Source organism: Aeromonas sp. QDB63 (genome assembly GCF_027707425.1).
In the GTDB taxonomy this organism is placed as follows: Bacteria; Pseudomonadota; Gammaproteobacteria; order Enterobacterales; family Aeromonadaceae; genus Aeromonas; species Aeromonas caviae.
This window is the reverse complement of sequence record NZ_JAPCIS010000002.1, coordinates 206,897-262,363: the sequence shown is the minus strand read 5'-3', so window position 1 is coordinate 262,363 and position 55,467 is coordinate 206,897. Positions and strand designations below refer to the sequence as shown.

General features: G+C 62.4%; 54 protein-coding genes and 2 pseudogenes (1 of these 56 running past the window's edge). 21 read left to right on the top strand and 35 right to left on the bottom strand.

The features are described 5' to 3' along the window. The first annotated feature begins 160 nt into the window (after positions 1-160). Positions 161-499 carry a hypothetical protein gene (locus tag PG879_RS02745; RefSeq protein WP_333563496.1) on the top strand — a complete coding sequence of 113 codons (339 nt, stop codon included), beginning with the start codon at positions 161-163 and terminating at the stop codon, positions 497-499. Between the two features lie 725 nt (positions 500-1,224). Here PG879_RS02745 and PG879_RS02740 read toward each other — a convergent pair. Both PG879_RS02740 and PG879_RS02735 read right to left on the bottom strand, forming a co-directional pair. After that, entirely contained in the window at positions 1,225-1,869 is a 645-nt protein-coding gene (locus tag PG879_RS02740; protein ID WP_270829686.1) for a site-specific integrase, read from the bottom strand. Positions 1,870-1,922: 53 nt separating this feature from the next. Further along, entirely contained in the window at positions 1,923-2,459 is a 537-nt protein-coding gene (locus PG879_RS02735) for a hypothetical protein (RefSeq protein ID WP_270829684.1), read from the bottom strand. A 543-nt stretch (positions 2,460-3,002) separates the two neighbouring features. Between PG879_RS02735 and PG879_RS02730 the strand changes: the two genes are divergently transcribed. Further along, positions 3,003-3,929 (top strand): L,D-transpeptidase family protein, encoded by a 927-nt coding sequence (locus tag PG879_RS02730; RefSeq protein ID WP_041212511.1) that lies wholly within the window; start codon positions 3,003-3,005, stop codon positions 3,927-3,929. A gap of 71 nt (positions 3,930-4,000) precedes the next feature. Here the strand turns inward: PG879_RS02730 and PG879_RS02725 are convergent, their stop codons facing one another. The 4 genes from PG879_RS02725 to fldB all read right to left on the bottom strand — a co-directional run bounded on the left by PG879_RS02725 (position 4,001) and on the right by fldB (position 8,290). Next, entirely contained in the window at positions 4,001-4,378 is a 378-nt protein-coding gene (locus tag PG879_RS02725; protein WP_010673739.1) for a VOC family protein, read from the bottom strand. A 142-nt stretch (positions 4,379-4,520) separates the two neighbouring features. Then, positions 4,521-5,861: a TldD/PmbA family protein gene (locus PG879_RS02720; protein ID WP_102948445.1), complete on the bottom strand. Its 1,341-nt coding sequence runs from the start codon at positions 5,859-5,861 to the stop codon at positions 4,521-4,523. Beyond that, positions 5,861-7,261, bottom strand: a complete 1,401-nt coding sequence (locus PG879_RS02715) for a TldD/PmbA family protein (RefSeq protein WP_113977467.1) — start codon at positions 7,259-7,261, stop codon at positions 5,861-5,863. Before PG879_RS02715 ends, PG879_RS02720 begins: the two co-directional genes overlap by 1 nt. A gap of 510 nt (positions 7,262-7,771) precedes the next feature. Further along, positions 7,772-8,290 carry a flavodoxin FldB gene (gene fldB / locus PG879_RS02710; protein ID WP_270829683.1) on the bottom strand — a complete coding sequence of 173 codons (519 nt, stop codon included), beginning with the start codon at positions 8,288-8,290 and terminating at the stop codon, positions 7,772-7,774. Positions 8,291-8,473: 183 nt separating this feature from the next. Here fldB and xerD point away from each other — a divergent pair, with 183 nt between their 5' ends. Beyond that, on the top strand, positions 8,474-9,373 hold the full coding sequence (xerD, locus tag PG879_RS02705) for a site-specific tyrosine recombinase XerD (protein WP_113977471.1): 900 nt from the start codon (positions 8,474-8,476) through the stop codon (positions 9,371-9,373). A 72-nt stretch (positions 9,374-9,445) separates the two neighbouring features. On the opposite strand, the gene mscL is transcribed toward xerD, so the two are convergent. After that, positions 9,446-9,856 (bottom strand): large-conductance mechanosensitive channel protein MscL, encoded by a 411-nt coding sequence (gene mscL, locus PG879_RS02700; protein ID WP_010673746.1) that lies wholly within the window; start codon positions 9,854-9,856, stop codon positions 9,446-9,448. A 259-nt stretch (positions 9,857-10,115) separates the two neighbouring features. Here mscL and PG879_RS02695 point away from each other — a divergent pair, with 259 nt between their 5' ends. The 6 genes from PG879_RS02695 (at position 10,116) to nqrE (ending at position 15,783) form a co-directional block, all read left to right on the top strand. After that, positions 10,116-10,820: a disulfide isomerase DsbC N-terminal domain-containing protein gene (locus tag PG879_RS02695; protein ID WP_270829682.1), complete on the top strand. Its 705-nt coding sequence runs from the start codon at positions 10,116-10,118 to the stop codon at positions 10,818-10,820. Next, positions 10,786-12,516: a single-stranded-DNA-specific exonuclease RecJ gene (recJ, locus tag PG879_RS02690; RefSeq protein WP_113977473.1), complete on the top strand. Its 1,731-nt coding sequence runs from the start codon at positions 10,786-10,788 to the stop codon at positions 12,514-12,516. The genes PG879_RS02695 and recJ overlap by 35 nt, the downstream gene beginning before the upstream one ends. A 151-nt stretch (positions 12,517-12,667) precedes the next feature. Next, complete coding sequence (locus PG879_RS02685) at positions 12,668-13,849, top strand: MerR family transcriptional regulator (RefSeq protein ID WP_270829681.1); 1,182 nt, start codon at positions 12,668-12,670, stop codon at positions 13,847-13,849. Positions 13,850-13,889: 40 nt separating this feature from the next. Next, positions 13,890-14,393, top strand: coding sequence for a GNAT family N-acetyltransferase (locus PG879_RS02680; protein WP_201996351.1), 504 nt, complete (start codon positions 13,890-13,892; stop codon positions 14,391-14,393). A gap of 306 nt (positions 14,394-14,699) precedes the next feature. Continuing rightward, positions 14,700-14,981: a hypothetical protein gene (locus PG879_RS02675; protein WP_270829680.1), complete on the top strand. Its 282-nt coding sequence runs from the start codon at positions 14,700-14,702 to the stop codon at positions 14,979-14,981. 202 nt (positions 14,982-15,183) lie between these two features. Beyond that, positions 15,184-15,783, top strand: a complete 600-nt coding sequence (nqrE, locus tag PG879_RS02670) for an NADH:ubiquinone reductase (Na(+)-transporting) subunit E (protein WP_270829679.1) — start codon at positions 15,184-15,186, stop codon at positions 15,781-15,783. Between the two features lie 33 nt (positions 15,784-15,816). Here nqrE and PG879_RS02665 read toward each other — a convergent pair whose 3' ends face one another. The 15 genes from PG879_RS02665 to leuS all read right to left on the bottom strand — a co-directional run bounded on the left by PG879_RS02665 (position 15,817) and on the right by leuS (position 31,098). Further along, positions 15,817-16,305 (bottom strand): GNAT family N-acetyltransferase, encoded by a 489-nt coding sequence (locus tag PG879_RS02665; protein ID WP_270829677.1) that lies wholly within the window; start codon positions 16,303-16,305, stop codon positions 15,817-15,819. Between the two features lie 145 nt (positions 16,306-16,450). After that, positions 16,451-17,416, bottom strand: a complete 966-nt coding sequence (lipA, locus tag PG879_RS02660) for a lipoyl synthase (protein ID WP_039041111.1) — start codon at positions 17,414-17,416, stop codon at positions 16,451-16,453. A gap of 85 nt (positions 17,417-17,501) precedes the next feature. Then, on the bottom strand, positions 17,502-18,194 hold the full coding sequence (lipB, locus tag PG879_RS02655; RefSeq protein WP_201900687.1) for a lipoyl(octanoyl) transferase LipB: 693 nt from the start codon (positions 18,192-18,194) through the stop codon (positions 17,502-17,504). 93 nt (positions 18,195-18,287) lie between these two features. Then, positions 18,288-18,551 (bottom strand): DUF493 family protein YbeD, encoded by a 264-nt coding sequence (gene ybeD / locus PG879_RS02650; protein ID WP_010673756.1) that lies wholly within the window; start codon positions 18,549-18,551, stop codon positions 18,288-18,290. 279 nt (positions 18,552-18,830) lie between these two features. Continuing rightward, a complete protein-coding gene (locus PG879_RS02645) occupies positions 18,831-20,060 on the bottom strand; it encodes a D-alanyl-D-alanine carboxypeptidase family protein (RefSeq protein ID WP_039041110.1) in 1,230 nt (409 codons plus the stop codon). A gap of 165 nt (positions 20,061-20,225) precedes the next feature. Then, on the bottom strand, positions 20,226-21,155 hold the full coding sequence (locus tag PG879_RS02640; RefSeq protein ID WP_201889897.1) for a septal ring lytic transglycosylase RlpA family protein: 930 nt from the start codon (positions 21,153-21,155) through the stop codon (positions 20,226-20,228). Further along, entirely contained in the window at positions 21,097-22,095 is a 999-nt protein-coding gene (gene mltB / locus PG879_RS02635; protein ID WP_270829676.1) for a lytic murein transglycosylase B, read from the bottom strand. Before mltB ends, PG879_RS02640 begins: the two co-directional genes overlap by 59 nt. After that, the gene (rodA, locus tag PG879_RS02630) at positions 22,095-23,198 is read right to left on the bottom strand and encodes a rod shape-determining protein RodA (protein ID WP_039041107.1); all 1,104 of its coding nucleotides are present in this window, start codon (positions 23,196-23,198) and stop codon (positions 22,095-22,097) included. The genes mltB and rodA overlap by 1 nt, the downstream gene beginning before the upstream one ends. After that, the gene (gene mrdA, locus PG879_RS02625) at positions 23,195-25,108 is read right to left on the bottom strand and encodes a penicillin-binding protein 2 (protein WP_010673761.1); all 1,914 of its coding nucleotides are present in this window, start codon (positions 25,106-25,108) and stop codon (positions 23,195-23,197) included. Before mrdA ends, rodA begins: the two co-directional genes overlap by 4 nt. A 64-nt stretch (positions 25,109-25,172) precedes the next feature. Then, entirely contained in the window at positions 25,173-25,640 is a 468-nt protein-coding gene (gene rlmH, locus PG879_RS02620; protein ID WP_005298242.1) for a 23S rRNA (pseudouridine(1915)-N(3))-methyltransferase RlmH, read from the bottom strand. Positions 25,641-25,661: 21 nt separating this feature from the next. Continuing rightward, the gene (gene rsfS / locus PG879_RS02615; protein ID WP_010673762.1) at positions 25,662-26,003 is read right to left on the bottom strand and encodes a ribosome silencing factor; all 342 of its coding nucleotides are present in this window, start codon (positions 26,001-26,003) and stop codon (positions 25,662-25,664) included. Between the two features lie 212 nt (positions 26,004-26,215). Further along, the gene (gene nadD / locus PG879_RS02610; RefSeq protein WP_270829675.1) at positions 26,216-26,869 is read right to left on the bottom strand and encodes a nicotinate-nucleotide adenylyltransferase; all 654 of its coding nucleotides are present in this window, start codon (positions 26,867-26,869) and stop codon (positions 26,216-26,218) included. Then, entirely contained in the window at positions 26,863-27,897 is a 1,035-nt protein-coding gene (gene holA / locus PG879_RS02605) for a DNA polymerase III subunit delta (RefSeq protein ID WP_010673764.1), read from the bottom strand. Before holA ends, nadD begins: the two co-directional genes overlap by 7 nt. 27 nt (positions 27,898-27,924) lie before the next feature. Further along, positions 27,925-28,407 (bottom strand): LPS-assembly lipoprotein LptE, encoded by a 483-nt coding sequence (locus PG879_RS02600; RefSeq protein ID WP_010673765.1) that lies wholly within the window; start codon positions 28,405-28,407, stop codon positions 27,925-27,927. Positions 28,408-28,521: 114 nt separating this feature from the next. Beyond that, a complete protein-coding gene (gene leuS / locus PG879_RS02595) occupies positions 28,522-31,098 on the bottom strand; it encodes a leucine--tRNA ligase (RefSeq protein WP_039041103.1) in 2,577 nt (858 codons plus the stop codon). Positions 31,099-31,349: 251 nt separating this feature from the next. Here leuS and PG879_RS02590 point away from each other — a divergent pair, with 251 nt between their 5' ends. Further along, positions 31,350-31,838, top strand: a complete 489-nt coding sequence (locus tag PG879_RS02590) for a zinc ribbon-containing protein (protein ID WP_041215952.1) — start codon at positions 31,350-31,352, stop codon at positions 31,836-31,838. Between the two features lie 84 nt (positions 31,839-31,922). Here PG879_RS02590 and lnt read toward each other — a convergent pair whose 3' ends face one another. The 5 genes from lnt to miaB form a co-directional block, all read right to left on the bottom strand. Further along, the gene (gene lnt, locus PG879_RS02585; protein ID WP_160837071.1) at positions 31,923-33,452 is read right to left on the bottom strand and encodes an apolipoprotein N-acyltransferase; all 1,530 of its coding nucleotides are present in this window, start codon (positions 33,450-33,452) and stop codon (positions 31,923-31,925) included. A 180-nt stretch (positions 33,453-33,632) separates the two neighbouring features. Further along, on the bottom strand, positions 33,633-34,514 hold the full coding sequence (gene corC / locus PG879_RS02580) for a CNNM family magnesium/cobalt transport protein CorC (protein ID WP_010673769.1): 882 nt from the start codon (positions 34,512-34,514) through the stop codon (positions 33,633-33,635). A gap of 95 nt (positions 34,515-34,609) precedes the next feature. Beyond that, positions 34,610-35,074: an rRNA maturation RNase YbeY gene (gene ybeY, locus PG879_RS02575; protein ID WP_039041101.1), complete on the bottom strand. Its 465-nt coding sequence runs from the start codon at positions 35,072-35,074 to the stop codon at positions 34,610-34,612. Continuing rightward, on the bottom strand, positions 35,071-36,129 hold the full coding sequence (locus PG879_RS02570) for a PhoH family protein (RefSeq protein WP_270829669.1): 1,059 nt from the start codon (positions 36,127-36,129) through the stop codon (positions 35,071-35,073). Before PG879_RS02570 ends, ybeY begins: the two co-directional genes overlap by 4 nt. 50 nt (positions 36,130-36,179) lie before the next feature. Beyond that, positions 36,180-37,613: a tRNA (N6-isopentenyl adenosine(37)-C2)-methylthiotransferase MiaB gene (gene miaB / locus PG879_RS02565; protein ID WP_010673772.1), complete on the bottom strand. Its 1,434-nt coding sequence runs from the start codon at positions 37,611-37,613 to the stop codon at positions 36,180-36,182. A gap of 224 nt (positions 37,614-37,837) precedes the next feature. On the opposite strand from miaB, the gene PG879_RS02560 reads away from it, so the two are divergent. The 3 genes and pseudogenes from PG879_RS02560 (at position 37,838) to PG879_RS02550 (ending at position 40,446) form a co-directional block, all read left to right on the top strand. Then, positions 37,838-39,001, top strand: coding sequence for an FAD-dependent monooxygenase (locus PG879_RS02560; RefSeq protein WP_270829668.1), 1,164 nt, complete (start codon positions 37,838-37,840; stop codon positions 38,999-39,001). A 140-nt stretch (positions 39,002-39,141) separates the two neighbouring features. Next, positions 39,142-39,708 (top strand): cysteine hydrolase family protein, encoded by a 567-nt coding sequence (locus PG879_RS02555; protein WP_270829667.1) that lies wholly within the window; start codon positions 39,142-39,144, stop codon positions 39,706-39,708. A gap of 103 nt (positions 39,709-39,811) precedes the next feature. Beyond that, positions 39,812-40,446, top strand: a pseudogene (locus tag PG879_RS02550) (cold shock domain-containing protein). 45 nt (positions 40,447-40,491) lie between these two features. Here PG879_RS02550 and PG879_RS02545 read toward each other — a convergent pair. Then, the gene (locus PG879_RS02545; RefSeq protein WP_203762820.1) at positions 40,492-41,379 is read right to left on the bottom strand and encodes a LysR family transcriptional regulator; all 888 of its coding nucleotides are present in this window, start codon (positions 41,377-41,379) and stop codon (positions 40,492-40,494) included. A 114-nt stretch (positions 41,380-41,493) separates the two neighbouring features. On the opposite strand from PG879_RS02545, the gene PG879_RS02540 reads away from it, so the two are divergent. Together PG879_RS02540 and PG879_RS02535 are read left to right on the top strand one after the other, a co-directional pair. After that, positions 41,494-41,718 carry a hypothetical protein gene (locus tag PG879_RS02540; RefSeq protein ID WP_010673776.1) on the top strand — a complete coding sequence of 75 codons (225 nt, stop codon included), beginning with the start codon at positions 41,494-41,496 and terminating at the stop codon, positions 41,716-41,718. Continuing rightward, a pseudogene (locus PG879_RS02535) lies at positions 41,715-42,386 on the top strand (HAD-IA family hydrolase). The gene PG879_RS02540 and the pseudogene PG879_RS02535 overlap by 4 nt, the downstream one beginning before the upstream one ends. Here PG879_RS02535 and PG879_RS20555 read toward each other — a convergent pair. Both PG879_RS20555 and PG879_RS02520 read right to left on the bottom strand, forming a co-directional pair. Then, positions 42,350-43,867 (bottom strand): MASE1 domain-containing protein, encoded by a 1,518-nt coding sequence (locus tag PG879_RS20555; RefSeq protein WP_373872474.1) that lies wholly within the window; start codon positions 43,865-43,867, stop codon positions 42,350-42,352. The pseudogene PG879_RS02535 and the gene PG879_RS20555 overlap by 37 nt on opposite strands. Positions 43,868-43,974: 107 nt before the next feature. Then, positions 43,975-44,577 (bottom strand): nitroreductase family protein, encoded by a 603-nt coding sequence (locus PG879_RS02520; RefSeq protein ID WP_010673779.1) that lies wholly within the window; start codon positions 44,575-44,577, stop codon positions 43,975-43,977. A 290-nt stretch (positions 44,578-44,867) separates the two neighbouring features. Between PG879_RS02520 and PG879_RS02515 the strand changes: the two genes are divergently transcribed. After that, positions 44,868-46,412, top strand: coding sequence for a sensor domain-containing diguanylate cyclase (locus PG879_RS02515; RefSeq protein WP_270829666.1), 1,545 nt, complete (start codon positions 44,868-44,870; stop codon positions 46,410-46,412). 241 nt (positions 46,413-46,653) lie between these two features. Next, a complete protein-coding gene (locus PG879_RS02510; protein WP_039041096.1) occupies positions 46,654-47,127 on the top strand; it encodes a YMGG-like glycine zipper-containing protein in 474 nt (157 codons plus the stop codon). Positions 47,128-47,213: 86 nt separating this feature from the next. Here the strand turns inward: PG879_RS02510 and PG879_RS02505 are convergent, their stop codons facing one another. Together PG879_RS02505 and PG879_RS02500 are read right to left on the bottom strand one after the other, a co-directional pair. Next, positions 47,214-48,170, bottom strand: a complete 957-nt coding sequence (locus PG879_RS02505; protein ID WP_039041095.1) for a D-2-hydroxyacid dehydrogenase — start codon at positions 48,168-48,170, stop codon at positions 47,214-47,216. 121 nt (positions 48,171-48,291) lie between these two features. Next, the gene (locus PG879_RS02500; protein ID WP_039041094.1) at positions 48,292-49,062 is read right to left on the bottom strand and encodes a DUF3530 family protein; all 771 of its coding nucleotides are present in this window, start codon (positions 49,060-49,062) and stop codon (positions 48,292-48,294) included. Positions 49,063-49,371: 309 nt separating this feature from the next. Between PG879_RS02500 and PG879_RS02495 the strand changes: the two genes are divergently transcribed. From PG879_RS02495 to PG879_RS02480, 4 genes are all read left to right on the top strand, one after another. Further along, positions 49,372-50,412 (top strand): isopenicillin N synthase family dioxygenase, encoded by a 1,041-nt coding sequence (locus PG879_RS02495; RefSeq protein WP_039041093.1) that lies wholly within the window; start codon positions 49,372-49,374, stop codon positions 50,410-50,412. A gap of 148 nt (positions 50,413-50,560) precedes the next feature. Beyond that, positions 50,561-51,244 carry a MetQ/NlpA family ABC transporter substrate-binding protein gene (locus PG879_RS02490; RefSeq protein WP_405694784.1) on the top strand — a complete coding sequence of 228 codons (684 nt, stop codon included), beginning with the start codon at positions 50,561-50,563 and terminating at the stop codon, positions 51,242-51,244. Continuing rightward, positions 51,241-52,035, top strand: coding sequence for a methionine ABC transporter ATP-binding protein (locus PG879_RS02485; protein ID WP_270829665.1), 795 nt, complete (start codon positions 51,241-51,243; stop codon positions 52,033-52,035). Before PG879_RS02490 ends, PG879_RS02485 begins: the two co-directional genes overlap by 4 nt. After that, positions 52,020-52,691 carry a methionine ABC transporter permease gene (locus tag PG879_RS02480; protein WP_010673787.1) on the top strand — a complete coding sequence of 224 codons (672 nt, stop codon included), beginning with the start codon at positions 52,020-52,022 and terminating at the stop codon, positions 52,689-52,691. Before PG879_RS02485 ends, PG879_RS02480 begins: the two co-directional genes overlap by 16 nt. Positions 52,692-52,785: 94 nt before the next feature. Here PG879_RS02480 and efp read toward each other — a convergent pair whose 3' ends face one another. The 3 genes from efp to PG879_RS02465 form a co-directional block, all read right to left on the bottom strand. Beyond that, positions 52,786-53,352 (bottom strand): elongation factor P, encoded by a 567-nt coding sequence (gene efp / locus PG879_RS02475; protein WP_010673788.1) that lies wholly within the window; start codon positions 53,350-53,352, stop codon positions 52,786-52,788. Positions 53,353-53,397: 45 nt separating this feature from the next. Further along, entirely contained in the window at positions 53,398-54,594 is a 1,197-nt protein-coding gene (gene earP / locus PG879_RS02470; RefSeq protein ID WP_109422252.1) for an elongation factor P maturation arginine rhamnosyltransferase EarP, read from the bottom strand. A gap of 95 nt (positions 54,595-54,689) precedes the next feature. Continuing rightward, positions 54,690-55,467: the 3' portion of a GMP reductase gene (locus PG879_RS02465; RefSeq protein WP_119196915.1), read on the bottom strand. 266 nt of this gene lie beyond the right edge of the window; only the last 778 of its 1,044 coding nucleotides appear in the window; the start codon falls outside the window, past its right edge; its stop codon occupies positions 54,690-54,692.

Below are 55,467 nucleotides of genomic sequence, written 5' to 3'. Positions count from 1 at the left end.
ATGGATACCGTGTCTCCTTTCCCGGGGAATGGCTATGGCACAGCGAAGGTGTAGCACTATTGGGATCAGTTATTTAGTACTGAACATAGCTCCAAGACTACCTCTTAAGTTAAGAGGGGCGAAGTGTCTGGATCTTCAAGGGGCCAATCTAAGGATATGTTTGGAGGAGCGTCGTTCGCTTAGCTCAAATATAGCCAAGTTGCTTCATACATGGCTTTCATTCAATATCAATCATGGCTACCACTTATCTCCTTATATAGATACCCTAGTACAGCGGATTTGGGGAGAGCCATGCAAGCCTCACCAATCTAAATCAAAAACAGAGTATGAAAAAAAAGAGATAAGGCGTAAACGTGCTGAGATTGTTACTGCATTGAAGCAGCTCAGCGAGTTGGACGGCTGGAGAGTTCGGTTTAATGACAAGGTTGGCTCTAATAGGCAGGTTGAGGTGAAGCGTTTAAGAGTCATCAATGGGGCTGTAGAAAAGAGTAACCCATGACGTTAAAGCGATGTACGCCGTCAGCGTTAAAGCATGGTACGTTGCTACGTTAATTCATGGTACGAAAATTGATTGTGAAATCTCTTGCAGCCCTTGCCCTACAAGGGCTTCAGCCATTTCGTTTTTCAGCTGTTTAAGAAGATCTTCTTAAAAGAAGACTCCTCTTATTACGAAAAAAACTCAGTATCTCTATTGCTCAGTGTAAAACACTGAGCATCATGATGGCCAGTTCCTTTTCTGTTCGCTATGATGTCAATCTATACGTTTTAAGCTTAGTGGCCATACACAGAATTAATACCAGCCATGAAAATGGTATTATCACCCTCAGCCCTCATCTTGAGATAAGTGGGTTCATCATAATGATGTTCATAGAAATAACCACCTCTTCATGGAAAATCATGGAAAAGTAGTGTGCCATCGAATTTCAATTTGGCTGGTAAACAATTAACGATTTCCATAACTAAAAATAGTAATGCCATCTGTTCATAAAAAAGTCCCGACCATATACAAGAATTTATGCGGGTGTCAATTTTTTGATAAAATGAGGGCGAAGCCCTAAAATTTTAAAGCGAAGCGCCTAATAATACAAATCGAATAACAACGAAGTGGCACGAGCGTGTGCGAAGCTAACACGCGGGTGTTTAAATTTCAATTGTGCTCAGATATCACTCACTCGCTATGGTAGTGATAGTATTTTTATTCAACGTTAGAAATCTATCTATTTATCATTTGTCTTTTTTATTTCTATCCAATTCAGCAGTTCGAATTCGTCTCATAGTTGCATGAGAGTAGTGCCGTTCGATCATTTTTACGCTGTTGCCGACCTGCGCAGCAATGTGTGCAAGCGGCTCTCCCCTAAGTATCTCATTAGTTATATAGGTATGCCTGAACCAATACAATGTTCCTTCAACTTCCATCTCATCAGCGAAAGATCGCCAAATTTCGGCAGGACGTTTTAGTTCGAATAGGCACTGGCTTGGAGCCTTAGCTTTGGCTTCAGAAATTTTTTCAAATCCCTGTATTTTAGCTAGCGGAGACATTACCTCAATTATAACCTTGCTCTCCTGCCCACTCCTTGAAATAATCATCTCACGGCCCTCTTTTATCGTGCCCTCCATTTTCCCCTTGCGTACTTTTAAGTAATAATCTTTTTCTGTTTTTAGATCATCCCATCTAACACCAAGTGCCTCATTCCCTGTTCTAATACCGGTTAAATAAAGAAACCTGCAATACAAGTTAAAAATTACTCTATCGGTGTTTGTTGGGGATAATGATTGCCATTTAGTTAATTTATCAAAAATTGTTTTTATTTGATTAGGTTCCCAGCACTCTCCTTTTATAATATTTTTAGTTTCTACTTTATTGCTCATGTCAGGTATCGAGCTTATGAGGGCTTGTTCTTTTGCTTCAAGCAAGATCCTTCTCAATACAATATGGATTGAGTTGGCAAGTGATTTTCCTGGAGCATCATGAGTCTCACAGTATTTATTCCAAAACAGTCTAACTGATCTATCGTTGATGCTAGCAATCTCTTGCTCACAAAATATGGAAGGAGGTGATTCTTGATCAGGCTAATGTAGTATGTATCTATAGGCTTAGAGCGCTTCAAGTAGAATTGAACGATTTCATTCGCTATTGTTTTAAACGTAATACCCTTTTTAAGCGCAACACCACTCGATAATTTAATTTTTAACATCAGTGCTATTTGATGTGCTTCGGACGTTGCATCTCGTAAGTCGAGTTTCCGTGTGCTCTGACGATAGTCATAAATGCCATCTGCTGGTTGATGGACTCTACAGTGCCATCTGGAGCTGCCTTTTTGTTTGAATAGTGTTATGCCCCCGCCCAAATCATGACGATTTTTGAACGTGCTCTGACTGTCAGCCTCGATCCTCTCTGCCAGCATTCTAGCCAAGTCATGTACAGAAAATTTACTCAACACATCGATCAAATCGCTCATGAGAAGCCCCTAATACTCAACGCAGTCTCATACTAGCATTGTGTATAGTTCCATGGATATCAATTTGAAGATTGTTGTAAGTGACTGAATTTATGGCGGTATGTTATATTGCGTTCTGATTGCAAATCAGGACGGCGCCACCTGATGGCGTCGTGTGGGTTCATCGGTGGCGCGACCGTCTTCGACGCACGGCCATCCGATGGGGGTACATCGGAGCAGGAGGTGACTCGATACTCCGGATATACGGGGTGCAAGATTGTACTCGTGACCGCCTCGTCATGCAATTTGGGACGACCCTGGCATACCTGCGCCATGTTCATTTTACGCTCAGACTGGGGTTGCTAGAGTGCAAGGGGTGAAAGAGGCCCCCGAGTTGGCGGTGAAATGGATCTTTTCGGCGAAAAAGACCATCTCCAAGTTGAAATTTTGCCCTGCTCGGGAAAGAATGCGCGCTCGGTTGTTGGTCCCCGGTGACGGGTCCACAAGAGACCGATGATGAGCAGGGCAAAGGCCCACAGGAACAGGAAACCATACAGGAATTTTATGAATCCCCTTCGCATTGCCGCTTCGGCTCTTTTATGTACGCTGGCGCTGGTCAGCCAGCAGGCCGCCGCCGTTGAATACCAGCTGCCTGCAGCCAACAGCCGCCTGATCGGTGAGAACCAGGAATACGTGGTGCCCGCAGACAACCGTCCGCTGGAGCAGATCGCCTCCGACTTCCAGCTGGGTCTGACCAACATCATGGAAGCCAACCCGGGCGTCGACCCCTACCTGCCCAAGGCGGGCAGCACGCTGATCATTCCCCATCAGCTGATCCTGCCCAACGCTCCCCGCGAAGGGATCGTCATCAACGTGGCGGAGATGCGTCTCTACTACTACCCGAAGGGCAAGAACGTGGTGCATGTGCTGCCCATCGGCATCGGCCAGCTCGGGGTCAACACCCCGGAGAACTGGATCACCAAGGTTGAGCGCAAGCGTGCCAACCCGACCTGGACCCCGACCGAGAACATCCGTCGCCGCTACGCCGCCCAGGGCAAGACCCTGCCCGCGGTCTGGCCGGCCGGCCCGGACAACCCCATGGGCCTGCATGCGCTCTACATCGGCAACCTGTACGCCATCCACGGCACCAACGCCACCTTCGGCATCGGTCTGCGGGTGAGCAGCGGCTGCGTGCGCCTGCGCGCCGACGATATCAAGTACCTGTTCGATCACGTGCCGGTCGGCACCCGCGTCCAGTTCGTCAACCAGCCGGTCAAGACCACGGTCGAGCCGGATGGCGGTCGCTACATGGAAGTGCACGAGCCGCTGTCGCGCACCGAGGAAGAGTTCAACTCCACCGCCTCCGTGCCGCTGCCCATGACCCCGGCTACCACCCGCTTCATCGCCCACGCTGACAGCGATTCCAACGTGGTCAAGCAGGTGCTGGAACAGCGTACCGGCATCCCGACCCGCCTCAATCCAGAGGCGTAATGGCCGGCAAGTGCAGTTAAACAACAACGGCGACCATCAGGTCGCCGTTGTTGTTTCTGCGTATCCGGACGTCAGCTGGCTGGTGGGGCATAGAGGGCAAGCCAGTTGCCTTCGGTATCCTCGATGATGACCCTGGACCCATGACCGCTGCCGATGCTGTGCAGAGGCTCCAGCACCCGCCCGCCGAGCCGTGGGACCAGCAGCTCTGCCTCCTGCAGCCTGTCACCGAGGGAGAGATAGATGAGGGGACCGGCACCGCCGGGCTGGTGATATTTGTCCATGGGGCCGAGACAGGCCGCCGCGTTGCTGCCGTCGTGGCGCAGCATGGCAAAGCGCATGGTCTCTTCCTGGATGGGGGTGACCTGCACATCGAGCAGGGCCGAGTAGAAGTCCATGGCGCGATCCAGATCCCGTGTCGGAATATCGGCCCAGACCAGGGTGTTGTCCATCGTCGTATTCTCCAGAGTTCCCGGCCAACGCGGTCGGTGGCTCTTTGAGGTTAGAAGTGGCTGTCGGGGGGCGCCATGGATAAAAAAAGCGGCGCCTGATGGCGCCGCTTGAAGGGGGAAGAGCCGAGTAAGGCTCCCCTTCTTATTTGCCGGCAATGCTGAGCCCGCCAAAGCGGATCAGCGGGGCATAGAAGTCCTTGCCATCGTCGTGGTGCAGCTGGTTGCCGACCGCTTCCAGTTCCCCGAGCAGACGATAGAAGTTGCCCGCCACCGTGATGCCGCGTACCGGCGCCACGCGCTCGCCATTGCGGCAGAGGAAGCCGGAGGCGCCGAACGAGAAGTCTCCGCTCACCGCATCGGCCCCGGAGTGCAGGCCGTCCAGCTTGACCAGCTCCAGGTACTCACCGCTTTGTACCTCGGCCTCGCCGTGGGGGCCGAGCCCGAACACCAGGTGACGAGGGGCCACGTCCAGGGCACTGCGGGCACTGCGGGCGGCTGCACCGTTGCTCGTCACGCCGAAGTGGCGGGCGGTGGCGCTGTTGTGCAGCAGGGTCTTGAGCTCCCCCTCGCCGATGAGCAGGAGATCCGAAGTGGCGGCCCCTTCGCCGTCAAACGCCTTGATCTTCATGCCCCCCGGCATATAGGCACGGCTCTCCAGGGTGAGCCAGCGAGACGCCACGCTTTGGCCCAGCTTGTCGCGCCAGGGGTTGATCCCCTGCTGGGCCCACTTGCCAGACAGGGCGGACTGGAAGCAGCCAAACAGGCTGGCAAAGCAGTGGGTGCTGAAGATGACGCTGTAGCGACCGCTCGGCACCGCCTCACCCATCAGCAGGCCATCGGCCACGGCGTGGATCTGGCGGATGAGAGGCTGGCTCTCCAACTCGTCGAAGCGCCGTGCGTACTGTCCCTGGTAGTGCATGGACTGGCGGCCCTCCCGCTCGATGAGAGCGGAGCTGTGGCAGCCGACGCTGAATTCCTGATGTTCACAGATGCTGCCCTGGCTGTTGGCAAGCCAGAGGCGGCTCTCCCCCTCGAAGAAGCCGTTGTAGGGGGCGCCGGTCACGTCCGGCAGGGCCAGCATGTCGGACTCGAGGCACAGGGTCAGGGCGATCTTCTCTTCCACCGCCGTGGTGTCGGCCTGATGTATCTCGGCGCAGTCGGTGATGAGCCTGCTCTGCTGCACTGTGATGCGCTGATCCGGGTCCACCTTGGCGAAGCGGCTCGCATCGAGCGCATCCTGCACCATGGCGTCCAGGGCCGACGCGTCGAGGGACTCGGAATAGGCGATGCCGACCCGGCCTTCCTTGATGAGGCGAATGCCGATCTGCTGGCTGCTGGTGACCTTGTATTCACTGAGCTCGCCCTTGTCGGCCTTGAGGGAGAAGGCCTTCTCCTGATTGGCGATGACGTCTGCCTCGGCACCCAGATCGGCGACCTGGTCCAATAGACGGGCAAGCAGTTGGTTCATGTCGAGTTGGCTCATCAGGCGTTCCCTCCGACCAGAATGTTGTCAACCTTGAGCGGCGGCTGGCCGACCGAGGCGGGAATGGATCCGGAGACCGAGCCGCACATGCCGGCGGAGAGGGCCAGATCGCGCCCCACCATGGAGATCTCCTTCAATACCTGCGGGCCGGTGCCGATCAGGGTGGCCGACTTTAGGGGCCGGGTGATCCTGCCCCCCTCGATGAGGTAGGCCTCCTGCACGTTGAAATTGAACTCGCCGGTACCGGGCTGCACAGAGCCCCCCCCCATCCGCTTGGCATAGATACCGTGCTCCACGGTTGCCAGCATGTCGTCGAGGCTGTAGTTGCCCGGTTCGATATAGGTGTTGCGCATGCGGGAGGCGGGGGCGAACTTGTAGGATTCCCGGCGCCCGGAACCGGTGCGGGCGTAGCCGGTGCGAAGGGCCCCCATTCTGTCCACCAGGAAGCCGGTCAGCACGCCGTCCTTGATGAGCTGGGTGTGCTGGGTCGCCATCCCCTCGTCATCGACGTTGATGGAGCCCCAGGCGTTGCCCTGCAAGCCCTCGTCCACCGCGCTGACCGCGGGGTTGGCGATGAGTTGGCCCATCTTGTCGTGGAACACGGATGCCTTCTTGGCCACCGAGGTGGTCTCCAGCAGGTGACCACACGCCTCGTGGAAGATGACGCCGCCAAAGCCGCTCTCCATGATGACCGGCAGCTTGCCGCTCGGGCAGGGGGCTGCTCCCAGCTTCACCAGTGCCTGGCGGGTAGCGATGAGAGCCAGCTCGCGGGGGTCGATGCTCTCGGCATGCTCCCATCCCTTCATGGCACCGGGGGCTTCATAGCCTACACTCTGCTCGCCCCCGTCCAGGGCGATGGTCTGAGCCATGATGCGGTTGTAGTGGCGGCGATCGCTCACCTGCACCCCTTCGCTGTTGAAGATCTCCACCTCCTGCTCCCAGCCGAGCACGTTGCCCGAGAACTGGCTCACCTTGTCGCTCTCGGCGCGGGCCGCAGCGTCCATGGCATGCAGGTAGGCGATCTTCTGCTCCAGCAGCTTGTCGGCCGACAGCGGCAGAGCGATCGGGTTGCGGTCGGTCAGGCGGGTGAAGTCAAAGGCAGTGGCGGTGACCACGGGGTCACGCCTGTCCTTGGCCGCCAGCAGGGTAACGATGCGCAAGAGCTCGTTGCGATCGGCCAGGTTGGTGTAGCCGTAGAGCACCTTGTGGCCGTAGCACAGGCGAACGCCGATACCGAAGTCGAGACCACCGCTGATGTTCTCTATCTGGCTGGAGAGCAGGCTGAGCTGGCTGCGGCGCTTGCGCTCCACAAACAGCTCGGCGAAATCGGCCCCGAGTGCCAGCGCGTGATCGAGCACGTCGCGGGCGATGGCGGGGGCCAACAGGGAGAATGAAGTCATAGAATATCCTTTTCTGGTCTGTCCGTTTGCTTCCGACACCCGGCGTTGTGTTGTTATGGGGTGTCGACCTCATTGTTGCAGACCAGAAGCAAAAAGTCGCTATAGCGTCAGCCGATGATACCAAACGAGAAAATCGGTGCGATTTATGCGCCCGGCAGCCCGAGCGCAGGCTACCGGCAGGGGAGGTTTGCGCCGTTCATGGCGCTCGTTTTATATGAGGTCGACCCACTGCTCGATACGGGGTCGGTCTGGTCGTCCATTGGCTGGCGTCGTTGAACATCCAGGCGATCAGGATCAGAGCAGTTCGTGGATCTCACTCAGGAGCTGGTCGACCCACTGCTCGATACGGGGTCGATCTGGTCGTCCATTGGCTGGCGTCGCCGAACATCCAGGCGGTCAGGATCAGAGCAGTTCGTGGATCTCGCTCAGGATCTGGTCGACCCACTGCTCGATGCGGGGTCGATCTGGTCGTCCATTGGCTGGCGTCGTCGAACATCCAGGCGATCAAGGTCAGAGCAGTTCGTGGATCTCGCTCAGGATCTGGTCGACCCACTGCTCGATACGGGACTCAGTCTGGTCGTACTGGTTGGCGTCATCGAGGGCCAGCCCGACGAAGTGACGGCCATCGTCGATGAGCGCCTTGGAGGCGTCAAACTCGTACCCCTCGTTGGGCCAGTAGCCCACCAGCTTGACCCCCTTGGGGACCAGCTGATCGTGCAGCAGGCCGAGGGCATCCTGATACCAGTCCCCATAGCCCAGCTGATCGCCCATGCCAAACAGGGCGATGATGCGTCCCTCCAGATGCAGGTCGGCGATGTCTTCCCAGCGAGATTCCCAGTCCTCCTGCAGCTCGCCGAAGTCCCAGGTGGAGATGCCCAGGATCAGGATGTCGTACTCCTGCATGCGGGCGAGGGGCACATCCTTGATGTTGTGGAGATCGACCAGCTCGGGGCCGATGAGGGCGCGGATCTTCTCGGCGGCCATCTCGGTGTAGCAGGTGGTGGAGCCATAAAACAAACCTATCTTCATCGCTCTTCTCTTGATCGCAGTCGGCAAGGGGCGTGACCGGCACAGCGGCGCCCGGGGGGAGGGCGCCAGTCTAGCAGATTGCGCCGGGCTCTTCACCGCCTGAGGGGATGTGCAGCCTTGCCTTGCGGCCCGGGTGGGTCGGCACGTTACAATGGCGACCTGTTTCCCTGAGCGCGGCGCACCATGAGCAAAGCAGAATCCCATCCCCTGATCGAGCCGTTTCTCGACGCCCTCTGGCTGGAGCGGGGGCTTTCCGACAACACGGTCAGCTCCTATCGCACCGACCTGGAAAAATTTGCCCTCTGGCTCGATGAGCAAGGCGGTTCCCTGCTGCTGGCGGGGCTGGACGACATCCAGCACTACCTCGCCTGGCGGGTGGACCATCAGTTCGCGGCCAGCAGCACGGCCCGTTTCCTCTCGGCCCTGCGCCGCTTCTACCAGTACCTCAATCGCGAGAAGCTGCGCAGCGACGATCCCACCGTGCTGCTGGAGGGGCCAAAGCTCCCCAAAAAGCTGCCATCGGATCTGAGCGAAGCCGAGGTGGAGGCGCTGCTGCAAGCGCCCCTGGTGGACGACCTGCTGGAACTGCGGGACAAGGCAATGCTCGAGCTGCTCTACGCCACCGGGCTGCGGGTGTCCGAGCTGGTGGGGCTGACCGCCGAACACGTCAGCCTGCGCCAGGGGCTGGTGCGAGTGGTGGGCAAGGGCAACAAGGAGCGCCTGGTGCCCATGGGGGAGGAGGCGGTGCACTGGCTGGAGCGCTACTACCGGGAGGGGCGCACCCTGCTGCTGGGTGGCACCAGCTCGGACGTGGTGTTCCCCTCCAAGCGGGCCCGGATGATGACCCGCCAGACCTTCTGGCACCGCATCAAGCTCTATGCCCTGAGAGCCGGCATCAGGGGGGAGCTCTCCCCCCACACCCTGCGTCACGCCTTCGCCACCCACCTGCTCAATCACGGCGCCGATCTGCGAGTGGTGCAGATGCTGCTGGGCCACGCGGATCTCTCCACCACCCAGATCTATACCCACGTGGCCAACGAGCGGCTCAAGGCACTGCACGGCCAGCACCACCCCAGAGCCTGAACGCCTCACCGGCCTTGCAACAAAAAACCGCCCGAAGGCGGTTTTTTTCAGCACACGACAGGGAGGAAACGGTTATTTCCCCTGCTGGGATTTCAGCAAGTCGCGGATCTCGGTCAGCAGCTCCTGATCCTTGGTGGGGCCGGCCGGGGCAGCGGCTTCCTCTTCCTGCTTCTTCTTCAGGGTGTTGATGGCCTTGAGCCCCATGAAGATGGCGAAGGAGATGATCAGGAAGTCGATACAGGTCTGGATGAACTTGCCGTAGGCGATGACCACGGCAGGGGCATCCCCTTCGGCGGCCTTCAGGGTCACGGCGAGATCGCTGAAATCCACGCCCCCCAGGATCAGCCCGATGGGGGGCATGATCACGTCTCCCACGAAGGAGGAGACAATCTTGCCAAAGGCGGCACCTATGATGATACCGACCGCCATGTCGATCACATTGCCCCTGGATGCAAAGGCCTTGAACTCTTGAATCAGACTCATTTTTCCCCCTATAAATGGACGACGTGCCACCTGAGCGCACGTCGATTTGAATAATAAAACATCAGCAAAACAGAGGGATGACTAAAGATGTCTCCCGTCATCCTGATTAGCTTGCGGGGCTCAAGCCCGATTGGCAACCTGTCATCCCGTGATTTTTTCTTGCGGACGTTATTAATCGATCACTAATTAAGGTCTTTGGGAGAGGGAATTGTCTGGGTTACCTTATGAGACCCTTCAATCATGCTAAGTGAATGATCTGATGCGATATTTACTGCTGGGAATGATGCTGCTGTGCGCTTTTGCGGCCAGCGCGGGGATGGACCCCCATGTGTTGAAACAAACCATAGAGCAGCGCCTCGGTGTGCAGGTCTACCTGGTGGACGAGACCCCCATGCCGGGCCTCTATCTGCTGGGCACGGCCCAGGGACTGCTCTACAGCGATGCCAGGGGAGACTATGTGCTGCAGGGCTCCATGCTGGATCTGGCCCACGATATGAGAAACCTCACCCGGCTCAGCCAGCAGCAGCAACGCAGGCTGGCGCTCTCCCAGATAGGGGAGGCCCGGCTCTGGCTCAAAGCCACCCCTGAACGCCACCGCCTCACCCTGTTCACCGATCTCGCCTGCGGTCCTTGCCGCATCGCGCTGGAGGAGTTGCCCCGCTTGCAGGCGAGGGGCGTGAGCGTGCAACTGCTGCCTGTGCCTGTCGCCGCCTCGGATCAGGCTAGCTGGTGCGATCCCGGGCTGCTGCGCGAACTCAACTTCAGCGATCGTTTGCCTGAGAGCGGCTGTAATGCGATCCTTGCCCATCATATCGGCCTGAGCCAATGGCTCGGGATCAAGGCGTCACCGAGCTGGGTCCTGCCCAATGGCGATCTGGTGCGTGGTTACCAGAGCCCCGAACAACTGCTCAAGATACTGGATCACATCAATGCCCCTGCAAATCCGTCGTCGTCCGCGAGTTGATGATTCCCATCTGCCCGCCACCCTGCACCCGCTGCTTCGCCAGATCTTCGCCAGCCGCGGGGTAGAAGACCCTGCCCTGCTGGAGCGCAGCGCCAACCAGCTGCTGCCGCCCCAGCGTCTGTTCGGCATGGCGCAGGCGGTGCCGCTGCTGGCCGAGGCGCTGACGGCGCAAAAACGCATTCTCATCGTCGGTGACTTTGACTGCGACGGCGCCACCAGCTCGGCGCTGTGCGTGCTGGCTTTGCGCGCCATGGGGGGGCACCACATCGATTTTCTGGTGCCCAACCGATTCGAGTTCGGTTATGGCCTCACCCCGGAGATCGTCGAGCTGGCGGTGGCCCGTGGCGCCGAGTTCCTGATCACGGTGGACAACGGCATCTCCAGCATTGCCGGGGTGGCGGCGGCCAAGGCGGCAGGCATGCAGGTACTGGTTACCGATCACCATTTGCCGGGTCAGGAGCTGCCTGACGCCGACGCGATAGTGAACCCCAACCAGCATGGCTGCGACTTCCCCTCCAAGTCCCTGGCCGGGGTCGGGGTCGCCTTCTATCTGATGGCGGCCCTCAACACCCATCTGCGCCAGAGCGGCTGGTATGAGCGCCAGGGGCTGCGCGCCCCCAACGTGGCGGATTACCTGGATCTGGTGGCCCTCGGCACCGTGGCCGACGTGGTGGCGCTCGATGGCAACAACCGCATCCTGGTTCATCAGGGTTTGCAGCGGATCCGGGCCGGCCGTTGTCGCCCCGGCATCCAGGCGCTGGTGGATGTGTCGGGCCGCGACGGTCGTCGCCTGTGCGCTGCCGATCTCGGCTTTGCGCTGGGGCCGCGCCTCAACGCGGTGGGCCGGCTCGATGACATGTCCCTCGGAGTCGCCTGTCTGCTCTGTGACGACATCAACCTGGCGCGCCAGTTCGCCTCCGAAATGGACAGCCTCAACCAGGAGCGCAAGGAGATCGAGCAGGGGATGCAGCAGGAGGCGCTCGCCACCCTGGAGCAGATCCGTTTTCGTGACGGCGAGGTGCCCTCCGGCATCGTGCTGCACCGAAACGAGTGGCATCAGGGGGTGGTGGGGCTGGTGGCCTCCAAGGTGAAGGAGAAGTACTACCGCCCGGTCATCGCCTTTGCCGAGAGCAGCGAGACCGAGCTCAAGGGATCCGGGCGCTCCATCCCGGGGGTGCACCTGCGCGATGCGCTGGAACTGCTCGATACCCGCCACCCCGGCTTGATGGGCAAGTTTGGCGGCCACGCCATGGCGGCCGGGTTGACCCTGCCCAAGGCCAATATCGAGGCCTTCGGCCGTGCCTTCGAGGCGGTCATCGGCGAGCTGGTGACCCCTGAGCTCTTGACCGGGGTGCTGCTCACCGATGGCGAGCTGCTGCCCGATGAACTGAGTCTGGAGCTGGCGGAGCTTATTCGCGCCTCCGGCCCCTGGGGTCAGGCCTTCCCCGAGCCGCTGTTTGACGGGGAATTCGTGCTGGTGCAGCAGCGGCTGGTGGGGGAGAAGCACCTCAAGATGATGCTGACCACGGATTCCGGCCACGCGGTGGATGCCATCGCCTTTGGCGTCGACTTGCAGCGCTGGCCCGATGCCTCGGTGAAGCGGGTGCGGCTGGTCTACCGGCTCGACGTCAACGAGTGGCGCGGCAACCGCAGCGTGCAGCTGTTGGTGGAGCATCTGGAGGCCGCCGGCCTCTGACGTTCGTGAGTTTCTTTTGCTGCCTATGACGGCCACCTCAGGGTGGCCGTTTTTTTATGGTGTTAACCCGGATGTTGTCGTTGACCCGTCTATTGCTTCACAGTTTAAGCTTCCCTTCATCGGGTCACGGACCCCTCAGCGAGTGGTTGTCATGAAAATATCCGAACTGGCCCGGCGCTGCGGCCTGGCCCGCTCCACCCTGCTCTATTACGAGAAGCTGGGGGTGATTGCGGGCACGAGGAGCGCCAACGGCTATCGCCACTACGACGATGACGATCTGCAGCGGCTGCGGATGGTACAGGCCCTGCAGGCGGGTGGCCTCAGCCTCAAGCAGTGCCTCGCCTGTCTGGCGGGCGAGCTGGAGCAGGCAACGCTGGAAGCCCGGGTCAGGGAGCTGGATGAAGAGCTGGCGCGGATGCAACGCGCCCGGGATCTGCTGGCGGATCTCGCCGGTTTGCGTGCGCACTCCGGCGACGAGTTCAAGGCCTGGCAGCGGCAACTGCAGCATCAAGCCCCGCAGGCTTACTTTGCCTGGGTGATGAAGCAGGGATTCAGTGAAAAAGAGCGTTATCACCTGCAGTGGCTCAGCAAAGACATGAATGAACATGAACGTTACATCCGGGATTTCAAGCTGCTGCTGGATGGCATGAGCTATTGGGGGCCGGGCGATAGCCTCTTCACCCAGCAGCAATTTGCCGCGCTGCCCAGCCAGCCTCGCCGGATCCTCGACATGGGCTGTGGGCGCGGCGCCGCCACCCTGGCGCTGGCACAGGTGACGGACGCCCCCATCGTAGCCATCGATCTGGACGAGGAGGCGCTGGCCGCCGTGGCGAGATCGGCCAGTGCGGCGGGGCTGAGTCAGGTCACTACTCTGTGCGCCAATATGGCGGACTTGCCCATGGAACTTGCCCCCGCCGACCTTATCTGGGCCGAGGGGAGCGCCTACACCATAGGAGTGGCCAATGCGCTGAAAGCCTGGCGGGCGCACCTTGCCGGCCCTGCTGCCTGCCTGGTGCTGAGCGACCTGGTGTGGCTGACGGACACGCCGCCAGAGGAGGCGCTGGCGTTCTGGCAGCGGGATTATCCCGCCATGCAGACCCTGGCGGGCCTGCTCAAAACGGTGAAGGAGGCGGGTTATCGCTGCCTGTGGCACACCCCGTTGCCGCAAAGGGCCTGGCACAACTATCTGGATCCCATCGAGCGCAATCTGGCGCGCCACCGTGCCGAGCTGGGGGATAGCCCAGCCTGGCAGGACTTGAGCCGGGAAGTGGCCATCCACCGCCAACACCTGGGCAGCTACGGCTATGTGATCTGCTGCCTGCAGGCAGTCTGATCAGGCCATCCATTGCAAGATAACAAACGGAGAAAACCTTATGAGCATCATCATTCGGCCCGAAACAGGCGCCGATCACGACGCCATTGAAGCGCTGACCGTGGCCGCGTTCCTCAATGCCCCCCATACCGATCACAACGAGCAGCTGATCGTGCGCGCCTTGCGCCAGGCCGGGGCACTCAGCCTGTCGCTGGTGGCGGAGCTGGAGGGGCAAGTGGTCGGCCACCTCTGCTTCTCGCCGGTGACCATCAGTGATGGCAGCCCGCACTGGTATGGTCTTGGTCCCATTTCGGTCTCCCCTGCGCTGCACGGCAAGGGGCTGGGGTCACGGCTGATGGAGGCGGGTCTGGCCGAGCTCAGGGGGATGAGTGCGGCCGGCTGCGTGGTGCTGGGGGATCCCGGCTTCTACGGCCGTTTCGGTTTCGTGCCCGAGCCGGGGTTGACGCTGCCCGGCGTGCCGCCCGAGTACTTCATGGCCCGCTTGTTCGGCGCTGCCATGCCCAGTGGTGAAGTGCGCTACCACCAGGCCTTCCAGCAGGGGTGAGCCCTCACCTTGAGGAAGATGAAAGTCGCTTTCTCAAGGTGGTGCAACCTTGTCGGTTTTAGGGGATGGGGCGGTGTTTAATATCAACCTTTCTGATATCTCATGATGGAAAATGCAATAAGTGACGGTATTGTGATATATTCCACCTGTAATTTTTCTTGACGGACAGCCCCCTTGTCATCCTCTCGCCGCCCCTCGTCATGGCCGATGGTGCTTGCCATCGCCTGCCTTCTCTGGCTTGCCGCTGCGGCGGCGGCAGGGGTCGTTGCAACGCCGGGAATGGAGACGCAAGGGCAGGAGTGGCCGATGCTGTTCCATGAGCCAGCGAACCCGGGGCTTGCCGACAACGTCAGCCTGCCGCCCGCCTCCCAGTGGCGGCTCGGTTTCGAACAGGGACGGCGACTGGAAGGGGCCGCTCATGCCGAGCTCTACCAGATGCTGCTGGCCTGGTTCCAGCACGAGATCCTCGGCCTGCTGTTTTTCCTGCCTCTCATCTATCTCAGGCAGCGGCCCGACTACTTCGGCGCTCTGCACACACGGCGGCTTCGCTGCCACCACCTGCAATATCGCTTCTGCCAGGGCGACTAGGTTCACCAGCCGGGCGCCTGCCCGTTTGATCCCCGTCATTGAGTACCGCTGACCGGGCTGCTCGGCAGTCTGGCGGCTGCCGTGGTCATTCTGGGTGCTGCGCCAGCTCTCTCTGTAAACGTCATCCGTGACGTCATCTTCGCGACTGGCCGTTGGCCGGGCGCGGACGTGCTCTTATTGCAACCAAGTGGTGAACTCATTCATGGACTATTACGTCAATCTCTTCATCCAGTCGATTTTTGTGGAAAACCTGGCGCTGGCCTTCTTCCTTGGCATGTGCACCTTCCTGGCCGTTTCCAAGAACATCAACACCGCCTTCGGTTTGGGCATGACGGTGCTGGTGGTCATGGTGATCGCCATTCCCCTCAACAACCTGATCTACCGCCATATCCTGCGTCCCGAGAGTACCTTCCTCGGGGAGTTTGATCTGGGCTTTCTCGATTTCATCGTCTACATAGGGGTGTTGGCGGCGCTGGTGCAGGTGATGGAGATGGTGCTCGACAAACATTTCCCAGCGCTCCATCACGCGCTCGGTATCTATCTGCCGCTGCTGACGGTGCACTGCGCCATCTTCGGCGGGGTGATGTTCATGGCCCAGCGGGATTACGACTTCATCGAATCCGTGGTCTACGGGGCGGGCTCAGGGCTGGGCTGGCTGCTGGCCATCGTCGCCATTGCGGGGTTGCACCAGAAGATGAAGTATTCGGATGTGCCCGAGGGGCTGCGGGGTATCGGCATTACCTTCATCGTGGCCGGGCTGATGTCCCTCGGCTTCATGTCTTTTTCCGGCATCTCGCTCTGAGCCATGGGCCGGGTGGTGGCCCAATGAAGGTGCTCAATCCAGACGCTTTGCCATGTTGTAGCCGGTGATGGTGAAGCCCAGCGCCTGATAGAGCGCCAGTGCCCTCGGGTTGTCATGGGCCACCCTCAGCTTGATCTGGTGGATGCCTAGGGGGGTGAGCTGCGCCTCCAGGGCGGCCATGGCTGCCTTGCCGAGGCCGCGACCACGATGGGGTGGTGTCACATAGAAGTCGTAGATGAAGGTGGTGCCGGCGGCGGCGTCGATGGCGTGCCAGAGATAGCCCAGAGGCCCGCCCGGCGCGTTCGAGGCTTCAGGTACCATGGCGAGCAGGTGATGACCCGGGGTGGCGACACCCAGTGGCAGGAGCTGCTGCAACGAGGCGTCGGCCTGACGGTGGGCGTCAGGCAGCGCCATCCCGTGGTTGCTGGCAAGATCCTGGGCGTAATCCTCGATGAAGTAGTCGCGATAGGCGGGAAAGTCTGCGTCACGCAGGGGGATCAGGCGAACGGTGAGAGTCGGCATCCGGAACAGCACTCCAGAGAAGGGGAGTGGCCACGTTACGCCAGAACGGCGCCAATCACAAAGGGACAACCGCTGCCTGCGAGGTGACGGCGATAAAAAAAAGAGCGCCCAGGGGCGCTCTTTTTCTGCCTGCAGGAAAAGAGGCTTATTTGACCTCTTCCCCCTTGGCTTGCAGGTCCGCGTGGTAGGAGGAACGCACGAAGGGACCGCAGGCGGCGTGGCTGAAGCCGAGATCCATGGCCACATCCTTGAGTTCGTCGAACTCTGCGGGCGGCACATAACGCTTCACCGGCAGGTGGTGGCGGCTCGGTTGCAGATACTGGCCCAGGGTCAGCATGTTGACGCCGTGCTCGCGCAAGTCCTTGAGCACCTCGACGATCTCCTCGTTGGTCTCGCCAAGGCCCATCATCAGACCGGACTTGGTCGGCACGTGGGGGTGCATCTCCTTGATGCGGCGCAGCAGCTCCAGGGACCACTTGTAGTCGGCACCCGGACGGGCAACCCGGTACATGCGCGGGGCGGTTTCCAGGTTGTGGTTGAAGACGTCAGGCGGGGTCTCGCGGAACACCTCCAGCGCCTGCTCCATCCGGCCACGGAAGTCCGGGGTCAGGATCTCGATGCGGGTCTGGGGGCTGTGCTCGCGGATCTCGCGGATGCAGTCGGCGAAGTGCTGGGCACCGCCGTCCCGCAGATCGTCGCGGTCCACCGAGGTGATCACCACGTACTTGAGGTTCATCTCCTTGATGGTGAGTGCCAGCTTCTTCGGCTCCTCCGGATCCAGCGGCAACGGACGGCCGTGGGCCACGTCGCAGAAGGGGCAGCGGCGGGTACAGATGGCGCCCATGATCATGAAGGTTGCGGTGCCGTGGTTGAAGCACTCCGCCAGGTTGGGGCAGGAAGCCTCTTCACACACAGAGTGCAGCTTGTTTTTGCGCAGGGTGCTCTTGATGTGCTCGATCTTCTGGCTCGACGGCGGCAGCTTGATCCGCATCCACTCCGGCTTGCGCAGCACTTCCTCGTTGGGATCCGGCATGAATTTCACCGGGATCAGGGCCATCTTGTCGCCATCGCGCAGCTTGACGCCCGGCTCCATACGAACGGGTTTGCTCATGATTCACTCTCGGTGTTTGTTATTGTCTGGTTGACGGTCACCAGGGGCCTTGCGGCTCCCTCGTGACCACGGGGCATGGGGTTGCTCATGCCGCCTCTTCGGTATTCGTGATCTCTTGGTAGCCAATCAGGCGGGCCAGCTCCGTCACCAGCAGGGACTGTGCCTCGGCGACGCTCTGCGGGCCGCCCAGGGCGCTGGTCTGGGTCATGGCCATGCCCGCATAGCCGCACGGATTGATGCGCAGGAAGGGAGTCATGTCCATGTTGACGTTGAGGGCCAACCCGTGGAACGAGCACCCCTTGCGAATGCGCAAACCCAGGGACGCCAGCTTGGCTTCCATACCCAGATCGCTCTTCACGTAGACGCCCGGGGCATCGGCCTTGGCGTAGGCCTCGATATCGCTTTTGGCGAGCGTGTTGATGATGGCGGTTTCGAGGCAGGTCACCAGCTCCCGTACAGAGAGCTTGCTGCGGCGCACATCCACCAGCACGTAGAGCACCAGCTGGCCCGGGCCGTGATAGGTCACCTGGCCGCCGCGATCACTCTGCACCACCGGGATGTTGCCGGGGGCGAGCAGGTGTTCGGCCTTGCCGGCCTGACCCTGGGTGTAGACGGGGTCATGCTCCACCACCCAGAACTCGTCCGGGGTGTCGGGGGTGCGATTGTCGGTGAACGCCTTCATGGCGTCCCACACCGGCTGGTAGGGGCGACGGCCCAGCTGTCTGACGAGCAGTTGGCCGGCTGACGGTTGTGGCTCGGCGGGCGTTTCGAGTGACATCTTTCCTCACTGGCGGCGCGGTGTCGGTACGGTCGCCGCTGCGACCGGGCGGCAAATAATCAGTCGCCCCGGTGGCGGGGCGAGAGAGGCAACTTACAGGACGTAACGAACCAGCTCGATCTTGCCAAGGGCGGTATACATGGCCTCGATGTGTTCCTTGCTCTGGGCGGTGACCGTCACCCGTACCGAGTGATAGTTGCCCTTGGAGCTCGGTTGAACGGTCGGGCTGTAGGTGCCGGGAGCATGTTGCTGCAGCACTTCCACCACCATGTCGGGCAGGGCGGGATCAGCCACGCCAAGCACCTTGAACGGGAACTTGCAGGGGAACTCCAGCAGTTCATCAAACTTGGTATTCATCTACTTCACCTTTCTGGGTCGCCGGGAAGCGACGTCATCTTTACGTCTTTGAGGGCCGCTGAAACGGTCCCCTCATCTGCCCCCAGGGGGCAGTTCCCAGTCTATATGGGCATGAGCCGCCTCGGGATCAAGACCCGGCGGTGCGGCAAGACGTGGAAATGCTGCTTTTTACCACAAATCGTCAGTCGGCGGAACCTGCAGATTACAGGGTTATTGACTGGACAGACCGCAAAAGACAGCAGCGGCGCCTGTTGGCGCCGCTGCTTGAGGAAGGGTCTGTTACTTGAACCAGCTGGAGACCAGCATCACCAGGTAATCCCACAGGCGGCTCATCAGGCCACCTTCCTGCACCTCTTCCAGGGCAACCAGGGGAACCTGCTTGATCTCCTTGTCCCCTTGCTTGAGGTACACGGTGCCGACGCGCTGGCCCTTGGCCAGGGGCGCCTTCAGCTCGCTTTCCAGCTGGAAGTCTGCCTTGAGGTTGTTGCCCTGGCCACGGGTGACCAGCACGGAGACGTCCTTGTCGACCCCCAGCTTCACTTCAGACTTGTCGCCCATCCAGATCTTCTGGGTGACCAGTTCGGTGCCCGCCTTGTAGGGGGTCAGGCTTTGGAAGAAGCGGAAGCCGTAGGTGAGCAGCTTCTTGCTCTCGGCGGCGCGGGAAGCCTCGCTGTTGGCCCCCATGACCACGGCGATCAGGCGCATGCCTTCGTTGTTGGTGGCGGAAGAGACCAGGTTGTAGCCGACCTGGCTGACGTGACCTGTCTTGATGCCGTCAACCTGCAGGGATTGGTCCCACAGCAGGCGGTTGCGGTTGTGCTGGGTGATGCCGTTGAACACGAAGGACTTCTGGGAGTAGATCTTGTACTCCTCCGGCTGATCGTGGATCAGGGCCTGACCCAGGCGGGCCATGTCGCGGGCGGTACTGTAGTGGCCCTCTTCATCCAGGCCGTGGGGGTTCTTGAACTGGGAGTCCTTCATGCCGAGCTTGGCGGCCCAGGCGTTCATCAGGCTGGCAAAGGAGTCGGTGCTGCCCGCCAGGTGCTCGGCCATGGCGACACAGGCGTCGTTGCCGGACTGGATGATGATGCCCTTGTTGAGATCATCGACGGAGACCTGCTTGCCCACCTCGATGAACATCTTGGAGGAGTCGGAGTAGTTCTTGGACCAGGCGTTCTGGCTGATGGTCACCATGTCGGTGCCCTTGATGTTCCCCTTGTGCAGCTCGTCGCCGACGATGTAGGAGGTCATCATCTTGGTCAGGCTGGCGGGGGGCAGACGCTCGTCGGCGTTCTGCTCGGCCAGCACCTGGCCGGAGAAGTAGTCGATCAGGATGTGGGCCTTGGCGGAGATCTCGGGCGCGGCAGGCACCACCATGGGGGCGCTGTTCAAAGTGGGGACCGGCTGGGCACTCGGCAGGGCCGAATCCGGGGTCGGAACAGGCTGGTTGGCCTGAGCGGTGGCGCTTAACAGGGAGGCCAGAATAACGGAGCGGGCAAATTTGGACATCTTGAAATTCCTGGTGCCTGGATGGGATGTACCCAAGTTGAAAAAAAGCGGGCCCCACTATACCAGATGTGCGTGTCGGTCATAGTCCGAGATGCGACCTGGACGGGATTTTATGGGATGGTCCCCGACCTCGCGTCGTATCCCGGCGCGAGGTCGGGGCGGGTATCAGGGCACGATGAAGGCCTGCTCCAACCCGCCCTGGCGTATCTGCTCGAGCAGGGGGGCCTGCTTGTCGCTGGCCACGGGCCCGAGCAGGACGCGGAAGACGGCGCCGTGCGCCACCACCTGGTACGGCACGCCATAGCGCTGGGTCATCACCTTGCCCATGGCCTCGGCCCGCGCCTGCGAGCCGCTGGCAAGCACCTGGATCATCTTGCCCTGGGTCGCACCGGCCTTGGGAGGGGAGACGGTGGTGGTCGCCGTGGCGGCAGGAGCAGGAGCAGGGGCGGCCTTGGCCGGTGCCGTGGGGGCCGGCGCCTCGTTCACGAAGGAATTGGCGGCTGGCGCCGCAGGCTCCATGGGCGTCATCGGGGTCATGGGCACCATCTCTACCATCTGATCCGGCTGATCGGTGATGAGTTCGAGGCGCACCCGGGCCTCACCCCCTTCCACCATCTCCAGCTGCGCGGCGGCGGCGTGGGAGAGATCGATGAGGCGATCGCTGCCGAAGGGGCCGCGATCATTGACGCGTACTATGGTCTCCAGACCGTTGTCCAGATTGGTGACCCGCACGTAGCTTGGCAGGGGCAGGTTGCGGTGGGCTGCGCTGAACAGGGTGCTGTCCTGCACGTCGCCGTTGGCAGTCTTGTTGCCGTCCAGATCCCGGGAGAGCCAGCTGGCAGTGCCTTCCTCGCTGTAGTGCTTGATGTCGCGCCACACCTCAAACTTCTGCTTTCCGATCCAGTAGTCCCGGTTGCCGCTCTCGCTCATGGGTTCGGGGCGGGGAATGGCGCCGGTCGCCTGGGGGATCTCGATGACCTGGGGCTTCTCCTGGGGGACGGGCTCTGGCGGCAGCGGCTGGGGTTCGGGTTGGCTGCTACAGGCGGCCAGCAACAAGGTCAGGCTGAGGGGAAGAAGTTTGTGGCTGTAATGCATAAGCGTCCTGGATTGCTTGACTGAGTTGATGTACCGCCATCGCATAGAGAGGGCTGCGATTGTAGCGGGTGATCACGTAAAAATTGTGGCGCGCGACCCAGTATTCCGGTCCTTCGGCCTGCTCCATCGCCAGCAGTTTTACCGGCGTCTCGGGTGACGGCGGTGTGGCGACTTCAATGCCCGCAGCGGCCAGCTCTGCCCAGCGGTGTCTTAGCTCGGGCTCGGGTGCAAGCAGGGTACCTACTGGCGCCAATCCGATCAAGGCGGGCTCCACCACCGGCTCGCCCCAGCGCCAGTGGTGCAGGGCGAAGTAGTTGGCCACGCTGCCGATGGCATCTGCCGGGTTGGCGAAGAGATCCCGCTTGCCGTCTCCGTCGAAGTCGACCGCGTAGTGGCGGTAGCTGGAGGGCATGAACTGGCCCATGCCCATGGCGCCGGCATAGGAGCCCTTGAGGGTGGTGAGCGGCCACTTCTCTTCCCGGGCAAGCAGCACCAGCTGGGCAAACTCCTTGGCGAAGAAATCCGCCCGTTCGGGGTAGTGGAATCCCAGGGTGTAAAGGCTGTCGAGCACCGGATGGCGGCCCATCTGTCGACCGTAAAAGGTCTCGATGCCGATGATGGCGACGATGAGGGAGGCGGGGACCTGGTAGGTCTGCTCGGCCTGTGCCAGGGTGGCGGCATGGCGCTGCCAGAATCCCACTCCGTCCCGGATGCGCTCCGGGGTGACGAACAGCGGCCTGTAGCGGTGCCAGGGCTTGGCTTCCCAGGGGCGGCGGATGGTGTCCAGTACCTCCTGGCGCAGGCTGGCCTGGGCGGCGGCGGCCTGCAACTCTGCCAGCGGCACCTGCTGCTGCTCGGCCAGCAGGCTGAGCCGGGCCGGCGAGACGGCAGCACCCGCCGTCAGGGTGCACAGAGATAGAGCCAGCCAGCCGAGCCGCATCAGGCGAGCAGCCGCCTGTGGGTCTGGATGGACATCAGAACGCCGAAGCCCGCCATCAGGGTCACCATGGAGGTGCCGCCGTAGCTCACCAGTGGCAGGGGAACCCCTACCACCGGCAGGATGCCGCTTACCATGCCCATGTTGACGAACACATAGACGAAGAAGGTCAGGGTCAGGGCGCCCCCCAGCAGGCGTTCGAAGCTGTTCTGGGCCTGCATGGAGATAAACAGGCAGCGGCTGATGATGTAGAGATAGATGACCAGCAAGAGGGCCACTCCCACCAGACCGAACTCCTCGCTGAAGACGGCGAAGATGAAGTCGGTGTGGCGCTCTGGCAGGAATTCGAGCTGGGACTGGGTGCCTTGCAGCCACCCCTTGCCGAACACGCCGCCGGAGCCGATCGCAATCTTGGACTGGATGATGTGATAGCCGCGACCGAGGGGGTCCTTCTCCGGGTCCAGCAGCATCAGCACCCGCTGGCGCTGGTAGTCGTGCATCAGGAAGAACCAGAGTACCGGCATGAAGGCGCAGATGAGCAAGACTGCGAGCCCGATGAGCCACCAGCTGATCCCCGCCAGGAAGATGACGAAGAAGCCGGAAGCGGCCACCAGGATGGAGGTGCCGAGATCGGGTTGGGCCGCGATCAGCAGGGTGGGCAGCAGCACCATCACCAGGGCGATCATCACATGGCTGAACTTTGGCGGCAGGGAGTGCCGGCTGAGCCAGGCGGCCACCATGATGGGCATGGAGAGTTTCATCACCTCGGAGGGCTGGAACTTCATGAAGCCGAGATCGAGCCAGCGCTGGGCCCCCTTGCCGATATGGCCGAACACGTCCACCGCGATGAGCAGCAGCACCACCACCGCAAACAGGGGCACCGACCAGCGGGCATAGAGGGAGGGCGGCAGCTGGGCTATGCCGATCATCAGACCGAAGGCCAGGGCGCCGCGCACCAGCTGGCGCACGATGGAGTCGAGATCCTGGCCCGAGGCGGAGTAGAGCACCACCATGGAGAGGGCCATCAGGGTCAGCAGGCCGAGCAGCAGCGGCAGGTCGATGTGCAGCTTGTACCAGATGCTCTGCTGGCGGGCAGAATTACTCATTGGGAAACGACCTCACTCGGTTGGGACGGCTTTTCCGGTGCCGGTGGCAACTGGGGTTCCGGCGGGAGCAGATAGGCATCCAGCATGTGGCGGGCGACCGGTGCCGCCATGGCGCTGCCGCCCCCGGCGTTCTCCAGCACCAGGGCGACGACCGCCTTGGGTGCCTCGAAGGGGGCGAAGGCGACGAACAGGGCGTTGTCGCGGTGCTCCACCTTGGTGGTGGCCGCGTTGTAGACCTGGTTCTCTTTCAGGCCCACCACCTGGGCGGTGCCGGACTTGCCCGCCGCCTTGTAGGGGGTATTGGCGAAGGCGCGGCGCCCCGTCCCTTCGTGGCCGTTGATGACGCGCCACATGCCGTCCTTGGCCACCTGCCAGTAGGTATCGCTCTTGGCGGCGATGGCCACGTTCGGGTTGATGGGGGCGTTGACCACGCCATCGGAGGAGGCGGTGCTCTTGAGCAGGTGCGGCGTCACGTCGTGACCGTTCTGGGTCAGGATGCTGATGGCCTTGGCGAGCTGGATCGGGGTGGCGCTCCAGTAGCCCTGGCCGATGCCGATGGAGATGGTGTCCCCCTGGTACCAGGGTTGACGCCAGCGGGCCATCTTCCAGTCCCGGGAGGGCATGACGCCCCGGGTCTCTTCATAGAGGTCCACGCCGCTGTACTGGCCGAAGCCGAACTTGGTCATGTAGCTGTTGATCTTGTCGATGCCGACCCGGTAGGCGAGATCGTAGAAATAGGTATCCGCCGAGACCTCGATGGCGCGATAGACGTCGAGCCAGCCGTGGCCCCAGCGGCGCCAGTCCCGGAACTTCTTGGTGGTGCCCGGGATGGAGAAGCTGGGCCCGCCGAAGTAGCGGTAATTGGGGGTGATCGCCCCCTCGTTGAGCCCCATCACCGCCATCATGGGCTTGACGGTGGAGGCGGGGGCATAGATGCCCTGGGTGGTGCGGTTGACCAGCGGCCGGGCGGGATCGTTGAGCAGCGCCGAGTAGTTGGCGCTGGAGATGCCGGTCACGAACAGGTTGGGGTCGTAGCTCGGGCTCGACTCCATGGCCAGGATGGCGCCGGTGTTGGGTTCCATCATCACGATGGCGCCCCGGCGGCCGGCCAGCAGCTCCTGGGCCTTCAACTGCAGGCGGATGTCGATGTTGAGGTAGATGTCCTTGCCGGGCTCGGGGGGCTGGAATTTCAGGGTGCGCACCACCCGGCCGCGGTTGTTCACCTCGACCTCCTGATAACCCGCCACGCCGTGCAGCTGATCCTCGTAGTACTTCTCCACCCCCTGTTTGCCGATGTCCTTGGTGGCGGCATAGTTGGCGAGCTTCTCCTCCTTCTCGAGGCGCTCCACGTCACGGGTGTTGATCTTGGCCACGTAGCCCAGGGCATGGGTCAGGGTGTCGCCGAACGGGTAGTAGCGCTTGAGGTAGGCCTCGATGCTGGCCCCCGGGTAGTTGTGCTGGTTGACCGAGAAGAGGGCGACCTGGTATTCGGTCAGCTTCTCGAACAGGGGCACGGGCTTGAAGCGGCGCTGACGCTTGACCTCGGCCAGGAACTTCTCCTTGGTCCCCTCCGGCAGGGCCAGCAGGGTGATGAGGTCGTCCGCGGTCTTTTCCAGGTTCTCGGTCTCTTCGGGCACGATCTCCAGGCTGTAAACAGGGCGGTTTTCCGCCAGCAGGACACCGTTGGCGTCGTAGATGAGGCCACGGGGCGGCGCCACCGGTACCACACGGATACGGTTGTCGTTGGATCGGGTCTGATAAGTTTCGTAAGACTCTACTTGCAGGTAGTAGAGGTTAGCCAGCAGCACCAGCATGAGGGTGACCATGCCGATGTAGGCGACCAGGGTGCGCCGGAAGAACAGACGTCCCTCGGCACTGTGATCGCGCATTTCAATGCGATTCTTCAGCATGCCGTTACCTTGTGGCTGACGTGCGGGTGAGAGAGGAGAAATGCATGCTCAGGGTCGGCATGGGTCACTCTCTGTGATAAGGGTGATTGGTGGTGATGCTCCAGGCGCGATAGAGGCTCTCGGCCACCAGCACCCGCACCAGGGGATGGGGCAGGGTCAGGGGCGAGAGCGACCAGCTCTGCTCCGCGGCAGCCTTGCACTCGGGGGAGAGCCCCTCCGGGCCACCCACCAGCAGCGCCACATCCCGGCCATCCAGCTTCCAGGCTTCCAGTTGCACGGCGAGCTGCTCCGTGGTCCAGGGTTTGCCCGGAATGTCCAGGGTCACGATACGAGAGCGGCCGGCGGCGGCCAGCATGGCTTCCCCTTCCTTTTGCAGGATGCGGGGAATGTCGGCATTCTTGCCGCGCTTGCCTGCGCCGATCTCGACCAGCTCGAACGGCATGTCTTTGGGGAAGCGGCGACGGTACTCTTCGAAGCCATGCTCTACCCAGGCAGGCATCTTGGTGCCCACGGCAATCAACTGGATCTTCATCTTTGGTTACGCTGTCGCCCTTTATTGCGAATTGACCTGGGCGGCGCCGCTCCAGAGTTTTTCCAGCTGGTAGAAGTCGCGGTACTCATCCTGCATCACGTGGACGATGACCGACCCCATGTCCACCAGCACCCACTCGCCGGTGAGTTCCCCTTCCACGCTCAGCAGGTCGAGCCCCGCATGACGGGCCTCGCTGGCGAGGTTGTGGGCGATGGCACTGACGTGACGATTGGAGTTGCCGGAGCAGATGATCATGGTGTCCGTGATGCTGGATTTGCCGCGCACATCGAGGGTGATGATGTCGCGGCCTTTCATGTCATCGATCTTGTCGACGATAAAGGCGAGCAATTCTTGGCCTTGCAATGTCTTCTCCTATCTTCCGGCGCCAGAGGGCGGCGGATTATATCATGGTCACTCCCGTTTCCCAGCCTGGCAAAGGGAGCATCGCCCGGGGAGCCGTCCCGTGGGGGAGGGGCCCCTTGACGATCACTATAGTGTGCAACCCGGCCTGGCAATAGTCAGGGCCGGGCCCGGTGCGCCCGGACGTGTCGGCTGATCCGCCTGCGTGGCGCCGTTTACTGCGTTGCCGATGAGCGGTAGAGCCCGTGGCGCCGGATATAGTCGGCGACCGGGTTGGGCAGCAGGTATTTGGGATCCTGGCCTGCCGCGAGCAGGGCACGCAGGCGTGTGGCCGACAGCTCGACGGGCAGGTTGTCACAAAGCCAGACATGACCGTGGCGCTGGCGATGGAGAGCCCGAATGTCCCGGGTCTGGTGGCGGGCCAGCAGCTCGGCCACCTGGACGGGATAATCCGGTTGCCAGCCTGGGCGGCAGCTCACCACCAGGTGGGCGTAATCGAGCAGCTCCTGCCAGCGGTGCCAGCTCGGCAGGCCGAGCAGGGAATCCATCCCCATCAAAAAGCAGAGCGGGGTGTCCGGCAGCTCGCTCCTCAACTCGACAAGGGTGTCGATGGTCCAGGAGGGAGTGTCGCGCCTGAGCTCCCGCTCATCCACCACGAATCCCGGGTTGTCCGCCGCAGCGAGCCGGACCATGGCGAGTCGCTGCTCGCTGGAGCAGAGCGGATTGGCCCGGTGGGGCGGGATATGGTTCGGGAGCAGGCGCACCTCGGCCAGACCCAGGGCGCCCCGCGCCTCGATGGCGGGCCTCAGGTGGCCGATGTGAATGGGATCGAAGGTGCCGCCGAGGATCCCGATGGGCGGTGTCAGCATGATTCCGTCTCCAGCAGGGGGAGCGGGGTACCGTCACGAAAGCCGAGGGCGATGGTTTGCAGCATCAGCCAGGCCTGCTCGGTGTCGAAATGGCGCTGGGCATGGTCCAGCTGGGCCATCAGTTGCCAGAGTTGCCGGATCTTGGGGAAGGGAAGCCGGGTCAGCGCCTGCTGGATGAGCTGCTGACGGCTCTGCCAGATGCGCAGGCGGCTGAAATGTTCCACCAGAGGCTGTCCGGCGCGGGCGGCCAGCGCCAGCTCGGTGAGCTGCTCCAGTTCGCGGCACAGGGTCCAGGCCAGCATGCCGGGTTCGGTACCTTCGGCGCGCAGGGCCAGCAGGATGCGCTGGGCCCGGTTCACCTTTCCTTCCAGCAGGGTATCGACGAGCTGGAAGGGGGTGAAGTGGGCGTGGCGGATGATGGTCTCCTGCAGATAGGCGACGCTGATGGGCTGGGGCGGCGAGAGCAGGGTCAGCTTCTCGATCTCCTGGCTCGCGGCCAGCAGGTTGCCCTCGTAGGCGTGGCACATGAAGTTGACCGCATCCGGCAGTGCCTTGAGGCCGAAGCGCTGAAAGCGGGCGCTCATCCAGCGCGGGAAGAAGCGGGGCTCGGGGTGGTTGACCGGCACATAGGTGCCGCTCTGGCTCAGCTTGTCGAACCAGGCCGCCTTCATCTGGGTCTGGTTGAGGCGGGGGCCCGAGAGCACCAGCAGCAGGTCGGGGTGGAGCTGCTTGCCAATGTCGCTGATGCGGGCGGCGAGATCCTTGTCGATCTTGGCGGGCAGCTCCAGCTCGATGATCTGGCGGGCCGAGAACAGGCTCATGGCCTGGCAGGCATCGTAGACCTGGTTCCAGTCCAGCCCCTGTTCCACCACGAAGCTGTGGCGCTCATCGAAGCCCTGTTTGCGTGCCACCTGACGCACGGCGTCGACAGCTTCCAGTTTGAGCAGGGGCTCGTCCCCAAAAATGAGATAGCAGGGCTTGAGCCCTGCCTTGAGATGATCCGCAAACTGCTCGGGATAGACTCTCATCAACACCCTCTCATCAAGATACGCGCATCAGAACTTGACCTGACTGAGCTGGCGAATAACCAGGTTGGCGGCCTGCTCCTGCATCTCCTTGCCCAGCTGCTCCTGCTCGCGGGAGGAGGCGAGTGCCGCATCCGGCTTGTTCAGGAAGCTGCGGTTGAAGGTGATGGGGAAGACCTGGGTCGGTTTGCCCGGCATGACCACGGTGAACTGGGTGCTGTAACTCAGCAGGTATTCGCGGTCTTGGCCGATGGAGTCGACGGAGGCGACCTGGCTGCGGCTACGTACCCCGGCCAGGGTCAGCACCGGGATGCCCTCCTTGTCGGCGAGCTGCACGCCAGCGGCCTTGAGACGGGTGGTGACCAGTCGGTAGAAGTCGCTCTTGTTGTCACCGACCACTTTCATGGTCATCAGTTCGGGGGGAATGGCGGTGCCCCGCATCTGAAAACCGCAGGCCTGCAGCAACAGTCCTGCCAGCACGATGGCCATCCAGCGCGTGAAGATGGTGCCCATAAAAAATCCTCTTTGCATGAAGGGAAGAGCGGCGGGCGCAGGGCCCGCCGTCATCATCCGTGTGTCGTCAGCCCCTGGCGGCCAGACTGTCGGCCGCCGCCAGGGGAGGCGTCATCAGTTGGCCACGATGTTGAGCAGCTTGCCCGGCACGTACACGACTTTGCGCACGGTCAGACCGTCGGTGAACTTCTGTACGGACGCATCGGCCATGGCCAGCTTCTCGACGTCGGCCTGGCTTATCTCGGCCGGCACGGTCAGCTTGCCGCGCATCTTGCCGTTGATCTGCACCACCACCAGCTTCTCGGTCTCGACCATGGCCGCTTCGTCAGCCACCGGCCAGGCCGCGACATCGATGTCCCCTTCCTTGCCCAGCATTTTCCACAGCTCGAAGCCGATGTGCGGGGTGATGGGGTAGAGCATGACCACGACCGCTTCCAGCGCTTCCTGCATCAGGGCGCGATCCTGAGCGTCACTGCCCAGTTTGGCCAGGTTGTTCATCAGCTCCATGATGGCGGCGATGGCGGTGTTGAAGGTCTGACGGCGACCCACGTCGTCGCTCACCTTGGCGATGGTCTTGTGCAGCTCGCGGCGCACGGCTTTCTGGTCGCTGGTGAGGGCGGCGACGTCCAGTGCGGCAACGGCGCCACCGGATACGTGCTCGAAGGTGATGCGCCACAGGCGACGCAGGAAGCGCTGGGCACCTTCCACGCCGGAGTCGGACCACTCCAGGGTCATCTCGGCCGGAGAGGCGAACATCATGAACAGACGGACGGTATCGGCGCCGTAACGCTCCACCATCAGCTGCGGGTCGATGCCGTTGTTCTTGGACTTGGACATCTTGGTCATGCCGGAGTGGATCACTTCACGACCTTCGAGGTCGACCGCCTTGGTGATGCGGCCCTTGTCATCACGTTCCACCTTGACGTCGAGGGGGCTGACCCAGACGTTGCCGCCCTTCTCATCCTTGTAGTAGAAGGCGTCAGCCAGCACCATGCCCTGGCAGAGCAGGCGCTTGAACGGCTCGTCGCTGTTCACCAGGCCCGCATCACGCAGCAGCTTGTGGAAGAAGCGGGCATAGAGCAGGTGCATACAGGCGTGCTCGATGCCGCCGATGTATTGATCCACCGGCAGCCAGTGGTTGGCAGCCGCCGGATCCAGCATGCCCTTGTCGTAGTCAGGGGAGCAGTAGCGGGCGTAGTACCAGGAGGACTCCATGAAGGTGTCGAAGGTATCGGTCTCGCGGAACGCTTCCTGGCCGTTGTAAGTGGTCTTTGCCCACTCGGCATCGGCCTTGATGGGGCTCTGGATACCATCCATCACCACGTCTTCCGGCAGCAGTACCGGCAGTTGATCTTCCGGGGTCGGCACCACAGTACCATCCGCCAGGGTCAGCATGGGGATGGGAGCGCCCCAGTAGCGCTGACGGGAGACACCCCAGTCGCGCAGACGGTAGTTGACGGTGCGCTTGCCCTTGCCGAGCCCTTCCAGCTTGTTGGCGATGGCATCGAAGGCACCCTGGAAGTCGAGACCGTCGAATTCGCCGGAGTTGAACAGCACGCCCTTCTCGGTATAAGCCGCTTCGCTCACGTCGACGTCACCATCAACCGGCTTGATGACCGGCTTGATCTCGAGGCCATATTTGGTGGCGAATTCGTGGTCACGCAGGTCGTGACCCGGTACCGCCATCACGGCGCCGGTGCCGTAGTTCATCAGCACGAAGTTGGCGACCCAGACCGGCACCTTGCGGCCATCCAGCGGGTGAATGGCGTAGAGGCCGGTGGCCATGCCCTTCTTCTCCATGGTGGCCAGTTCAGCTTCTGCCACCTTGGTGTTCTTGCACTCTTCGATGAAGGCGGCCAGCTCCGGATTGTTCTGGGCTGCTTGCAGCGCCAGCGGGTGACCGGCGGCGATGCCCACATAGGTCACACCCATGAAGGTGTCCGGACGGGTGGTGTAGACCTCGAGGTGCTCGGCCTGACCGTCGATATTGAAGCTGATGTTGACCCCTTCGGAGCGGCCAATCCAGTTGCGCTGCATGGTCTTGACCATCTCCGGCCAGCCTTCCAGATTGTCGATGTCGTTCAACAGCTCTTCGGCGTAGTCGGTGATCTTGATGAACCACTGGGGGATCTCTTTCTGTTCCACCGGGGTGTCACAGCGCCAGCAGCAGTTGTCCACTACCTGCTCGTTGGCCAGCACCGTCATGTCGTTCGGGCACCAGTTGACGGAGGAGGTCTTCTTGTAGACCAGACCCTTCTCGTAGAGCTTGGTGAAGAACCACTGCTCCCAGCGGTAGTAGTCCGGCTTGCAGGTGGCCAGCTCCCGATCCCAGTCATAACCCAGACCCAGCATCTTCAGCTGGTTCTTCATGTATTCGATGTTTTCGTAGGTCCAGGGGGCCGGCGCCGTGTTGTTCTTGATGGCGGCGTTTTCTGCCGGCAGGCCGAAGGCGTCCCAACCGATGGGTTGCAGCACGTTCTTGCCATTGAGCCGTTGATAACGGGAGATCACATCACCTATGGTGTAGTTGCGAACGTGCCCCATGTGTAGACGACCAGACGGATAGGGGAACATGGAGAGGCAGTAGAACTTTTCCTTGTCTACTTTCTCCACCGCCTTGAAGGTTTTCTTGGCATCCCAGTGCTTCTGCACTGCTGGTTCTATGGATTGGGGAACGTATTGCTCTTGCATTGGTGACATCCGGATCTGTGAAATGAATAGATAAAACGGCTGGGAAATCCCGATAGAATACCCATATCCTGCGGCGGCAACAACCGCCAGCATCCGCCTGGTCTCGGGCCAGGTCTGGTACCTGCGAGGATTTGCAGAGCCGCAAGAGCCGCGAGAGTCGCAACGAAGTGAGAATGGCAACCGCCGCCCGTATCCGCCGAGCCCGAGGTCAGGGTCTGGCTCGATCGGGATTCAGCAGAGGAGTGATGGCCATGGACAAACGTCGACAAGGGTATGAAGCCTTTATCGCCCAGCTCAAGAAGCAGTGGGAAGAGACGGAAGCGTTTCAGGGAGAGCGCCTCAACCGGATGATCGCCAAGGTGCAGGCCTATCTGGAGGCGGCCGGGGATCTGACCCAGGACGAGCTGGCGCTGATCGCCGAGTATGTGAAGCGGGATCTGGGCAACTATGACGAGGGGCGCAAGGATGAGCAGGTGGAGGAGTCCGCCTTCATGCTGGCGCTCAAGGACACCGCCTGGTCCTGGCTGGCAGACGTGACCGACCGCACCCAGGTGGAGTGGCAGGAGTTGGCGGACGAGCTGGAACACAAGGGGGTCTACCGGGCGGGGGACTGGGTGGGACTCGGGGTGCTGGTGTGCGATCACTGCGAGTGGCGCCATACCGTGCTGCACCCGGAGCAGCTTGGCACCTGCCCCGAGTGCGGGGCCGATGAGTATCACCGTGAGCCGCTGTCTCCTTGAGCCGCCAGACTGTGCCAAGCCATAAGCCAAACCATAAAAAGAGGCGCCCAAGGGCGCCTCTTTTTTTATCGGCGTTGTGTGGTCTTAGCCCTTGCGTGCCCAGGGGTGGGCACGGGGGCGCAGCCACAGGGCCAGCCCCAGCAGGGCGGCGGCCAGGCCATACATGGGCCAGCTGCCAAAACGCAGATAGGGGGTCTGGCCGTGGGCGGGGCGTACCTCGGCACGCAATACTCCAGCCTCGAACTGCGGGATCTGGGCGATGATGCTGCCGTCTATCTCGGTGACGATGGTGATGCCAGTGTTGGTGTCGCGCAGCAGCGGGCGGGCCAGCTCGAGGGCGCGCATGCGGGCGATCTCCATGTGCTGCCAGGGGCCGATGCTGGTGCCGAACCAGGCGTCGTTGGAGACGGTCAGCAGAAAGTCGGTATCCGGCTGCACGTTGCGGCGCACCTCGTCCGGGAAGATGATCTCGTAGCAGATGGCGGCGGCAAACTTGAGCCCCTTGGCGATCAGGTTCGGCTGCACCTCGTCACCCCGGCTGAAGGAGGACATGGGCAGGTTGAAGAAGGGGGCGATGGGACGCAGCAGATCTTCAAAGGGCACGAACTCGCCGATGGGCAGCAGGTGGTACTTGTAGTAGCGGTTCTTGTGCTCGTAGTAGTAGGACTCCTTGCCCTCAGCATCCTGTACCCCCATGCCGAGCACGGTATTGAAGAAGCGCTGCTGTTTCAGATCGTAATGGATGATCCCTGCCAGCAGGCCGGTGTCGTTCACCTTCATCGCCTTGTCCAGGCTCTCCAGATAGGTACCCATCTCCTTCTCGATGGCCGGGATGGCGGACTCCGGCCAGACGATGATGTCGGCATCCTGGTTCTCGCGGCTGAGATCCTGATACTTGCGCACGGTCGGCACCAGGGCCTCCGGATCCCACTTGAGGGACTGCTCGATGTTGCCCTGCACCAGCGCGACCTTGACCGGCTCACCCCGGGTCACCCAGTTGAGCTGCATCAGCCCCTGGGCGGCACCCACCAGGGCGACGGGGAGCAGCAGCCAGGCCGGCTTGCGGTGCTGCCATACCAGCCAGAGGGCGGAGGCGGTGAGCAGCAGGGCGAGGGTGATGCCCTGCACCCCGAGAAGGGGAGCGAAGCCCTTGAGGGGGCCGTCTATCTGGGTGTAGCCGAACCAGAGCCAGGGGTAGCCTGTCATCACCCAGCCCCGCAGCCAGTCGGCCATCAGCCAGAGCGCCGGGAAGGCGAGCAGCCAGCGGCTCCAGTGGCGGCCGACAAAGAAGCGGGCGAAGAGCCAGCAAGCCAGGGTCGGGTAGAGGGAGAGATAGGCGCAGAGCCCGGCCAGCAGCACGAAGGCGGCCGGCAGCGGAATGCCGCCAAACTCCGTCATGCTGACGTGGATCCACCACTGCCCGGGCAGGAACAGACCCATGGCGTAGCCGAAGCCGCGCCAGGCTGCCTGTTTGGGGGTGGCCTTGTCCAGCAGGGCGTAAAGGCCGAGCAGGGAGGGGATCACCAGGGGCCAGTAGCCGAAAGGGGAGAAGGCCAACACGGCGATGGCGCCGCTGGCAATGGCAAACAGGCTGGTCAGGAGTTTCGATTTCACGGGGGATCGGGGCTCGAATTGGACTGAATGGAAACACAATGGCCGACATCTTAACCGCAAACCGGGTCAACGGCGAGCCTCGCGGTCGGCGTGGGTCCAGGGGCGGTCGCGCGGCGGGAGAGAGGCAAAAAAAGCGCCCCTGACGAGAGGGGCGCGGGATGTGCGTGGTGCTGGGCGGGATCAGGACTCCGGCTGCGCCGCCGCATGATGCTCGGGGATCTTCACCTGCAACTGTTGCAGGCGACGGCGATCGGCGTGCATCACCTTGAACAGGTAGCCGTCGAGTTCGATCTCTTCACCCTTCTTGGGCAGGTGGCTGAAGGCGTGCATCACCAGACCGCCGACGGTGTCCACCTCTTCATCGCTGAACTGGGTGCCGAAGAAGTCGTTGAAGTCCTCGATCTCGGTCAGCGCGCTCACCGAGAAGACCCGCTTGCTGATGCGGCGGATCTCTTCCGGCTCGTCCTCGATGTCGTCGAACTCGTCGTCAATCTCGCCGACGATGAGCTCCAGAATGTCCTCGATGGTCACGAGACCAGAGACACCGCCAAATTCGTCCACCACGATGGCCATGTGGTAGCGCTCTTCCCGGAACTCCTTGAGCAGGCGATCGACCCGCTTGCTCTCCGGCACGATCACCGTGGGACGCAGGATCTTCTCCAGCTGGAGCGGCTCGCTGGCATGCTGGCCGCCAAACCCGAACGGCAGCAGATCCTTGGCGAGCAAGATGCCCTCCACGTGATCCTTGTCTTCGTTGATCACCGGGAAGCGGGAGTGGCCGGATTCGATGATGACCGGCAGGAACTCGTCCACCGGCTGGGACTTCTCGATGGTCACCATCTGGGAGCGGGGGATCATGATGTCACGCACGCGCAGCTCGGCAATTTCGAGCACGCCCTCGATCATGTCCTTGGTGTCCTGATCGATGAGGTCCCGCTCTTCGGCATCGGCGATGACCTCTACCAGATCGTTGCGGTCTTTTGGCTCGCCCTGGAAGAGTTGGCTGAGTTTGTCGAGCCAGGTTTTCTTCGGCGAGCCGGTACTAGGGTGATCGTCGGTCATTTTCTCTCTTGGTTACTCGTATGAACACACTTGAAATTGTTGTGGCTATATGAGGATGGGCATCGGCTGTTTCAAGACGATGACCATCCGGTTCGTTACTCTTCGTCGTTCAGATAAGGATCGGCGAAGCCCAGTTCCTGCATGATGTCGCGCTCGAGCTGCTCCATCTCCTCGGCTTCCTCGTCCTCGATATGGTCATAACCTAGCAGATGCAGACTGCCATGCACAACCATGTGAGCCCAGTGGGCCATCAGGGGCTTGCCCTGTTCGACGGCTTCGGCCTCGACCACCTGGCGGCAGATCACCAGATCCCCGAGCAGGGGCAGCTCGAGACCCGGCGGCGCCTCGAAGGGGAAGGAGAGCACGTTGGTGGGCTTGTCCTTGCCGCGATAGGTGTGGTTGAGCTCGCGGCTCTCCGCCTCGTCCACCAGGCGCACCGTCACCTCGGCCTCGGGCTGGAAGCCCAGAATGGTGCCGTCGAGCCAGCCTTGCAGCTGGGCCTCGGTCGGCAGGCCGTCCGGGCTGGCGCAGGCCAGTTGCAGATCCAGGGTCACGCTCATTGGGCACTCTCTTTGCTGGTGTTCTCGTTGCGGGGAGTGGCTGCGCTCTTCTCGGCCGCCTGCTGGGCATCGAATGCCTCGTAGGCCTGCACGATGCGGGCCACCACGGGGTGGCGCACCACGTCCTTGGACTCGAAGAAGTTGAAGGAGAGGCCATCGACCCCCTGCAACACCTCCAGGGCGTGGCGCAGACCGGATTTGGTGCTGCGGGGCAAGTCCACCTGGGTGATGTCGCCGGTCACCACCGCCTTGGAGTTGAAGCCGATGCGGGTCAGGAACATCTTCATCTGTTCCGTGGTGGTGTTCTGGGCCTCGTCCAGGATGATGAAGGCGTCGTTGAGGGTGCGGCCGCGCATGTAGGCAAGCGGCGCCACCTCGATGACGTTGCGCTCCATCAGCTTCTCCACCCGCTCGAAGCCCAGCATCTCGAACAGGGCGTCGTAGAGGGGGCGCAGGTAGGGGTCCACCTTCTGGGAAAGATCGCCGGGCAGGAAGCCGAGCTTCTCACCGGCTTCCACCGCCGGGCGGGTCAGCAGGATGCGGCGGATCTCCTGGCGCTCCAGGGCATCCACGGCGGCGGCCACGGCGAGATAGGTCTTGCCGGTCCCGGCGGGCCCGATGCCGAAGCTGATGTCGTGGCGCACGATATTGGCGATGTACTGGGCTTGGTTCGGGCTGCGGGGCTTGATGAGACCGCGCTTGGTCTTGACCGTGACCTCCTTGCCATACGGCAGGGAAGGGGCGGGTTCGTCGTCCTGCTCCAGCACGCGGGACTCCTGCACCGCCAGGTGCACCATCTCGGGGGTGATGTCGCTCACCTTGCTCCCCTTGAGGGGCCGGGTTTCCACATAGAGGTGCTTGAGGATGACGGCAGCCGCCTCCACCTGGGCCTGCTTGCCGATCACTTGGAAGTGGTTGTCCCGGTAGCTTATCTCGATGCCGAGACGTCGCTCCAGCTGCTTGAGGTTGTCGTCAAAGGGTCCGCACAGGCTGGCGAGGCGCTGGTTGTCGGCGGGTTCAAGGTGCAGATTCAGGGTGGAGATGTGTCGGCTCAAGGTGTCCTCTTATCGGTTGTTCCCCCGCCAGGGGGCGGGGCAGAGAGTCATCAATGGGGTCTGAAGGCCGCAACGCCCAGATCATCGGGCACGTTGTCAGGACGACGGGCGAGGATCTCGCTCGGGGCCGTGGCGATGCGCAGGTTCATTTCGTCCTCGCCGCGGATGAAGCGGCCGCGCAGGGAGTAGGGGCGTACGTCGGTGATCTCCACGTCGGCGAAGCCGCCGATGAGGCGGTGCGGCCCCTCGAAGTTGACCACCCGGTTGTTCTCGGTGCGGCCACTGAGCTGCATGGGATCCATCTTGGAGGGCCCCTCCACCAGGATGCGCTGCACCGAGCCCAGCATGGCGCGGCCGATGAGCATGGACTGGTGATTGATGCGGTTTTGCAGTCGAGTCAGGCGGGCCTTCTTCACTTCCATGTCGACGTCATCGGGCAGGTCTGCGGCCGGGGTGCCGGGGCGCGGGCTGTAGATGAAGCTGAAGCTCATGTCGAAGTTGATCTCCTCGATGAGTTTCATGGTGGCCTCGAAGTCTTCGTCCGTCTCGTTCGGGAAGCCGACGATGAAGTCGGAGCTCATGGTGATGTCGGGACGCACGGCGCGCAGGCGGCGGATCTTGGACTTGTACTCCAGCACGGTGTGCGGGCGCTTCATCATGGTCAGGATGCGATCCGAGCCGCTCTGGATGGGCAAGTGCAGGAAGCTGACCACCTCGGGGGTATCACGATAGACCTCGATGATGTCGTCGGTGAACTCGACCGGGTGGCTGGTGGTGTAGCGAATGCGGTCGATGCCGTCGATGGCAGCCACCAGGCGCAGCAGTTCGGCGAAGGTGCAGACCTCCCCGTCGAAGGTCGGCCCCCGGTAGGCGTTGACGTTCTGGCCGAGCAGGTTCACTTCGCGCACCCCTTGCTGGGCGAGCTGGGCGATTTCATAGAGCACGTCATCCAGCGGCCGGCTCACCTCCTCGCCACGGGTGTAGGGCACCACGCAGAAGGAGCAGTACTTGGAGCAGCCTTCCATGATGGAAACGAAGGCGGTCGCCCCCTCGGCACGGGGTTCGGGCAGGTTGTCGAACTTCTCGATCTCGGGGAAGGCGATGTCCACCTGGGCACCGCGCCCCTCCTGCACCTGCTTGATCATGGTCGGCAGGCGGTGCAGGGTCTGGGGTCCGAAGACGATGTCCACATAGGGCGCCCGGCTGCGCAGGTTCTCCCCTTCCTGGGAGGCGACGCAGCCGCCCACCCCGATCACCAGCCCCGGTTTTTTCGCCTTGAGCTTCTTCCAGCGACCGAGCTGGTGGAACACCTTCTCCTGGGCCTTCTCGCGGATGGAACAGGTGTTGAGCAGCAGCACATCTGCCTCTTCCGGCTCCTCGGTAAGCGTGTAGCCATTGCTGGCATCCAGCAGGTCCGCCATCTTGGACGAGTCGTACTCGTTCATCTGGCAGCCCCAGGTCTTGATATGAAGTTTCTTGCTCATTGCTTCTCGTGACTGGTTTTGAAATCGGCAGGGTCAAAGGACCGGCCATTTTACTCCGCAATCCCGGTGCTGACCAGTCTGGGGCCGCCCGTCGCCATCAGGGCCGGCTTGTCGTCGGCAATTGCGCATCCCCCTCACTGTTTCTGCCGCCTCCTTGCGTTATCATGCCCCATTCGGTTCGGCCCTTGCCCCTTATCGCGGGGACTCCTTGCAGGAATCAAGTTATGGAACAGTGTGATATCGCCATCGTCGGCGCCGGCATGGTGGGCGCCGCTACCGCCTGCCTGCTGGCGGCAGAGGGGCTCTCGGTGCGGGTCATCGAGACCCGGTTGCCCGAGCCCTATGCCCCCGAGCAGCCGCTGGATCTGCGGGTTTCCGCCATCAGTCAGGCCTCGGTGGCGCTGCTGACCCGGGCCGGTGCCTGGCAATATCTGCATCAGATGCGGCTGTGCCCCTATCGCCGGCTGGAGACCTGGGAGCTGGACGGCTTCGCTACCCGCTTCGACGCGGTGGATCTCGGGCTGCCCCAGCTCGGCTACATCATCGAGAACCGGCTGATCCAGCTCGCGCTCCTGAAAAGGATGGAGGATTTCCCGACCATCCAGGCCCATACCCCGGCGGCGGTGACGAGCCTGCGCCAGGGTGCGGATGACGCCGTGCTGACCCTGGATGACGGCACCGAGCTGCAGGCGCGCTGGGTGCTGGCCTGCGATGGTGCCGAATCCCACACCCGGCGATTGGCCGGTATCGGGGTGTCGCGTTTCGAGTACCGCCAGCACTGCATGCTGATCAACATCGACACCGATTTTGCCCAGGAAGACATCACCTGGCAGCAGTTCACCCCGAGCGGCCCGCGCGCCTTCCTGCCGCTGCCGGGCCGCCATGGCTCCCTGGTCTGGTATGACAGCCCGGCCCGCATCCGGGCGCTGGCCGCCATGAGCAACGAGGCCCTGGCCGTCGAGGTGCGCCGCCACTTCCCGAGCCGCCTTGGCGGTTTCACCGTGACGGACAAGGGGAGCTTCCCCCTGGTGCGCCGCCACGCCAACGACTATCACGCCGGGCGAGTGGTGCTGCTCGGGGATGCGGCCCACACCATCAATCCGCTGGCGGGGCAGGGGGTGAACCTCGGTTTCAAGGACGTGGCCTGCTGGGCCGGGTTGCTCGGCAAGGCGGGGGCGCAGTGGCACGAGCTGGCGCTGGCCGGGCGTTACGAGGGGCGACGCCGCCCTGACAACCTGCTGATGCAGTCGGGGATGGATCTCTTCTACGGGGTCTTCAGCAACGAGATAGGCCCCCTCAGGCTTGCCCGCAACCTGGCGCTGAATCTGGCGGACAAGGCGGGCCCCCTCAAGGAGATGGCGCTACGCTATGCGCTTGGGCTGGTATGAGGCAGTGCGTGGCACTGCCAGGTGCCAATCGGGTGGCATATCAATCCGTGTGATGGTGCCAGCCGGTTTTTTATATGGCCGCGAGGAGTGATCCAGGCGGCGCAGGGGCAAAACGGCCTCAGGCAAGGGGGGAGTACACCATGAACAAGGCATTGCTGGTGATCGATTTCATCAACGAGATCGCCCACCCGGACGGGCGCATTGCCGCCTCGGCGGCCCAGGTGCTCGAGCAGGACGCCATTGCGCACGCCAATCAGGCGCTGGCCCATGCCCGCGCTCACGGCTGGCTGGTGGTGCTCATCAAGGTGGGGTTTGACGAGGGCTATCTGCTGCAACCCAAGGGCTCCCCCATGTTTGGCCGTGCCCGGCAGTTCGGGGCCCTCTCCCTGGCCGACAGCGGCACCGACTTTCACCCGGAACTCGATGTGCAACCCGGGGATCTGGTGCTGACCAAACCCAGAGTCAGCCCCTTCTACGGCACGGCGCTGGAGCCTGCGCTACGGGCCAATCGCATCGAGCATCTCTATGTGTGCGGCGTGAGCACCAGCTGGGCCATTCAGGGGGCGGTGCGAGATGGCCACGATCGGGACTACGCCATCACCATCCTGGAAGATGCCTGCGCGGCGGCGGATGCCGCAGAACACCAGGCTTCCCTGCGCATGCTCGGTCGCATTGCCGAGATCATCAAGGTCGCGGAGCTGCTCTGACCACTCGTATCTAATCCACTCATTTTTCATGCCAATGCTCTGTTGAAACCGAACCAATTTCGGGCAACATGAGTGGAACCGTACTGGCCACAAGGATGAGGACATGCGTTATCAGGGCAGGATCGCGAGCTGGAATTCACAACGCGGTTTCGGGTTCATCAAGCAGGAGCAGGGCGGTGCCGATCTTTTTGTTCACATCACCACCCTGCAATTCGATGGCAGGCCGCCGGAGGTGGGGGAAAAGGTTTCCTATCTGATCGGGAGCAGCAAGGATGGCAAGCCTTGTGCCGTACAAGTGTTCTTTCCCGACCGCCCGCTCTCGCTGGCTGGCGGACCTATGCCATCCATGCCGGATCGTGGGAGCAGGGAGGATTTGAGCCCTCGGGCACCACACGCCACCACATATAGAACCCGGGAGTATCATGCTCCTCGTCGCAAGGGGAGCTGGGGTGGCAAGTTAATCCCCCTATTGGTGCTGGCGGGGTTGTTCTCCCCTATTCCCGCTTCTCGGCCGAGTTTGCCTCACTTCCATCCTTTCCCTCTTTTAGCCAGGAGGACAGTACTTCGAACAGTACGGTTCAGGTTCCGACTTTTGTTCGTCAGTGCGATGGCCGTCAGCATTGCTCCCAGATGACTTCCTGCGAGGAGGCGACCTGGTTTTTGCAAAATTGCCCCAATACCAAGATGGATGGGGAAGGAGACGGCATCCCCTGCGAGCGGCAGTGGTGTGGCCATTAGCCAGCCGTTATGTACTTCAGGATTCCGGTTCGGGCTGCGCTCCTCTCAGAGGCTGTGGCTCTGCGGATATGCCGCCCTGACCAGGGCCAGAAAGCGATCCCGGATGGGATCGGCAAATTCCGGGTTCCACACCAGGCTGATTTCCCATTCCGACCAGGGGCCGGAGAGGGGGTAGAGGGTCACCTCCTTGCCTGCGATGAACCCCACGCTGCGCGGCAGGATGGCGTTGCCGATACCGGCGGCCACCAGGGCGACCAGGGTCTGGATGTCTTCCGCCTCCTGGATGAGACCGGTCAGCCGGTTGGCGCCGAGAAAGCGGGCGATCTGCTGGCTGAGACCCGGGCAGCGATGGCCCACCATCTGCAGCAAGGGATCGCGGATCAGCGCCCGCTCCAGGTCGAAGTCCGGCCCTGCCACCTGGGTGGGGACGGCCAGCACCAGTCTGTCCGTCAGCAACCTGTGTTCCCTCAGCTGCGGCGCATCAGGCCGTCGCATGAAGCCCAGTTGCAGCCTACCCGCCAGCAAGTGCTCCTGCTGGATGGCGGAGGTGGTGTCCCGCAGGTGAACCAGCACGTCGGGGGCCTGCTGCTTGAAACGGGCTACCAGGGAGGGGGCCAGTGCGAAGCTGGAGAGCCCGAACCCGATGTTGAGGCGTCCGGCGGCACCGCTTGCCAGCGCCAGGGCATGCTGCTCGAATCCCTTGCCGTGATCCACCAGAGCCATGGCCTGGGGCAGCAACTGGAGGCCGATGGCGGTCAGCTCGGCCCCGTGGCGGCCCCGGTTGAACAGGGTGCTGCCGAGGGCCTGCTCCAGCCCCTGGATCTGCTTGGTCAGGGCCGGTTGCGTCACAAAAAGCCGGCTGGCCGCCTCCCGGTAGTTGGCACTCTCGGCCAGCATGACGAAGGCCTGCAATTGTCTCAGGTCGAATCTCATTCCATTTGGTTATCCAATGTGGCGATTTATTGATTATAAATTATCTAATCTCCTTGTTCTAATGGTCTCGAAACGGGCCTGCTTGCCCGCTGTTCAGTCACAAGGAGTCATGTCATGTCGAGCGAACGCTATCTGTTTTTGATCAAGGGGAGCCTGGTGATGGCTCAGCCACTGGCCGCACCGGAGACCGGGGAGCTGCTGACCAGTCTGTTGCAGCAGGGGTTCGTCGTCGCCCCCTTGCCGGTGTGGGCCAGCAATGCGGAGCAGGCGCTCGCCTGTTACGAGGCCGCTGCCCAGCGGCAGGTCTTCGCCGATGCGCTGGCGGGGAGAGCCCTGTGAGCGCGGTGCGCGTGAAGGCCGCGGCCCTGCTGCTGGACATGGACGGGACCCTGGTCCACTCCACCGGCGACGTGGAAGTCGTGTGGCGGCGCTGGTGTCAGCACCATGGGCTGGATCCCGCTCCCGTGCTCGCCATGTGTCACGGCGTGCGCTCACGGGAGGTGATAGGGGCCCTGGCTCCCCAGCTGGATGTGGCAGTGGAGGTGGCCCTGCTCGACGATCTGGAGATGGAATACGCTGCGGCGCCGATGCCCCTGGACGGTGCCCGGTGACGGCTCGAACAGCTGCCGTCGACGCGCTGGGCGCTGGTGACTTCCGCAAGCCGGAGAGTGGCAGAGCACCGGCTGCTGCACGCCGGATTGCCGCTGCCCCGACTCCTGGTGTGTGCCGGGGATGTGGTACGGGGCAAGCCGGATCCCGAGCCTTATTTGCTGGCTGCCAGCCGGTTGGGACTGGCTCCGGCCGATTGCCTGGTGTTCGAGGATGCACCAGCGGGCATCGCCAGCGCCCTGCAGGCGGGTTGCCAGGTGGTGCAGATGGGGGGAACAAGGCGGTATGACGACAGGCTCAAGGGCTGGCTGCGGGACTGGCGCGGGATCGAGATCGAGGTGGCACCAGACGGGCTCCATCTTCATCTGCCCGCCCCGCTGCCGGCAGAGGCCGGATGATGACGACAAGGGGCACGCCATTCAGGCGCCGCAAGATTGCCCGATGCTGGGGGAAGCCTGCTCGGCCGAATAGCGTTCCACCCGGTTGCGGCCATTGTGCTTGGCCAGATAGAGCGCCTGATCGGCGCGAGAGAGCAGCTCGTCCAGATTGAAGGGGCCCTCTTTCTGGGAGGCGATACCGATGCTGACTGTGATGCAGACGGCGGGCTCGGCTCCCTTTTCTTCCCCTGGCTGCGCGACGATTTTTCGCAGCCGCTCGGCAACTGCCATGGCCTGCTCCTCGCTGAGGCCGGGCCAGATGGCCACGAACTCCTCTCCCCCCAGGCGACAGAAGAGATCCCCGGTCGAAGCTGGTCGCGCACACGGGCCGCGAAGCTGCTCAACTGGTTGTCCCCCTCTTCGTGACCGTGACGATCATTGATGCGTTTGAAATGATCGATGTCCAGCATGCAGATCGCCACAGGGTAGCGCTGCACCGTGAGGTGCTGGAGCAGTTCGTTGGCGGCCGACCAGAAGCCGGCCCGGTTCAGCGCACCGGTCAGGTGATCGTGGTGGGCCAGGTGTTTCATCTCCCGCAGCAGGCTGTTGCGGGCCGCCATGATGCTGGCGGCGGTCAGGGGGGTGAGAGCGATCAACATGACCCCTATCCGGACGGAGAACATCCAGTACTGGGTCTGGACATCGTGATTGATGACGAGGTGGCCGTTTGAGAGGGCGATCAGGATCAGGGTGCTGTAACTCAGGGTCAGCAGGCTGGTGGCGAAGACGGAGTAGGTGACGGCGCACCAGAGCAGCGCCGGTACCGGGAAGACGATGGATCCCGGCCCCTCGACGAGCAGGGTGAGCAGCAGGGAGGCCACCAGGCTCAGCAGCGGCATCAATCTGGTCCAGGAGAACTCGGTGCGGTAGAGGAGGGTGCGCCAGGGGGGCACGCTGTCATGGGGAGGCAGTGTCAGGAGCACCGGCAGTATGGTCATGTAGTTCACCAGCTCGCTGGCAAACCAGAAGCCCAGCCCGTAGAGCGGGGGGCCCAGAGACAGGATGGGATTGATGATGGCGCCGACCACGCCGGCGGCGAGGGAGGCGGCCAGGGTGTTTCGCAGCAGGAGCACGAGGGAGGTGGGGCGCCTGAGGAGCTTGTCGGCAGGCGCGAGCCGATGCATCAGCAGATACCCGACGCCGATGCCGGCCAGGTTGCCGCAGGTCAGCAGGATGGTTTTGAACAGGGGCTCGCCGGTGAAGAGGGCGGCGAGAAAAAAGCCCAGTATGCCGCCGGCCCAGCCCGCCGGGGTGGCCAGGCGTGGATAGCGCACCATGCAGCCGAGCAGGACCGCATTGGCAGGCCAGAAGGCCGCCAGCAGGTTGGGGGGGCGGGTGAAGATGCCGATCAGCGAGAACAGCAGTACCAGGGCGGCGACACACAACAGAGCGGACAAGGGCGTCAATGTGCATGAGGTACGTTGGCGTGCGATGTCCCCCATGGGGACCTCCTGACAAGAGAGCGTTTGTTCAGAGTATGGCTGGCACGTGACAAGGGTGAACGAGGGGGAGAGAAGAAAACGCCCCCTGGTGGAGGGGGCGTGAAGGCTTACTTGAAGACCCGGAAACGCACGTCGTCGTCAATGAAGGTCTTGTCGCCGGCAGGTTGCTCTATGCTGCCAAAAGGCATCTGGGCACGGAGCAGCCAGCTGGCGGGCAGGTCCCACTCCTTGCGCACCGCATCGTCGATGAGCGGGTTGTAGTGTTGCAGGGAAGCGCCGATGCCCTCTTGGGCCAGGGTGGTCCAGACCGCGAACTGGGCGATCCCGGTGGCATGTTCGGACCAGATGGGGAAGTTGTCGGCATAGAGAGCGAATTTCTGCTGAAGATCCTCGATGACGGCGGTGTCTTCGAAGAAGAGCACGGTGCCAGCCCCGGCGCGGAAGCTGCCGTTGATCTTGGCTTCACTCTGGGGATAGGCCTCCGGCGGCACTATCTTCTTGAGCTCCGCCTTGACGATGTCCCACAGCTTGTGGTGCTGCTCGCCGAACAGGATGACGGCGCGGGAACTCTGGGAGTTGAACGAAGAGGGGCTGTGCTTGACGGCATCCTTGATGAGGGCGGTCAGCTGGGCCTCGGAGTGGGTCACCCGGTTGCCCAGGGCATAGATGGTACGACGTGCTTTGATCTGTTCGATAAACGGACTGCTCATAACATCTCCTTGGTTGATGAATCATCACCGCCAGCGTTGCCGACAAAGGTCATCTGGCTCCGATTTCTCGAGTCATCGACTATAGCACCTTGCGGGCAATAAACCGTCAACGAGGAGTAATGACTGTTTCTACTTTTTATGGATATTCACATGACGGATGTGAATATGGCCGTGAGACACCTTGATATCTTTTTTATCATTAGCAGTGGATGTTAATGACTTCAATCAATATCTTTTGCAGATTTTGAATCTATAAAATTCATCCAATATGACATTTTATAGAGATTGACATGACGGCGGCGCTGATCAAGGAACGCTATTACATACTGACTCCGCTGTCGTTTCTCCTGGGAGGGCTGGTGCTGATCGCCACCCTGTTGCTGGCGGCAGCCAGCTACCTGAGCAGCATCGACAAGACGGTGGCGGGTTACGGTCACATGCTGGCCGCCCTCGACGCCACCCTGCTCCAGGACATGGCGCAGGACAACCGCCGCCAGCTTGGCGTACTGGAGGCGTCCCTGGACAAGCAGGCCATCGCTGCCGGGGCATCGGCCATCAATCCCATCTGGGCCATTGCCCATCAGTTCAAGTACGACGCCCACTTCCTCTATTTCTACAACGCGCGCACCCATCGGCTCGACAGCTATCCCGACTGGCAGCAACCGGAGGGCTACCGGGCACAGGCGCGGCCCTGGTACCAGACCCTGTCCGGTGAGGGCGATGATCTCGTCTGGTTCGGTCCCTACCCGGAGTTCGATTCGGTCCGGCAGGTACTGACCCTCATCAAGCGGGTCAAGGATCATGAGGGGCAACTGCTTGGACTGCTGATGGTGGACATGTCGTTCAGCGCCTTGCAGAGGGCGTTGCACCGGGCGGTGGGTGAGGATCCGGTGGCTCTCTACATCACCGAGCGCAAGGGCGGCAAGCTGGTGGTGGGGCACAATTTGTCGCTGTTGCCGCCCCGTCTCGAGCGGGAGACGCAGGCGGCCGGCCTGGACGGGTTCTGGGCAGGTCGCCACCTGCAACACGCTCTGGAGGGGATGGAGTGGGATCTCAACGTCTATCTCCCCCCCTCCCATTTTCATGAAAACCTGCAAGACACCCTGTTGATGGTGGTGCTGCCCGCCCTGGCATTGCTCTGCATCTGGCTGTGCAGCCAGTGGTTTCTGGTGCGGATCTTTCGCCAGGAGCAGGCGCTGGTGCAGGGCTCGCTCAGCGGCCTCATCCGGGATGAGGCGAGAAAGGAGAGCCAGCGGCGTCAGCGAACCTGGTTCGTGCACGGCAGCCTGGGAGAGATAGAACAGGTGCGAAACAGCCTGCTGCAAGGGCAGGATGCCCTGCTCCACGACCCCCTCACCGGCATCCTGAACCGGCGAGCCTTCGATCAGCAGCGGGCCGGACTGGAGCAGGCGGGGAGGCCCTACTGGCTGGTGCTGTTCGATGTGGACAACTTCAAGCGCGTCAACGACAGCTGGGGACACGGTGTGGGGGATGCGGTGCTGTTTCGGGTAGCCACCATCATGGCGAGAACCCTGGGGGATGAGCAGGTCTACCGCATCGGGGGCGATGAATTTGCGGCCTTGCTGCCCTGGGAGCAGGCGGAGGTGGAATGCCGCCTGACCCACCTGCTCGGTCGGGTGAAGGCCCTGAAATGGCGGGAGTTCGCCGACGCCATCACCCTGAGCGCCGGCGGAGCGCGCTATCCGGATGATGCCCTGACGCTGCTCGAGCGGGCGGATGCCTGCCTGTACGAGAGCAAGCACCAGGGGCGGGATTGCTGGCATCTGGCGGCGTCGTCGCCCGTTGACGGGGAGGTTGTGACAGTATCTGTCTGACAGTGATTGCTGCAAAAAAGGGTCTTTGGGCCTAAAAAAGGGTCATGACGGGGATGATTTCTCGTGTGACCTTTTTTTTTGATGTGGTTTCAGGTGGTTAGCCTGCTTTCTTGCATCGTGTCGCGAACCGGAGACAGGGAGGGCTGGCCGTGAGGTGCCCCTTGCGGCAGTGGCGCAGGTCAGGGGGCTTTGTATAGTGCAGGGAAAAATAATCAATCATCAGGTTTGACAGGAGTACCCCATGAAAATGAAACCGTTTGGCATGAGCGCACTGGCGCTGCTGGGGGCGTTGCTGTTGGGCACAGGACAGGTGCAGGCATCCGAGACCCTCAATACCATTCTCGGCGGCGGAGCCGGCGGGGTGGCGGGCACCATGATCGGCAAGGAGCTGGGTGGCGACACCGGCGCCCTGGTGGGGGCAGCCCTGGGGGGCGCGGCCGGTGGTGCGGCCACGGCTAATAGAGGCAACAAGAACGAAGCTGCGCTCGGCGGCGCCGTTGGTGCCCTGGGCGGGGCAGCCATCGGCAAGAGCGTCGGTGGCAGCACGGGCCAGCTGATCGGCGCCGGTATCGGTGGTGCCGGTGGCTCCGCCATCGGAGCCAGGACTGGGGATGGTCACGAGAGCCGCGGCGATCGCTATTACGATGACAGGCGCTATCACAAGCACCACAAGAAACACAAAAAGCACCGCAAGCACAGATGGCATGACGACTGATGCCGCGGCAAGCTGATCGACAAAAAGGGGCCTTTGGCCCCTTTTTTGATCCCGCTGCCGGCCCGTGAGGGGCGGCGAGCGGCCTCTTACACCAGCCGGTGCTGGCGCCTGCCAAGGGAGAAGGCGTTGATGTTGTCGATGAGCTGATCCGCGAGGCGCTGCATCGACTCTTCGCTGGCCCAGGCCACGTGGGGAGTCAGGATGAAATTGGGGTAACGCAGGGCCTGCATCAGGGGGTGGTCGGGGGGCGGCGGCTCGACGCTCGCCACATCGAAGCCGGCACCCCCCAGACGGCCGTTGCCGAGGGCTTCGAGCAGCGCCTGCTCGTCCACCAGGCCGCCACGGCCCACGTTGATGAGCAGGGCGCCCGGTTTCATCAGGGCCAACTCCCGCTCCCCGATGAGATGGCGGGTGTAGGGGGTGAGCGGGCAGTGCAGGCTGATCACATCCGAACTTTGCAGCAGGGCATCCAGGGGCAGCCTGTCGTCATCCCCCGGGGAGCCGACCTGGCTCTGGGCATAGTAAACCTCCATCCCGATGGCGCTGGCCCGCTGTCCCAGCGCCTGTCCCAGGGTGCCCTTGCCGATGATCCCGAGGCGCTTGCCATGCAGATCCGTGATGGGGTGGTCGAAGAAGCAGAACTGGCCGCTTTGTTGCCAGCGCCCCTCCAGCAGGGACTGGCGCCAGGCGAACAGGTTGCGCGACAGGGCGAGCATCAGGGCCATGGCGTGCTCGGGGACGGAAGGGCCCGAGTAGTTGCGGATATTGCACACGGCGACATTGGCGGCACGGCACGCCTCCAGATCCAGGTTGTCGCTGCCGGTGGCGGCCAGGGCGATCAGGCGCAGTTCGGGCAGTTGGGCCAGTTCATCGGCCCCGATGCGTACCTTGTTGATGATGGCGATGCTGGCGCACTTGAGCCGCTCCACCACCTGATCCGGCGCCGTGGTCGGGTAGCTTTGCCAGTGATGGGGAAAATCGGGGCGGCGCAGATTGATGCCGGTGTCCAGGGTGTCGCTGTCGAGAAACACGATTTGCTGCATGAAGCCTCCTGCCATTGGTTCGGACATGATGCCAAACATGGAGGGCGGCTGACCAGCGCGGTGGCATCGGACCAAGTCCGATGGGGAAGGCAAAAGGCGGGTGGCTGTGCCTCGGAGGGACTCAGATCCAGCCCAGGTGCGTCAGCCAGCCCTGGATGCGCCCCGGCGTCTCCTCCAGGTCCATCAGGGCATAGGGGCGGTAGTTGAGCTTGTGGCTGCGGCGGCTCTCGCTTCTGCGGGCTTCGGCCGCCAGCAGGGGCCAGCGTCCTCCCTCCTCCTGATAGAGATCCAGGGTAGGGATGCTGCCCTGGGCTATCTGCTTGGCGAGGGTCTGGTTGCTCAGCTGGTTGGGGAAGAAGCCGTCGAGCAGCACCAGGGCATCGGGGGCGGGCAACTGCTCGCTGGCGATGAGGTTGGCGGCCCAGGCGGCGCTGGTACCCTGGGCCAGCAGCAGCTTGAAGCCCCCCTCCTGCAGCTTGGCATCCCCCAGCTTGCTGATGCGGGAGGCAAACTGCTTGCGAAAATCGTCGATGACCTGCTGTTTCTTCTCGGCGGCGGGGTCGAGCTCGGTCTGCTGCGGCGAGGGGAGCAGCAGCAGGGTATCGAAACCGAGGCGCCCCAGCTCCCGGGTCAGTTGCCACAGCTGGCCGCTGCGCTGCCAGTCGGGCAGCAGGATGACCAGACCCACGTAGTTGTCGCTGTCGTGCTTTGCAAACAGTACCTGTTGTTTGTCCACCCTGGTGCTGTCGGGTATTCCCTGCCAGTCGCTGCTCTGCCAGTAGTCGGGGGGAACCAGGGGGGCTGGATCCGGGGCGGCGCCTGACGGTGCCTGCCCGGCGCCGTGGGCGGCAAAAGCAAGCAGGGTCAGCAGCAGATAGGGGCGAAATGTCATGGGGGATCCTCCAGCACTCCCTCATAGCGGCCTCGCCGGGGGTTTCTTTAGGGCAAGGGGGCACATCGGCATCGGCGGTGGCGAAGAGGGTCTGACCGGCGGGCCGGACACGGGCCCGGGATTGTTCCAAATGGCAAAGCATTCCCGGTTTTGATTGTTCCATCCCGTGACCCATACATGGTTCAGTAAGGGCAGGCGGACAGGGGGCCGGGGCATGTCGCCACTGGCCGCAGGCGGAGAATTCTCCCCCCTGTCTCGTCAGAACGAGAGGTTCACCCTCACTTTCCATCGACAGGGAGCGTTATCGCCATGAGCACCTTGGTTCACTTGCCCATCCTCGACCTGAGGCAGCTGGATGCCTCGCCCGACGCTCGGGCCGATTTTCTGGCATCGTTGCGCGATGCCGCGAGAGAGACGGGATTTTTCTACCTGACCGGCCACGGCATCGATCCCGAGCTGCAACAGGAGGTACAGCAGCTGTCGCGGGCCTTCTTTGCGCTGCCTCTGGCGGCCAAGCAGCAGGTCGCCATGATCCACTCTCCCCATTTTCGTGGCTACAACCGACCGGGGGCGGAGCTGACCCGGGGTCAACCCGACTGGCGAGAGCAGTTTGATATCGGTGCCGATCGCCCTGCCTTGCCGCGCGCGGCGGGCGACCCGCCCTGGTGGCGGTTGCAGGGGCCGAATCAGTGGCCGGAGGCGCTGCCGACACTGCAACCCGTGCTGACGCGCTGGCGTGGGCAGATGACCCGGATGTCCCGTACCCTGCTCGGGGCTTTTGCCGAGGCGCTCGCACTGTCGCCAGATGCCTTCGATGCCCTGCACGGAGAGCGTCCGAACGAACATATCAAGCTGATCCGCTATCCCGGTGAGCGGGGCGCCACTCAGGGGGTCGGTCCCCACAAGGATTCGGGCTTCCTGAGCTTCCTGCTGCAGGATGACCAGCCCGGCCTGCAGGTGGAGGTGGCGCCGGATCACTGGATCGATGCGCTCCCGCTCCCCGGCACCTTCGTGGTCAACATCGGTGAGCTGCTGGAGCTCGCCAGCAACGGCTACCTGCGGGCGACCGTGCACCGGGTGGTGCCGTCGGCGCCGGGGCAGGAGCGTCTCTCCATCGCCTTCTTCCTGGGGGCCCAGCTCGACGCCGTGGTGCCCGTCTATCCGCTGCCCGAGGCACTGGCCCGTGAAGCCAGGGGGCCTGCCACCGACCCGCACAATCCGCTGCTGCGGGAGGTGGGCTGGAACTACCTCAAGGGGCGGCTGCGTTCCCACCCTGATGTGGCATTGCGCCACCATGCCGATCTGTTGCCGGCGCCCCGGGCGCTGGCGGTCGGCGAAACCACCCATTGATTGCATGGCAAGGAGCACAAGATGAACAAGCACGGACTGTTTTCCCTGAGCGGCCTGGTATTGGCCCTCGGACTCTCTCTCCGCCCAGGCAGCCCAGGCGCTGCGGGTTGCCGCGGATCCACTGCCCCATGCGGATATCCTCGGCGAGGTGAAACGCCAGGACCCTTCGCTGGATCTGCAGGTGATCGAGCTCAGTGGCGGCATCAATGCCAATGCTCTGCTGGTGGCGGGTGATGTGGATGCCAACTACTTCCAGCACGTCCCTTACCTGCGGGATCAGGAGAAGGCGCTCGGCACCGAGCTGGTGGTGGCCGCGACCGTACACGTGGAGCCTCTTGGCATCTATTCGAAGAAGTTCAAACACCTGAGGGAGGTACCGGAAAAGGCGGTGATCGCCCTGCCCAACAATGTCACCAACCTGAGCCGGGCCCTCTATCTGTTGCAGCATGAGGGGCTCATCACCCTCAAGGCCGGCCATGAAGATCCGGCGCGGGATCTGGCGACGGTACACGACATCGCCACCAACCCCAAGGCGCTCAAGATCCTGGAGATCGAGGCGCCGCAGCTGCCGCGCTCCCTCGACGACGTGGATCTGGCGGTGATCAATGGCAACTATGCCCTGGAGGCGGGGTTGGAGCCTGCTCGCGATGCCCTGGGGCTGGAGAGTGCCCAGAACAATCCCTACGCCAACATCCTGGTGACCACCCCGGCGCTCAAGGATGATCCGCGGATCCGCCAGTTGGCGAGGGATCTGGAGTCCAGGGCGATCGCCGACTTCATTCGCAAGAGCTACAAGGGGTCGGTGATCCCGGTGGCCGGGCGGCAGTCATGATAGTGCTGGAGGGGCTCGGCAAGCAGTACCCGGGGCACGGGCAACCCGCTCTGGAGGGGGTGTCGCTCGAGATTCCGGATGGGGCCATCTACGGCATTCTCGGGCGCAGCGGGGCGGGCAAGAGCACGCTCATTCGTTGCCTCAATCTGCTGGAGCGGCCAAGCCGGGGCCACATCCTGTTCGATGGCCGCGACATCACGGCACTGGAGGGGGCGGCCTTGCGCCGCCACCGTCAGGGGACCGGCATGATTTTCCAGCACTTCAATCTGCTGCACGCCCGCAGCGTGGAGGAGAACGTGGCAGTCCCGCTGGAAATCGCCGGAGTGGCGCGCCGGGAGCGGGCGGCCCGGGTCAGCGAGCTGTTGGAACTGGTGGGGCTTGGCGAGCACCGTCGCGCCTTTCCCTCCCAGTTGTCGGGGGGACAGAAGCAACGAGTGGGCATCGCCCGCGCCCTGGCCGCCAATCCGCGCCACTTGCTCTGTGACGAGGCGACCAGTGCCCTGGATCCGGAGACCACGGAGTCGGTGCTGGCGCTGCTTGCCGACATCAACCGCCGCCTCGGGATCACCATAGTGCTCATCACCCACGAGCTGGAGGTGGTCAGGGCTATCTGCGATCACGCGGCATTGCTTGAACGGGGTCAGCTGGTGGAAAGCGGCGCTCTGGGCACCCTGCTGGCCAACCCCGACTCCCGTGTGCGGCAGGCCCTGTTGCCGGATCCCGAGATCCTGCGGCGTTTCATGGCGCGTCACGGAGTCACAGAGGAGGTGCGTTTATGCAGAGTCGCCTGAGTGTCGATGCCTTGCTCGAACTGATGTATCAGGGGTCGCTCGAAACGCTCTACATGGTGGGAGTGGCGGCCGTGTTCACCCTGTTGCTGGGGCTGCCGACCGGGGTGCTGCTGGTGGTGACCCGTCCCGGGGGCGTGCTGCCCTTGCCCCGTCTCAACATGGTGCTGGGGATCGGTATCAACATCGGGCGGTCGCTCCCCTTCGTGGTGCTCCTGATCGCCCTGATCCCCCTGACCCGGCTGGTGGTCGGCACCTCACTGGGCAGCACCGCCGCCATCGTCCCCATCACCCTGGGGGCCTTCCCCTTCTTTGCCCGGGTGGTGGAGAGCGCCCTCGATGAGGTGGACAAGGGGCGCGTCGAAGCCGTGCTCGCCATGGGGGGCAGCGGCTGGCACGTGGTCGTCAAGGCGCTGCTGCCCGAGGCCTTGCCGGCGCTGCTGGCCGGACTCACCCTGACGGTGGTGATGCTCATTGGCTTCTCCTCCATGGCGGGGGTGGTCGGTGGCGGCGGGCTCGGGGATCTGGCGATCCGCTACGGCTACCAGCGCTTTGACGACAAGGTGATGGCAGGGACAGTGGTCATGTTGCTGCTGCTGGTGCAACTGGTACAGGGGGTGGGGGACAGGCTGGTGCGGGCACTGGCCCATCGCCGCTAGGGGCACGGCTTCTCATCAGGCCGGCCGTGAGGTGCCAGCCAATAAAAAAGCGAGCCTTGGCTCGCTTTTTTTGCAATCACATCAAGGGGTCAACTTAGTTGACGCGACGCTTGAATTCACCGGTACGGGTGTCGATTTCGATCTTGTCACCGATCTCCACGAAGGCGGCAACGGCCAGCTCGTAGGAGGTGCCCTTCAGGCGGGCAGGCTTGGTCACTTTACCGGAGGTGTCGCCACGGGCGGCCGGCTCGGTGTACTCGACTTCACGCACGATGGTGGTCGGCAGTTCTACGGAGATGGCTTTCTCGTTGTAGAAAGTCACTTCGCAGAGGTCTTCCATGCCGTCTACCAGGTAGTTCAGGGCATCACCCAGGTTGTCTTTCTCGACGTCGTACTGGTTGTACTCGGTGTCCATGAAGACATACAGCGGGTCGGAGTAGTAGGAGTAGGTGCACTCTTTACGCTCCAGCTGAACGACTTCCAGCTTGTCGTCGGCCTTGAAGACGGTCTCGGTGGCGCTGCCGTTCAGCAGACCCTTCAGCTTCATCTTGACCACGGCGGAGTTACGGCCGGATTTGTTGAATTCAGCCTTCTGGACCACCATCGGCTCGGTGCCGATCATGACTACGTTACCAGCGCGGATTTCCTGTGCGGTTTTCATGTAAAAAATTCCTGTTCGTGAAACGGACGGATAAAAACTGCCAGATTATATACGGCTTTCTAAAAATTTCACCAACCTCGTGACGAGATCCCCGTCCGCCAGCAGCCTCTGTGGCCAGGTGCGCCCATGTTGCTGCCATATGGCCGCGTATTGCGGCCATTGTGCCCAGAGTTCACCGGTGTGTTCCCCCCGGTTGAGGGCATGGTTGAAGCGGCGCAGCCACTGACCGGCCGGCGCTGGCAAGGGGGAGAGGTAGTGGTCGAGAAAACCGTCCAGCTTGACCATGTGGGCATCCTCTTCCTGCTGGTAGATGTGCCAGAGGAAGGGGCGCCCCGCCCACTGGGCCCGCACGAAGGAGTCCTCCCCGCGCACCAGGTTGAGATCGCAGCTCCACAGCAGGCGATCGTAGCCCCTCTGATCGGTCATCGGCAGCAGCTTGATGGTGAGGTTGCCCGCCTGGAGCAGCGCGCCTGCCTTGGCCGTCGGAATGGCCTCTGCCAGCCCTGCGCCGATGAGCACATCGTCGAGGGAGCGCCCCAGCGGCAGCAGCAGGGTGACGGGGGTGACGCTCTGGCGCCAGCCCTCGACCAGGCTCCTGAGCGCCTCGCTCTCGTAGGTGAAGAGGCTGACCCGCAGCTCGTCTTCTCGTTGGGGTGGCAAGCCGAGGCTGGCCCAGTAGGCGGTCAGTCCCGCTTCATCCTGCTGCCAGCGCTCGCGCTCGACGATGAGGCCGTGCTCGCACAGCAAGCCGCCCGTTTTCTGCGTGAAACCCGGGAAGAAGAAGTACTTGTCGAGGCGCTGGCTGCCGACCTGCTGGGGCGAGGCGAGGCCATGGCAATCCTCGACCCAGCTCTCGGCCGAGAGGTATTCGAGGTTGATCCAGCAGGGGGGCATGGTCTGCTCGGCCATGCGTTCGATAAAGGGGGCGGGCAGCTCGCAGGCAAACGCCTCGATGACCACCCTGGCCGGGGTCATGTCGGCGGGGAGGCGCTCGTGCCAGTGCTGGACATAGATGCCATCGACCCACTGACCGTCCTGTGCGGGGTCGAGCGCCGGGCAGATGCGGGCGAAGCTAGCCAGATCGTCCACCCAGAGCCGCACCTGCACCTCACTCTTCTGCGCCGGGAGCGCGCCTTCCTGTTTGAGCTGGCGGGCGAGTCGCCAGGTGACGCCGATGTCACCGAAGTTGTCGACGACGCAGCAGAAGATGTCCCAGTCGAAGGGGGGGAGAGGGCTTGTCATGGCGCGGGATCCCAGATGCAAAAAAACCGGTGCGCAGGGTAGCACACCGGTTGGTCGGCTTCTAACCGTCAGCGCGTGACGGGGTCTGTGGCAGGTTACTCCTTGCCGTAGACGTTGTTCTCCTGCTCGCGCACCCGGATGAAGGTGGTGCGTTTGGTGAGCTCTTTCAGCTGGCTGGCCCCCACATAGGTGCAGGTGGATCGCACCCCGCCCAGGATATCGCGCACCGTGTTCTCCACCGGGCCGCGGTAGGGCAGCAGCACTGTTTTGCCTTCGGAGGCGCGATACTCGGCGACGCCGCCAGCGTGCTTGTCCATGGCGCTGGCCGAGCTCATGCCGTAGAACTTCATGAAGGGCTCGCCATCGACCTCGACGATTTCACCGCCGCACTCTTCGTGAGCGGCCAGCATGCCCCCCAGCATCACGAAGTCGGCGCCGCCGCCGAAGGCTTTGGCCACATCCCCCGGGCAGGTGCAGCCGCCGTCGCCGACGATCTGGCCGCCCAGACCGTGGGCCGCATCGGCACACTCGATGATGGCGGAGAGCTGCGGGTAGCCGACCCCGGTCTTGACCCGGGTGGTGCAGACCGAGCCCGGGCCTATGCCCACTTTGACGATGTCGGCGCCGGAGAGGATCAGCTCCTCCACCATCTCGCCGGTCACCACGTTGCCCGCCAGGATGACGTGGTTGGGGCAGGCGTCACGAATTTTGCGCAAAAACTCGACGAAGTGCTGGGAGTAGCCGTTGGCCACGTCCACGCAGATGAAGCGCAGGGCGCTGGACATCGCGAGGATCTGGCGGGTCTTGGTGAAGTCCTCCTCCGAGGTGCCGGTGGAGACCATTACGTGGCCCAGCAGGGCCGGGTCGGTCTCA

Excerpts from the sequence above, each read along its gene's own strand:
- PG879_RS02740 (WP_270829686.1), bottom strand. The coding sequence starts at position 1,869 with ATGAGCAATAAAGTAGAAACTAAAAATATTATAAAAGGAGAGTGCTGG.
- PG879_RS02735 (WP_270829684.1), bottom strand. The coding sequence starts at position 2,459 with ATGAGCGATTTGATCGATGTGTTGAGTAAATTTTCTGTACATGACTTG.
- PG879_RS02730 (WP_041212511.1), top strand. The coding sequence starts at position 3,003 with ATGAATCCCCTTCGCATTGCCGCTTCGGCTCTTTTATGTACGCTGGCG.
- PG879_RS02725 (WP_010673739.1), bottom strand. The coding sequence starts at position 4,378 with ATGGACAACACCCTGGTCTGGGCCGATATTCCGACACGGGATCTGGAT.
- PG879_RS02720 (WP_102948445.1), bottom strand. The coding sequence starts at position 5,861 with ATGAGCCAACTCGACATGAACCAACTGCTTGCCCGTCTATTGGACCAG.
- PG879_RS02715 (WP_113977467.1), bottom strand. The coding sequence starts at position 7,261 with ATGACTTCATTCTCCCTGTTGGCCCCCGCCATCGCCCGCGACGTGCTC.
- fldB (WP_270829683.1), bottom strand. The coding sequence starts at position 8,290 with ATGAAGATAGGTTTGTTTTATGGCTCCACCACCTGCTACACCGAGATG.
- xerD (WP_113977471.1), top strand. The coding sequence starts at position 8,474 with ATGAGCAAAGCAGAATCCCATCCCCTGATCGAGCCGTTTCTCGACGCC.
- mscL (WP_010673746.1), bottom strand. The coding sequence starts at position 9,856 with ATGAGTCTGATTCAAGAGTTCAAGGCCTTTGCATCCAGGGGCAATGTG.
- PG879_RS02695 (WP_270829682.1), top strand. The coding sequence starts at position 10,116 with ATGCGATATTTACTGCTGGGAATGATGCTGCTGTGCGCTTTTGCGGCC.
- recJ (WP_113977473.1), top strand. The coding sequence starts at position 10,786 with ATGCCCCTGCAAATCCGTCGTCGTCCGCGAGTTGATGATTCCCATCTG.
- PG879_RS02685 (WP_270829681.1), top strand. The coding sequence starts at position 12,668 with ATGAAAATATCCGAACTGGCCCGGCGCTGCGGCCTGGCCCGCTCCACC.
- PG879_RS02680 (WP_201996351.1), top strand. The coding sequence starts at position 13,890 with ATGAGCATCATCATTCGGCCCGAAACAGGCGCCGATCACGACGCCATT.
- PG879_RS02675 (WP_270829680.1), top strand. The coding sequence starts at position 14,700 with ATGCTGTTCCATGAGCCAGCGAACCCGGGGCTTGCCGACAACGTCAGC.
- nqrE (WP_270829679.1), top strand. The coding sequence starts at position 15,184 with ATGGACTATTACGTCAATCTCTTCATCCAGTCGATTTTTGTGGAAAAC.
- PG879_RS02665 (WP_270829677.1), bottom strand. The coding sequence starts at position 16,305 with ATGCCGACTCTCACCGTTCGCCTGATCCCCCTGCGTGACGCAGACTTT.
- lipA (WP_039041111.1), bottom strand. The coding sequence starts at position 17,416 with ATGAGCAAACCCGTTCGTATGGAGCCGGGCGTCAAGCTGCGCGATGGC.
- lipB (WP_201900687.1), bottom strand. The coding sequence starts at position 18,194 with ATGTCACTCGAAACGCCCGCCGAGCCACAACCGTCAGCCGGCCAACTG.
- ybeD (WP_010673756.1), bottom strand. The coding sequence starts at position 18,551 with ATGAATACCAAGTTTGATGAACTGCTGGAGTTCCCCTGCAAGTTCCCG.
- PG879_RS02645 (WP_039041110.1), bottom strand. The coding sequence starts at position 20,060 with ATGTCCAAATTTGCCCGCTCCGTTATTCTGGCCTCCCTGTTAAGCGCC.
- PG879_RS02640 (WP_201889897.1), bottom strand. The coding sequence starts at position 21,155 with ATGCATTACAGCCACAAACTTCTTCCCCTCAGCCTGACCTTGTTGCTG.
- mltB (WP_270829676.1), bottom strand. The coding sequence starts at position 22,095 with ATGCGGCTCGGCTGGCTGGCTCTATCTCTGTGCACCCTGACGGCGGGT.
- rodA (WP_039041107.1), bottom strand. The coding sequence starts at position 23,198 with ATGAGTAATTCTGCCCGCCAGCAGAGCATCTGGTACAAGCTGCACATC.
- mrdA (WP_010673761.1), bottom strand. The coding sequence starts at position 25,108 with ATGCTGAAGAATCGCATTGAAATGCGCGATCACAGTGCCGAGGGACGT.
- rlmH (WP_005298242.1), bottom strand. The coding sequence starts at position 25,640 with ATGAAGATCCAGTTGATTGCCGTGGGCACCAAGATGCCTGCCTGGGTA.
- nadD (WP_270829675.1), bottom strand. The coding sequence starts at position 26,869 with ATGCTGACACCGCCCATCGGGATCCTCGGCGGCACCTTCGATCCCATT.
- holA (WP_010673764.1), bottom strand. The coding sequence starts at position 27,897 with ATGAGAGTCTATCCCGAGCAGTTTGCGGATCATCTCAAGGCAGGGCTC.
- PG879_RS02600 (WP_010673765.1), bottom strand. The coding sequence starts at position 28,407 with ATGGGCACCATCTTCACGCGCTGGATGGCCATCGTGCTGGCAGGACTG.
- leuS (WP_039041103.1), bottom strand. The coding sequence starts at position 31,098 with ATGCAAGAGCAATACGTTCCCCAATCCATAGAACCAGCAGTGCAGAAG.
- PG879_RS02590 (WP_041215952.1), top strand. The coding sequence starts at position 31,350 with ATGGACAAACGTCGACAAGGGTATGAAGCCTTTATCGCCCAGCTCAAG.
- corC (WP_010673769.1), bottom strand. The coding sequence starts at position 34,514 with ATGACCGACGATCACCCTAGTACCGGCTCGCCGAAGAAAACCTGGCTC.
- ybeY (WP_039041101.1), bottom strand. The coding sequence starts at position 35,074 with ATGAGCGTGACCCTGGATCTGCAACTGGCCTGCGCCAGCCCGGACGGC.
- miaB (WP_010673772.1), bottom strand. The coding sequence starts at position 37,613 with ATGAGCAAGAAACTTCATATCAAGACCTGGGGCTGCCAGATGAACGAG.
- PG879_RS02560 (WP_270829668.1), top strand. The coding sequence starts at position 37,838 with ATGGAACAGTGTGATATCGCCATCGTCGGCGCCGGCATGGTGGGCGCC.
- PG879_RS02555 (WP_270829667.1), top strand. The coding sequence starts at position 39,142 with ATGAACAAGGCATTGCTGGTGATCGATTTCATCAACGAGATCGCCCAC.
- PG879_RS02545 (WP_203762820.1), bottom strand. The coding sequence starts at position 41,379 with ATGAGATTCGACCTGAGACAATTGCAGGCCTTCGTCATGCTGGCCGAG.
- PG879_RS02540 (WP_010673776.1), top strand. The coding sequence starts at position 41,494 with ATGTCGAGCGAACGCTATCTGTTTTTGATCAAGGGGAGCCTGGTGATG.
- PG879_RS20555 (WP_373872474.1), bottom strand. The coding sequence starts at position 43,867 with ATGGGGGACATCGCACGCCAACGTACCTCATGCACATTGACGCCCTTG.
- PG879_RS02520 (WP_010673779.1), bottom strand. The coding sequence starts at position 44,577 with ATGAGCAGTCCGTTTATCGAACAGATCAAAGCACGTCGTACCATCTAT.
- PG879_RS02515 (WP_270829666.1), top strand. The coding sequence starts at position 44,868 with ATGACGGCGGCGCTGATCAAGGAACGCTATTACATACTGACTCCGCTG.
- PG879_RS02510 (WP_039041096.1), top strand. The coding sequence starts at position 46,654 with ATGAAAATGAAACCGTTTGGCATGAGCGCACTGGCGCTGCTGGGGGCG.
- PG879_RS02505 (WP_039041095.1), bottom strand. The coding sequence starts at position 48,170 with ATGCAGCAAATCGTGTTTCTCGACAGCGACACCCTGGACACCGGCATC.
- PG879_RS02500 (WP_039041094.1), bottom strand. The coding sequence starts at position 49,062 with ATGACATTTCGCCCCTATCTGCTGCTGACCCTGCTTGCTTTTGCCGCC.
- PG879_RS02495 (WP_039041093.1), top strand. The coding sequence starts at position 49,372 with ATGAGCACCTTGGTTCACTTGCCCATCCTCGACCTGAGGCAGCTGGAT.
- PG879_RS02485 (WP_270829665.1), top strand. The coding sequence starts at position 51,241 with ATGATAGTGCTGGAGGGGCTCGGCAAGCAGTACCCGGGGCACGGGCAA.
- PG879_RS02480 (WP_010673787.1), top strand. The coding sequence starts at position 52,020 with ATGCAGAGTCGCCTGAGTGTCGATGCCTTGCTCGAACTGATGTATCAG.
- efp (WP_010673788.1), bottom strand. The coding sequence starts at position 53,352 with ATGAAAACCGCACAGGAAATCCGCGCTGGTAACGTAGTCATGATCGGC.
- earP (WP_109422252.1), bottom strand. The coding sequence starts at position 54,594 with ATGACAAGCCCTCTCCCCCCCTTCGACTGGGACATCTTCTGCTGCGTC.